This is a genomic window from Streptomyces sp. TRM64462 (assembly GCF_013362995.1).
Lineage (GTDB): Bacteria > Actinomycetota > Actinomycetes > Streptomycetales > Streptomycetaceae > Streptomyces.
Genome location: NZ_JABWDV010000423.1, coordinates 1 through 41,893, shown reverse-complemented (window position 1 = coordinate 41,893; position 41,893 = coordinate 1). Strand labels below are relative to the sequence as shown.

40 protein-coding genes, 1 tRNA gene and 1 pseudogene are annotated in these 41,893 nt (G+C 70.0%); 17 read left to right on the top strand and 25 right to left on the bottom strand.

The genetic code is table 11. The annotated features are described in order from the left end of the window. Nucleotides 1–1,405, bottom strand: a 1,405-nt coding sequence (gene dnaK, locus HTZ82_RS26755) for a molecular chaperone DnaK (protein WP_175411950.1), incomplete at its 3' end; no start/stop codon positions are given. A 204-nt stretch (nt 1,406–1,609) separates the two neighbouring features. Here dnaK and HTZ82_RS26750 point away from each other — a divergent pair. The 3 genes from HTZ82_RS26750 (at nt 1,610) to HTZ82_RS26740 (ending at nt 5,698) form a co-directional block, all read left to right on the top strand. After that, nucleotides 1,610–2,113 (top strand): sugar transferase, encoded by a 504-nt coding sequence (locus tag HTZ82_RS26750; protein ID WP_175411949.1) that lies wholly within the window; start codon nt 1,610–1,612, stop codon nt 2,111–2,113. A 142-nt stretch (nt 2,114–2,255) separates the two neighbouring features. Continuing rightward, nucleotides 2,256–4,544, top strand: a complete 2,289-nt coding sequence (locus HTZ82_RS26745; RefSeq protein WP_175411948.1) for a (Fe-S)-binding protein — start codon at nt 2,256–2,258, stop codon at nt 4,542–4,544. Between the two features lie 218 nt (nt 4,545–4,762). Continuing rightward, a complete protein-coding gene (locus HTZ82_RS26740; RefSeq protein WP_175411947.1) occupies nt 4,763–5,698 on the top strand; it encodes a Yip1 family protein in 936 nt (311 codons plus the stop codon). Between the two features lie 72 nt (nt 5,699–5,770). On the opposite strand, the gene HTZ82_RS26735 is transcribed toward HTZ82_RS26740, so the two are convergent. Beyond that, nucleotides 5,771–6,268 carry a phosphoribosyltransferase gene (locus HTZ82_RS26735; RefSeq protein ID WP_175411946.1) on the bottom strand — a complete coding sequence of 166 codons (498 nt, stop codon included), beginning with the start codon at nt 6,266–6,268 and terminating at the stop codon, nt 5,771–5,773. 2 nt (nt 6,269–6,270) lie between these two features. Next, nucleotides 6,271–6,846, bottom strand: a complete 576-nt coding sequence (dcd, locus tag HTZ82_RS26730) for a dCTP deaminase (RefSeq protein WP_175411945.1) — start codon at nt 6,844–6,846, stop codon at nt 6,271–6,273. A 506-nt stretch (nt 6,847–7,352) separates the two neighbouring features. Between dcd and HTZ82_RS26725 the strand changes: the two genes are divergently transcribed. Further along, nucleotides 7,353–7,426, top strand: a tRNA-Gly gene (locus HTZ82_RS26725). Nucleotides 7,427–7,665: 239 nt separating this feature from the next. Here the strand turns inward: HTZ82_RS26725 and HTZ82_RS26720 are convergent. The 6 genes from HTZ82_RS26720 to HTZ82_RS26695 form a co-directional block, all read right to left on the bottom strand. Further along, on the bottom strand, nt 7,666–8,247 hold the full coding sequence (locus HTZ82_RS26720) for a hypothetical protein (RefSeq protein WP_175411944.1): 582 nt from the start codon (nt 8,245–8,247) through the stop codon (nt 7,666–7,668). Continuing rightward, nucleotides 8,244–8,861, bottom strand: a complete 618-nt coding sequence (locus HTZ82_RS32955) for a putative dsRNA-binding protein (RefSeq protein ID WP_175411943.1) — start codon at nt 8,859–8,861, stop codon at nt 8,244–8,246. Before HTZ82_RS32955 ends, HTZ82_RS26720 begins: the two co-directional genes overlap by 4 nt. A gap of 355 nt (nt 8,862–9,216) precedes the next feature. Further along, nucleotides 9,217–9,522: a hypothetical protein gene (locus tag HTZ82_RS26710; protein WP_175411942.1), complete on the bottom strand. Its 306-nt coding sequence runs from the start codon at nt 9,520–9,522 to the stop codon at nt 9,217–9,219. Nucleotides 9,523–9,527: 5 nt separating this feature from the next. Next, nucleotides 9,528–11,753, bottom strand: coding sequence for a hypothetical protein (locus HTZ82_RS26705; protein ID WP_175411941.1), 2,226 nt, complete (start codon nt 11,751–11,753; stop codon nt 9,528–9,530). A gap of 456 nt (nt 11,754–12,209) precedes the next feature. Then, on the bottom strand, nt 12,210–13,421 hold the full coding sequence (locus HTZ82_RS26700) for a site-specific integrase (RefSeq protein WP_175411940.1): 1,212 nt from the start codon (nt 13,419–13,421) through the stop codon (nt 12,210–12,212). Next, a complete protein-coding gene (locus HTZ82_RS26695; protein ID WP_175411952.1) occupies nt 13,421–13,642 on the bottom strand; it encodes a helix-turn-helix domain-containing protein in 222 nt (73 codons plus the stop codon). The genes HTZ82_RS26700 and HTZ82_RS26695 overlap by 1 nt, the downstream gene beginning before the upstream one ends. Nucleotides 13,643–15,365: 1,723 nt before the next feature. On the opposite strand from HTZ82_RS26695, the gene mobC reads away from it, so the two are divergent. From mobC to HTZ82_RS26680, 3 genes are all read left to right on the top strand, one after another. Next, nucleotides 15,366–15,803: a plasmid mobilization relaxosome protein MobC gene (gene mobC / locus HTZ82_RS26690; protein WP_309235699.1), complete on the top strand. Its 438-nt coding sequence runs from the start codon at nt 15,366–15,368 to the stop codon at nt 15,801–15,803. A gap of 4 nt (nt 15,804–15,807) precedes the next feature. After that, nucleotides 15,808–17,514, top strand: coding sequence for a relaxase/mobilization nuclease domain-containing protein (locus tag HTZ82_RS26685; protein WP_175411938.1), 1,707 nt, complete (start codon nt 15,808–15,810; stop codon nt 17,512–17,514). A 185-nt stretch (nt 17,515–17,699) separates the two neighbouring features. Further along, a complete protein-coding gene (locus tag HTZ82_RS26680; RefSeq protein ID WP_175411937.1) occupies nt 17,700–18,746 on the top strand; it encodes a phosphotransferase in 1,047 nt (348 codons plus the stop codon). Here HTZ82_RS26680 and HTZ82_RS26675 read toward each other — a convergent pair. The 10 genes from HTZ82_RS26675 to HTZ82_RS26630 form a co-directional block, all read right to left on the bottom strand. After that, nucleotides 18,743–19,774, bottom strand: coding sequence for a glycosyltransferase (locus tag HTZ82_RS26675; protein WP_175411936.1), 1,032 nt, complete (start codon nt 19,772–19,774; stop codon nt 18,743–18,745). The two genes, HTZ82_RS26680 and HTZ82_RS26675, sit on opposite strands and share 4 nt — an antisense overlap. A gap of 6 nt (nt 19,775–19,780) precedes the next feature. Next, nucleotides 19,781–20,395: a hypothetical protein gene (locus HTZ82_RS26670; protein WP_175411935.1), complete on the bottom strand. Its 615-nt coding sequence runs from the start codon at nt 20,393–20,395 to the stop codon at nt 19,781–19,783. Further along, nucleotides 20,389–21,315, bottom strand: coding sequence for a PIG-L deacetylase family protein (locus HTZ82_RS26665; protein WP_175411934.1), 927 nt, complete (start codon nt 21,313–21,315; stop codon nt 20,389–20,391). Before HTZ82_RS26665 ends, HTZ82_RS26670 begins: the two co-directional genes overlap by 7 nt. Continuing rightward, nucleotides 21,312–22,043 carry a glycosyltransferase gene (locus HTZ82_RS26660; RefSeq protein ID WP_175411933.1) on the bottom strand — a complete coding sequence of 244 codons (732 nt, stop codon included), beginning with the start codon at nt 22,041–22,043 and terminating at the stop codon, nt 21,312–21,314. Before HTZ82_RS26660 ends, HTZ82_RS26665 begins: the two co-directional genes overlap by 4 nt. Beyond that, complete coding sequence (locus tag HTZ82_RS26655) at nt 22,040–22,924, bottom strand: aminoglycoside phosphotransferase family protein (protein ID WP_217624603.1); 885 nt, start codon at nt 22,922–22,924, stop codon at nt 22,040–22,042. Before HTZ82_RS26655 ends, HTZ82_RS26660 begins: the two co-directional genes overlap by 4 nt. Then, the gene (locus HTZ82_RS26650) at nt 22,918–23,805 is read right to left on the bottom strand and encodes a glycosyltransferase (RefSeq protein ID WP_175411932.1); all 888 of its coding nucleotides are present in this window, start codon (nt 23,803–23,805) and stop codon (nt 22,918–22,920) included. Before HTZ82_RS26650 ends, HTZ82_RS26655 begins: the two co-directional genes overlap by 7 nt. 65 nt (nt 23,806–23,870) lie before the next feature. Continuing rightward, complete coding sequence (locus HTZ82_RS26645; protein ID WP_175411931.1) at nt 23,871–24,065, bottom strand: hypothetical protein; 195 nt, start codon at nt 24,063–24,065, stop codon at nt 23,871–23,873. Beyond that, entirely contained in the window at nt 24,062–24,508 is a 447-nt protein-coding gene (locus HTZ82_RS26640; RefSeq protein ID WP_175411930.1) for a hypothetical protein, read from the bottom strand. The genes HTZ82_RS26645 and HTZ82_RS26640 overlap by 4 nt, the downstream gene beginning before the upstream one ends. Before the next feature lie 193 nt (nt 24,509–24,701). Then, nucleotides 24,702–25,904 carry a helix-turn-helix domain-containing protein gene (locus tag HTZ82_RS26635; protein ID WP_175411929.1) on the bottom strand — a complete coding sequence of 401 codons (1,203 nt, stop codon included), beginning with the start codon at nt 25,902–25,904 and terminating at the stop codon, nt 24,702–24,704. 89 nt (nt 25,905–25,993) lie between these two features. Then, nucleotides 25,994–26,656, bottom strand: a complete 663-nt coding sequence (locus HTZ82_RS26630; protein ID WP_175411928.1) for an HAD-IA family hydrolase — start codon at nt 26,654–26,656, stop codon at nt 25,994–25,996. A gap of 114 nt (nt 26,657–26,770) precedes the next feature. Between HTZ82_RS26630 and HTZ82_RS26625 the strand changes: the two genes are divergently transcribed. The 3 genes from HTZ82_RS26625 to HTZ82_RS26615 all read left to right on the top strand — a co-directional run bounded on the left by HTZ82_RS26625 (nt 26,771) and on the right by HTZ82_RS26615 (nt 30,715). Then, nucleotides 26,771–26,941 carry a hypothetical protein gene (locus tag HTZ82_RS26625; protein WP_175411927.1) on the top strand — a complete coding sequence of 57 codons (171 nt, stop codon included), beginning with the start codon at nt 26,771–26,773 and terminating at the stop codon, nt 26,939–26,941. Nucleotides 26,942–27,242: 301 nt separating this feature from the next. Beyond that, complete coding sequence (locus tag HTZ82_RS26620) at nt 27,243–28,280, top strand: hypothetical protein (protein WP_175411926.1); 1,038 nt, start codon at nt 27,243–27,245, stop codon at nt 28,278–28,280. A gap of 1,781 nt (nt 28,281–30,061) precedes the next feature. Beyond that, nucleotides 30,062–30,715: a family 16 glycosylhydrolase gene (locus HTZ82_RS26615; protein WP_175411925.1), complete on the top strand. Its 654-nt coding sequence runs from the start codon at nt 30,062–30,064 to the stop codon at nt 30,713–30,715. A 33-nt stretch (nt 30,716–30,748) separates the two neighbouring features. On the opposite strand, the gene HTZ82_RS26610 is transcribed toward HTZ82_RS26615, so the two are convergent. After that, entirely contained in the window at nt 30,749–31,678 is a 930-nt protein-coding gene (locus HTZ82_RS26610; protein WP_175411924.1) for a M56 family metallopeptidase, read from the bottom strand. 4 nt (nt 31,679–31,682) lie between these two features. Next, a complete protein-coding gene (locus HTZ82_RS26605; protein WP_175411923.1) occupies nt 31,683–32,087 on the bottom strand; it encodes a BlaI/MecI/CopY family transcriptional regulator in 405 nt (134 codons plus the stop codon). Nucleotides 32,088–32,323: 236 nt separating this feature from the next. Here HTZ82_RS26605 and HTZ82_RS26600 point away from each other — a divergent pair, with 236 nt between their 5' ends. The 3 genes from HTZ82_RS26600 to HTZ82_RS26590 all read left to right on the top strand — a co-directional run bounded on the left by HTZ82_RS26600 (nt 32,324) and on the right by HTZ82_RS26590 (nt 35,277). Beyond that, nucleotides 32,324–33,730: an LCP family protein gene (locus HTZ82_RS26600; protein ID WP_175411922.1), complete on the top strand. Its 1,407-nt coding sequence runs from the start codon at nt 32,324–32,326 to the stop codon at nt 33,728–33,730. Between the two features lie 129 nt (nt 33,731–33,859). After that, a complete protein-coding gene (locus tag HTZ82_RS26595; protein WP_175411921.1) occupies nt 33,860–34,435 on the top strand; it encodes a TerD family protein in 576 nt (191 codons plus the stop codon). A 98-nt stretch (nt 34,436–34,533) separates the two neighbouring features. After that, nucleotides 34,534–35,277, top strand: coding sequence for a hypothetical protein (locus HTZ82_RS26590; RefSeq protein ID WP_175411920.1), 744 nt, complete (start codon nt 34,534–34,536; stop codon nt 35,275–35,277). Nucleotides 35,278–35,328: 51 nt separating this feature from the next. Here HTZ82_RS26590 and HTZ82_RS26585 read toward each other — a convergent pair whose 3' ends face one another. Further along, nucleotides 35,329–36,168: a universal stress protein gene (locus HTZ82_RS26585; protein ID WP_175411919.1), complete on the bottom strand. Its 840-nt coding sequence runs from the start codon at nt 36,166–36,168 to the stop codon at nt 35,329–35,331. Between the two features lie 261 nt (nt 36,169–36,429). Here HTZ82_RS26585 and HTZ82_RS26580 point away from each other — a divergent pair, with 261 nt between their 5' ends. Together HTZ82_RS26580 and HTZ82_RS32525 are read left to right on the top strand one after the other, a co-directional pair. Continuing rightward, nucleotides 36,430–37,014, top strand: coding sequence for a TerD family protein (locus HTZ82_RS26580; protein WP_175411918.1), 585 nt, complete (start codon nt 36,430–36,432; stop codon nt 37,012–37,014). Nucleotides 37,015–37,031: 17 nt separating this feature from the next. Next, the gene (locus HTZ82_RS32525) at nt 37,032–37,235 is read left to right on the top strand and encodes an antitoxin (RefSeq protein ID WP_175411917.1); all 204 of its coding nucleotides are present in this window, start codon (nt 37,032–37,034) and stop codon (nt 37,233–37,235) included. Nucleotides 37,236–37,311: 76 nt separating this feature from the next. Here the strand turns inward: HTZ82_RS32525 and HTZ82_RS26570 are convergent, their stop codons facing one another. From HTZ82_RS26570 to HTZ82_RS26560, 3 genes and pseudogenes are all read right to left on the bottom strand, one after another. Then, the gene (locus HTZ82_RS26570) at nt 37,312–38,331 is read right to left on the bottom strand and encodes a hemolysin family protein (protein ID WP_175411916.1); all 1,020 of its coding nucleotides are present in this window, start codon (nt 38,329–38,331) and stop codon (nt 37,312–37,314) included. Next, nucleotides 38,328–39,638, bottom strand: coding sequence for a hemolysin family protein (locus HTZ82_RS26565; protein ID WP_175411915.1), 1,311 nt, complete (start codon nt 39,636–39,638; stop codon nt 38,328–38,330). Before HTZ82_RS26565 ends, HTZ82_RS26570 begins: the two co-directional genes overlap by 4 nt. Before the next feature lie 316 nt (nt 39,639–39,954). Beyond that, nucleotides 39,955–40,293, bottom strand: a pseudogene (locus HTZ82_RS26560) (CBS domain-containing protein); the annotation flags it as partial. Between the two features lie 211 nt (nt 40,294–40,504). Here HTZ82_RS26560 and HTZ82_RS26555 point away from each other — a divergent pair. Continuing rightward, a complete protein-coding gene (locus tag HTZ82_RS26555; RefSeq protein ID WP_175411914.1) occupies nt 40,505–40,726 on the top strand; it encodes a hypothetical protein in 222 nt (73 codons plus the stop codon). A gap of 90 nt (nt 40,727–40,816) precedes the next feature. After that, nucleotides 40,817–41,842: a sporulation protein gene (locus tag HTZ82_RS26550; protein WP_175411913.1), complete on the top strand. Its 1,026-nt coding sequence runs from the start codon at nt 40,817–40,819 to the stop codon at nt 41,840–41,842. Nucleotides 41,843–41,893 lie beyond the last annotated feature (51 nt).

Sequence of the window (41,893 nt, the reverse complement as noted above, 5' to 3'; positions counted from 1 at the left end):
TCTGCTCCTTGCCCGTGCCCAGGTCCTTCGCGGTCACGTGCATGATGCCGTTGGCGTCGATGTCGAAGGCGACCTCGATCTGCGGGACGCCACGGGGCGCCGGCGGCAGACCGGTCAGCTCGAACATGCCGAGCTTCTTGTTGTACGCGGCGATCTCGCGCTCGCCCTGGTAGACCTGGATCTGCACCGACGGCTGGTTGTCCTCGGCCGTCGTGAAGATCTCGGAGCGCTTCGTCGGGATCGTGGTGTTGCGCTCGATGAGCTTCGTCATGATGCCGCCCTTGGTCTCGATACCGAGGGACAGCGGGGTCACGTCGAGGAGCAGGACGTCCTTGACCTCACCCTTGAGGACACCGGCCTGGAGGGCGGCGCCGATGGCGACGACCTCGTCCGGGTTCACGCCCTTGTTGGCCTCCTGGCCGCCCGTCAGCTCCTTGACGAGCTCGGCGACGGCCGGCATGCGGGTGGAGCCGCCCACGAGGACGACGTGGTCGATCTCGGAGAGCTGGATGCCCGCGTCCTTGATGACGTTGTGGAACGGGATCTTGCAGCGCTCCAGCAGGTCCGAGGTGAGCTGCTGGAACTGGGCGCGCGTGAGCTTCTCGTCCAGGTGCAGCGGGCCCTCGGCGGACGCCGTGATGTAGGGCAGGTTAATCGAGGTCTCGGTGGACGAGGACAGCTCGATCTTCGCCTTCTCGGCGGCTTCGCGGAGGCGCTGCAGCGCCATCTTGTCCTTGGACAGGTCCACGCCGTGGCCACTGGCGAACTGCTTGACCAGGTAGTCGACGATGCGCTGGTCCCAGTCGTCACCACCGAGGTGGTTGTCACCGTTGGTGGCCTTCACCTCGACGACGCCGTCGCCGATCTCCAGGAGCGACACGTCGAAGGTGCCGCCACCGAGGTCGAAGACCAGGATCGTCTGGTCGTCCTTGTCGAGGCCGTAGGCCAGGGCGGCGGCCGTCGGCTCGTTGACGATGCGCAGGACGTTCAGGCCCGCGATCTCGCCGGCCTCCTTGGTGGCCTGGCGCTCGGAGTCGTTGAAGTAGGCCGGGACGGTGATGACCGCGTCCGTGACCTTCTCGCCCAGGTAGGCCTCGGCGTCCCGCTTCAGCTTCTGCAGGATGAACGCGGAGATCTGCTGCGGGTTGAAGTTCTTGCCGTCGAGCTCGATCTTCCAGTCGGTGCCCATGTGGCGCTTCACCGAGCGGATCGTCCGGTCGACGTTGGTGACGGCCTGCCGCTTGGCGACCTCACCGACGAGGACTTCGCCGTTCTTGGCGAAGGCGACGACGGACGGCGTGGTCCTGGCACCCTCGGCGTTGGTGATGACGGTGGGCTCGCCGCCTTCCAGAACGCTGACGACGGAGTTAGTCGTGCCCAGGTCGATGCCGACCGCACGTGCCATTTCAATTCCTCCAGCTGACTTGAGTGGAACAGACTCAAGGATGCACGACCCGGCGGCCCCAGTCAACAGACCTGAGTCGCCCGGACTCAACTTTTATCCCCGCCTTATGCGCAACACGATGTGCCGCAGCGACTACCCGCCGCAACATACCCCTATCGTTCTGGACAAAAGCCGCGACCACCCCAGAACGGTCAGGTGACTGCCATGCATTCCCAGCGCGCCCTGGACCTCACGCTCGGCTCGGCCCTTCTGCTGCTGGCCGCCCCGGCCCTGGCGGCGGCCGCGGCCATCACCGCCCTGCGCCGTCCACCGGGAGGCGTTCTCGTCCGGGAGACGAGGACCGGCCTGGACGGCCGCCCCTTCACGCTCCGCACCCTTCCGGTCCGCCTCTTCCGGCTGGACGCGCTGTCCCGGCTCCCCCATGTCGTACGGGGCGAGATGTCGCTCGTCGGCCCGGAGCCGCTGCCGCCCGGCGCCCCCGGCGCGGACGCGCCCTGGCGGCGGAGCGTGAAGCCGGGCCTGACCGGACTCGCGCAGCTCCGGCGCGGCTCGGACCTGCCGTGGGAGGAGCCGCTGATGCTGGACCAGCACTACGTGGAGCACCATGGGTGGAAGCTGGACGTCTCCCTGCTGCTCCGCACCCCCGGGGCGCTGTGGGCGGCCCGCCGCCGAGCGGTCGGCGGGGCGGCGCCGGTCAGGCTCACCTGAGCGACACAGATCACCGCCTGCGCGGCTACAGTGCGGCGGAATAACTGGGTACGCTCAGCACCGAACCCAATAAGTTACCGCTTAGTAGTCCCGGATCCGCAGTCCGGGACGGTCCCCCGCCTCGCAGGCCCGAGGAGCCCTCATGCAACTCGCCGCGATCATTGTGTCGCTGACCCTGACCGTGGTCGGCGTTGCGCTCTTTGCCCGAGCGATCGCGCATATCTACCGGTTCGTGAAGCTGGGCCAGCCGGTCCCGGCCGGTAGCCGTACCGACGACTGGAAGGCGCGCACCGCGACCGTGGTCCGGGAGTTCCTCGGCCACACCCGGATGAACCGCTGGGGGATCGTCGGCTTCGCGCACTGGTTCGTCGCGGTCGGCTTCCTGACCCTGCCGCCGACGCTGGCGCAGGCGTACGGGCAGCTCTTCCAGGCCGACTGGACGCTGCCGGTCATCGGCGGCTTCCTGCCGTTCGAGATGTACATCGAGTTCATCGGCCTGATGACCGTGGTCGGTATCGCCGTCCTCATGGTGATCCGGCTGCTGAGCCTGCCGTCGCGGGCCGGCCGCAAGTCGCGGTTCGCGGGTTCGAAGGCCTGGCAGGCGTACTTCGTCGAGTACGTCATCCTCACGATCGGCCTCGCGATCCTGGCCCTGCGCGGCCTGGAGGGCGCGCTGCACGGCGTGGACTCGTACGAGGCGGCCTACTTCGTCTCGTACCCGCTCGTCGTCGCCCTCGGGGGCGTGAGCGTCGCCACGCTGCAGACCCTGGTCTACTTCGCGGCCATGGTGAAGATCAGCGTCTCCCTGATCTGGATGATCACGGTCTCGCTCAACACCAACATGGGTGTGGCCTGGCACCGCTTCCTCGGCTTCCCGAACATCTTCTTCAAGCGCGACGCGCACGGCGGGACCGCCCTGGGCGCGCTGCAGCCGATGACGTCCGGCGGCAAGGAGATCGACTTCGAGACCGTCTTCGACGACGAGGAGGGCGCCGAGGAGACCGTCTTCGGCGTCTCCCAGGTCGAGCACTTCTCCTGGAAGGGCATCCTCGACTTCGCGACCTGCACCGAGTGCGGCCGCTGCCAGTCGCAGTGCCCCGCCTGGAACACCGGCAAGCCGCTCTCGCCGAAGCTCCTCATCATGTCGCTGCGCGACCACGCCCACGCCAAGGCGCCGTACCTGCTGGCCGGCGGCGGCAAGACGATGGAGGGCGAGGAGAAGGCGTCGGCCGAGGCCCTCGCCGGCGTCCCCGCGTCCGCACTCGCCGAGGCCGAGCGCCCGCTGATCGGCACCGCCGAGGAGAACGGCGTCATCGACCCGGACGTGCTGTGGTCCTGCACCACCTGCGGCGCGTGCGTGGAGCAGTGCCCGGTCGACATCGAGCACGTCGACCACATCGTCGACATGCGCCGCTACCAGGTGATGATCGAGTCCTCGTTCCCGTCCGAGGCGGGCACGATGCTCAAGAACCTGGAGAAGAAGGGCAACCCCTGGGGCCTGGCCAAGAAGCAGCGCGTCGAGTGGACCAAGGAGGTCGACTTCGACGTCCCGATCGTCGGCAAGGACATCGAGGACCTGACGGAGGTCGACTACCTCTACTGGGTCGGCTGCGCCGGCGCCCTGGAGGACCGCGCCAAGAAGACCACGAAGGCCTTCGCCGAACTCCTCCACATGGCGGACGTCAAGTTCGCGATCATGGGCGGCGACGAGAAGTGCACCGGCGACTCCGCCCGCCGCCTCGGCAACGAGCCGCTGTTCCAGCAGCTCGGCCAGGAGAACGTGGCGATGCTGAACATGGCGTTCGGCGAGGACGACGAAGACGAGTCGACGCGCAAGCCCAAGTCGAAGAAGAAGATCGTCGCGACCTGCCCGCACTGCTTCAACACGATCGCGAACGAGTACCCGCAGCTCGGCGGTGAGTTCGAGGTCATCCACCACACGCAGCTGCTCCAGCACCTGATCGACGAGGGCCGGCTCACCCCGGTCACCCCGGTCGACGGCCTGATCACGTACCACGACCCGTGCTACCTGGGCCGGCACAACAAGGTGTATACGCCGCCGCGCGAGATCATGGACAAGGTCCCGGGCCTCCGCCAGCAGGAGATGCACCGCCACAAGGAGCGCGGCTTCTGCTGCGGCGCGGGTGGCGCGCGCATGTGGATGGAGGAGCGCATCGGCAAGCGCATCAACACCGAGCGCGTGGACGAGGCGCTGTCCCTCAACCCGGACATCGTGTCGACGGCCTGCCCGTTCTGCCTGGTCATGCTGACCGACTCGGTCAACGGCAAGAAGAACGAGGGCGCGGCGAAGGAGTCGCTCCAGGTCGTGGACGTGGCCCAGCTGCTGCTGGAGTCGGTCAAGACCCCGGCGCCTCCGGAGGCCCCGGAGCCGGACGCGGAGCCGGCACCGGAACCGGAGCCGGCGAAGTAACACCGTCCTGCCCGCTCGATCAGTACGCCTGAACGACTGGACGGCCGGACCTGCCTCGGGGGCAGGACCGGCCGTCCTTTCGTCGTACGGGACCATGAAAGTCCCCCTCAAAGTCCCCCTCACAGGGCCCCTTAGGGGATGTCACAGGTCGGCAGCAAAGGCAGCGTGGCCGACGGGCGCGTACACCCGCTCCGGCGAGACCGGGTACGTTCATTGACGTGGCTGGATTCAGGATCGGACGCGGCCGGGACAACCGCACCCCGCAACAACACCCGCAGCAGCAGGCGCCGTACGGCGGTCAGGCGGCACCGCCGTCGTCCCCGACGTCCCCGACGTCCCCGTACGCCCCGCGGCAGCAGTGGCCGCAGGGCGGCGGCCAGACGCACGGCGAGCCGGAGTACTTCGGCGACCCGTACCACCAACAGCAGCAGCCGCCGTACGGGCAGCCGCAGCCCGGGCCGGGGGCGTACGCGGCGAACAACCCGGGCCACACCCAGGTGTTCAGCATCAACGACGCCCCGTACGACTCCTACAACTCCTACGACTCCTCCTACGGCCCCTACGACCCGCACGGCCCCGCCGCCCCCGGCCCCGCCCCCGCGGCGCCCACGGGCCCGCGGCTGCCGTGGAAGCAGCTGCTGAGCGGCATCGTGCTGCGCCCGGGCCCGACGTTCCTGCGGATGCGCGACTACCCGGTGTGGCCGCCGGCCCTGATCGTGACGTTCGTGTACGGCCTGCTGGCCCTGTTCGGCTTCGACAAGGCACGCGAGGAGGCGATCAACGCGACGCTCTCCACGGCGATCCCGTCCGTCCTCTTCACCGGCGCCATGATGGTGGTCGGCGGACTGATCCTGGGCGCGGTGACGCACCAGCTCGCCCGCCAGCTCGGCGGCGACGGCGCGTGGCAGCCGACGGTGGGCCTCTCCATGCTGATCATGGCGATGACGGACGCGCCGCGCCTGGTGTTCGCCCTGTTCCTGGGCGGCGAGAACGGGCTGGTGCAGGTGATCGGCTGGCTGTCGTGGCTGGCGGCGGGTGCGCTGTTCACGTCGATGCTGAGCAAGTCGCACGACCTGCCGTGGCCGAAGGCACTGGGGGCGGCGTCGATCCAGCTCGTGGCGCTGCTGTCGCTGGTCAAGCTGGGCACGCTGTAAGAAAGGGAAGGGCCCCGGCCGACATGTCGGAACCGGGGCCCTCGCAAGATTCCCGCGCCGCCGGCGCGCCGGTCAGGCGTCGAGCACCTGCCCGCTGCGCCGCACGACGGGCTTCTCGACGCTCCAGGGGAAGTTGATCCAGTCGTCGGTGCGCTTCCAGACGTACTCGCACTTCACGAGGGAGTGCGACTTCTCGTAGATGACGGCGGAACGCACTTCGGCGACGTGATCGAGACAGAAGTCGTGCACGAGCTTCAGCGTCTTCCCCGTATCGGCGACGTCGTCGGCGATGAGCACCTTCTTGTTGCTGAAGTCGATGGCGTTGGGGACGGGCGCCAGCATGACGGGCATTTCCAGCGTCGTACCGACACCGGTGTAGAACTCGACATTCACGAGATGGATGTTCTTGCAGTCGAGCGCGTAGGCGAGCCCACCGGCGACGAACACCCCGCCCCGCGCGATGCTCAGCACGATGTCGGGCTCGTACCCGTCGTCGGCGATGGTCTGGGCGAGCTCGCGCACGGCGCGCCCGAACCCTTCGTAGGTCAGGTTCTCCCGTACACCACTCATGCTCACACCTGCGTCCGATGGAAGTTCTGGAAGGACCGCGAGGCCGTGGGCCCGCGCTGCCCCTGGTAGCGGGACCCGTACCGCTCACTGCCGTACGGGAACTCCGCCGGCGAGCTGAGCCGGAACATGCACAGCTGGCCGATCTTCATTCCCGGCCACAGCTTGATGGGAAGCGTGGCGAGATTCGACAGCTCAAGGGTCACATGCCCGGAGAATCCAGGATCGATGAACCCGGCGGTGGAATGCGTGACAAGCCCGAGCCGCCCGAGCGAACTCTTCCCTTCCAGCCGCGAGGCGATGTCGTCGGGAAGCGAAATGACCTCATAGGTCGAGGCGAGTACGAACTCCCCGGGATGGAGAATGAACGCCTCGTCCCCGTCGGGCTCGACCAGCCGGGTGAGGTCGGCCTGCTCGACGGCGGGGTCGATGTGCGGGTAGCGGTGATTCTCGAACACCCGGAAATAGCGGTCGAGCCGCACGTCGATGCTCGAGGGCTGCACCATGGATTCGTCGTACGGGTCGATACGTACCCGTCCGGCGTCGATCTCGGCCCGGATGTCCTTGTCTGAGAGAAGCACGCCCCGAGGATACGCAGAGCGCGCGGCCCCGCCCCAATCGGACGGCCACCGCGCGCCTCCCACTACGGCCCGGCTACAGCCTGCGAGCGTCGCTGACGCCGCTCACGCCGCTAACGCCGCTCGAGCACCACCGGCACGGCATGCCGCAGTCGCGCACACCGCGGACACCGGATGAGCCGCCCGGGCCCGATCCGCCCGGCACCGAGATGCTGCATCGGGAACGACGCGGTACTGAACACATGCCCTTCGGCACAGCGGACGACGGTGCGCTCCATGGAGTCCATCAAGCCCTTTCCCCAACAAGCGGTGGACGAGATGGCCACATTAGGGGATGAACAGGACACCACTCCAGGCGGCACTCCGCCCCTCACCCTACGCCCCAACTCCCCGCCCGAGACGGCCGGATCACCCCGCCCCCACACACGAAAACCCCACGGCGCGATAACACCGGGGGCTTGCGATGGGGTACAGTGAGCGACGATGCGACGGAGATATCCGGGCGCTACGCGGGTGTAGTTTAATGGTAGAACATGAGCTTCCCAAGCTCAGAGCGCGGGTTCGATTCCCGTCACCCGCTCCACGACGAAGGCCCAGGTCAGCGACCTGGGCCTTGTTTGTTGTCCAGTCCAATGCGGGGCGGCGTGCCATTCGCGTGCCATAAGGACCCCGGTGACCTGGGAAAACCGAGGCAACAGGGGGAGCATGGGCCCCACGGCGTCGCCGATGTCTCATATAGCGAGACGCATTTCGTGTGACCTGCGCCACTCGTGCCGCAGAACGTGCTCGTGTGCGGGCGCGAACGGAGTCTGCCTCTGTGGCTCAGCCGCTCTCCGCTGCGGCGCGCTCGGCCGCCGCCTTCTTCCTCAGCCTGTGGATGCTGGTCTCGCTGCCGTTCGGGTACCGGCACTTCGCCCCGGCCTCCACGCGGCAGTGCGGGCAGGGCACCGTGATCGGCTTCACGACCGGGCGGGCAGCCCGGGCGGGGGCTGGTGACCGGCGCTGCCGTGGGGGCGTGCCGCCAGCGCCGGCCCGGCGCGGAGCCGGTGCGGTGCGCGGGACGGAGGGGTCGTGGTTCGGGCACGGCCCGTTGGCGACGACGTTCCAGCGGCAGGGTTCGCCGGACTTGCCGATCACCTGGCATCGGTTCTGTTCGTTGTCCGGCCCATGGTGGGGGCATTCATGCCTCGGGTAGCGGCACGGCCGGTGGGTGCTTGCGCCCAAGGCCAGGCACAGGGTCGGGTTGAGGCGGCTCTCACCGTAGGCGGCGATCTCCTCCAGGAGCTTCCGGCTGTTGGAGGCGTCCGCAAGGTAACGCCACCAGTCCGGCGAGGCGGTGACGGTCGTCCAGCCCGTTCCGTCCGAACGTAGCAGGGCTTTGGGTACATCAAACGTCGTGCTCATGCGGCCGGCTCCGGTTCAGGGATCGTGGGGGCGGCGCCGTGGCCGCGCTGATGGATGAGGGATAGCTCGGGGGTACCTGTCGCAGCGGCAACCGGGGCGGCCCCGCGCTTGCCCGTCACCGCTTCCAGAAGAAGTCGGGCGGCTTCGGTGCGGGCCTTCTGCTTGCTCGTGCCCTTGCCCACTACCGTGATCGTTTCGGACCGCGTGCTGGTGACGCTGCGGCAGGTGAACCACGGAAAGTGGTCGGGTCCTTCGCGGGTGTAGGTGTCCTGGACGGGTGTGGTCACGCCCCGCTGGGCGAGTTCGTTGATGCGCTGCACCGGATTCTTCTCCTGCGCTGCCGGTGAGGGTTGCGGTGCGGAGACGCGTTGCGGGAGATCGTTGACCATGCAGAGCAGGCGGCAGATGGCGGAGACCGGTACGAAGGCCCAGCGGCTGGCGCCAGGCCGGTGGTTGGGCCGTGCGCCAGCGAGTTCCATGCGCAGCGGCAGTCGGTATGTGCCCAGGTGAGCCAGTCCGGACTCGGTGACCGCGCTGGCGACCTCCTTACCGACCCACGACGCCATGACGTCGTCGAGCCGCGCGGCCGGGTTGTCGCGTGTGTCCGAGCACACGAGGCACAGTCTCCAGACCTGGCGGCGCACCTCCACTTCCGTCGAGCCCTGGGGGCAGGGCCGCCGCAATGGGCGCAGGCCCACGGTGAACCCGCGTCCGCTGTACGGCGGGTGGCGCGCGGGAAGCGCCGGACGGGTTCGATGTCGTCGAGCAGGCCGTCCAGGACCGCGAACTCGTCCGGAAGCGGATCCGATCCGCGCTGCGGTCCCGCCTCCCTCTGCTCCTTCGTGGCCGAGCCGCGGCCTTCGAGCTGGGCGAGGAACTCCTGGTGCGGAGGAAGGCCGAAGAGTGCGCGGCGGGCGTTGAGCCTGCGGGGATCGCTGATCCGGTGGAGGACGTGAACGCCCTCCACCTTCACGTATGCCGTTCCGTACAGATGACGAGCGGCAGCATCCGGCGAATCTCGGACGCGTCGCCCGCCATGAGGATCCGGTGTGCGGAGGCGGCCGCTTCTTCACCGACGAGTGACTGGTTGGGCCACCCCTTGAGGGAGCCGCAGACGGCGGCCAGGTACTTGATGGCCTCACGGCGCATGGATGCCGCCCAGCGGACGGTGGAGCCGGCGAGTGGGGTATCGATTGCCTCGCGGACGCGCCTGCTGGCTTCCTCGATGCGGGCCGCGTGCTGAGAAAGGCCGGTCTTGATCTCCTGGATAAGCATGTCGATCAGGCCCCTTTGCCGGGCTGGATCCCGGTTCCCGTCTCGACTTGGGCTCTATCGGCCTCGTGGAAGCGCCGACCCGGTCGGGTGCCGTGAGGGAAGCCTCGGCCGGCAAGCCAGCCGTCCTGGAACAGGAAGTGCACGGCTCGCTCGACCGCCGAGTCGAAGGCGTCATCGGGAAGCCCGAAGCAGCCCTTGAAGATCGTCTTCCACTTGGGGCCGTGCCGGTGCGCGTCCCGATACGCGGCCACCCACCCGGCGATGTCCCTTTCACGTCCACGGATCAGTGCCAGCGCCTTGTCGTTCACTTCCAAGGCCACAGGCGCGAAGTCGCGGGGTCCCTGGAAGATCTGCGTGGCAGCGGCGAAGCGCACTGCATGGGCCGACATCCGTGCAGTGAGCGCGCCGTCGTCCGTGATCCGGAAATCGTCCAACCATCCAGCCCTGGTGAGTTGCCGGGCCATCGCATGGGCCTCATCCACGCTGTCGAGAACCGCGATCTCGGCTAGCTCCTTCACCTCGCCTTCGACCAGGCCGCACGGGTGGGAGTGTGCCGTGGCGTAGAGGGCTGCGAGCTTGACGCTGGACGGGCTGTGGTCGAGCCTTCGGTAGGTCAGTAGGCGCCAGAGCCATCCACGGATGTGTCCTGCAGCGTCCTTGCCCACATGCAGGCGGCCCTCGTCTCCGCCGAAGGCGGGGATGGCGGCGTGCACCGGTTCCAGGTCGGAGGCAGCAAGGACAACGCTGACGTCGACGTTGATCCAGCGTGCGGCTGTAAGCGCCCTCAGCGCGGAGGTGGCGTCGGGCACCGGGATTCGCTCCAGCTTCGGGGCCGACAGTGCGCACTCTCCTGTCTCCATGGCCCGAGCTGCCCACCACATCGCAGCCAGACGCACGTCTGCGGTGGACGGCGGGGCGGATTCTGCAACCCGGGTGAGGAGTGCCTGGACCACTCCGGCCTGCCGGCCAGTGAGTGACTCGCGCTGACCGAGCTGGTTGTAGCTGACAGCCCTCGGGGCGGCGTAAGGGGGCGGCGCGTCATGAGCGATGCCGTCCGCGGCGCACGCGGTGCAGGTCATCGCCCGTTCGATATCGAGGCTGAAGGCGGGGCCGAGGATCCTTCGTGCTTCTGCGACCCGTTCGTCCTCTCCGTCCCGGCCGGTCGCCCGTCGGCCGCTCACTGAACAGAGCCGACCGCCCGTTCCCCGGAGCCGACTCGTCGGGGGCTCCGGGGGCCGTCCCCCACCGGGTGCGAAGCCGACCACCTCATCGTCCAGCCGGCACACCAACCATTCATCCTCGATCTTGGCCTCCACGTACCAGTCGGCCTGTGTCAGCGAATCGACAACGCTGGTAAGCGCCCCCTGGGAGACACAGGTGATCGCGGCCGCCTCCGCGACACGAACCCGTCCCTCGCCGACCTGCGTGGCGAAGGAGCTGGTGTACGCGGCGAGCAGCCGCGCTTCAGGGGAGTGCTTCCGCAGTCGCTTGTGGCTGAAGAGCCGCTGCGCCCAACCGGAGAGCCGGGGGCGAGCGCTCTTGGTCACGCCTGCGAGGCCGGCGGTCGTCGTCTGGAGGCTGGGCACATCACAGGCGACAGGCGTGCTGCCCGCCTGGAGGACCTCGTCCGGGGTGGTTCCCGCCAACCATCCACTGCCGGTCAGGTCGCGCAGGGCCGCCCCGGGGTCCTTCAGCTTCATGCCGGAGATGTCCTGTGCCGTGAGGCTGGCCGTGCCTGAGGAGGCGGCGCGGAGCGTGCAGACGAAGGCGAGGAGCCGGGCTTCCGGAGTCGATCCAGGTCGGTGCGAGGCGAGGTACGTCCACACATGCCGAAGGCAGTCCGCGTGGGTGGTCGACAGCAGGACCTTCCCCGAGGGCGTCAGGAGCAGCTTCTTCTTGCCGCCCGTCTCGGCCGGCGACTGCGAGGCGTGCGGCGCCTTGGCAGACGCCCGTGCGGGGGCGGCCGTCGGTGCAGTCCGCGCCGGTGCCGTCCGCCTCTGCTTCGGCGCGGCCATCGGCGGAGCCTCCGCTCTGGAGACGTTCGAAAACAACGAGGTGGACTGACCGGGTACGACCGCGCCGCCGGCCTCCGGCGGCCGCGGTCCTGGAGGTGTGGGCTTCTTGGCTCCCGCGACGATCTTCGAACGACGCGTCGCGGCGGCGCACTCGGCGCACATCTCCGCGAGGTGCCACACCCGGTCGTAACGGTCGGGCACGACGACCAGGCACATCGGGCCACCGCAGCGAGCCCCTACCGGATGCCACGTACACCCTTCGACCCGGCATCGGCAGAAGGTGTTCTCCCGTCCGCTGTGCGCACCGCGGACGTGGAGTGCGAGGTGCTCCAGCGCGGCCGACCGGGCGTCAGCCGGGACCCGGTACTTCCTGGCACCGGTCGTGCATTGGGGGAGAGAGCAGGTGATGGCCGAGACGCCCTCTGCGGGGCGGCCGTGGGGAACGATCCGGACGGTCCACAGCCGACCGCGGCGGCGTTGGATGGAGGGAGCAGACATTCGAGAAAGTGGCCCATCTCGTAGGGCATCGGCAAGACGGCCACATGGTGGGCGCCGTGTGGGAGCCCCGCGCGTGGGCACGCGGGGCTCCTCACCCGTTTGGCTGTCGTCCCCACCCTCTGGAGGGATGTCGGTCATTTCCGTGTAACAAGCCCCCGGATGTGGGCGTGGCGTTCAGCGACCGCGGACGGCACGCTGCTCGGCCGGAGCGGACGGCCGCGGGACAAGCGGATGCACGGTCGCGCCGCCTCCCCGGCCCTTCACCGCACGGGCCTGCTGGCGGCGTACGTCGAGGTCGATGGCGGCGGCCAGCTTGCGCTGATGCTGCCGGGTGGAGTGCTGGTAGATCAGCTGGGCCCGCTCCGAGGACTGGCCGGCGCGGACCATGAGGTCCTTCAGCTTGGCGCCGGTGTCGGCGGCGAGCGTGTTGCCGGTGTGCCGCAGGTCGTAGAAGCGGAAGCCCTCGGGGAGGCCGACCTTGTCTCGCGCCCTGCGCCACTTCCGGCCGAAGGTGGTGCCGCGCAGGGCGGCGCCCTTCTCCCCCACGAAGACCAGACCGTCGGGGCCCGGCTGGGCGAACCACTCCAGGTGGCGGCGGACGTCCTCGTGGAGGAAGGCGGGCAGCACGATCTCGCGCTTGCCGGCACGCGACTTGGGGTCGCCGATGACGCGGCGGCCGGTGTTCAGTTCGGGTGCGGCACGGCGTACGCGAACGGAGCCCGCGTCGAGGTCGATGTCCCCGCGCCGCAGTTCGGCCAGCTCCTCGGGGCGCATCGAGGCGAAGGCGGCGAGCAACACCATCAGCCGCCAGCGCAGGCCGATGACGTCGGCGAGGGCGAAGACCTGGTCGACGGTGGCCACGGGGCGCTCGTCGGCGTCCTCCCGTCCGGCGCCGCGAATCCGGCAGGGGTTCTTCCGGATCAGGTCGTCCTCGACGGCGGTCTCCAGGATGGCCTTCAGCAGCCGGTACGACTTGGCGACCGTCGTCGCGCCCGTGGTCTGAAGCCGCTCCGCCCTCCAGGTCCGGACCCGGGCGGGACCGATCCGGTTGACGTACAGCTCGCCGAAGGTGGGCTCCAAGTGGAGCCGCAGGAGCCTGCGGTACAGCTCGTCGGTGGTCGGGGCGAGGCCGCGTTCGTCGATCCAGCGCGTGGCGTACTGGGTGAACAGCACTTCGCCGGCGGATGGGTCGATCCAGTCTCCGCGGATCTGGTCGGCCTGGATCTGCGCGAGGAACACCTCGGCGTCGCGTTTGGTCTCGTACGTCTCCGGGGCCGCGCGGAGCACGCCGTCGGTACCGGGGTAGCGGGCCTGGTAGCGCCCAGAGGGAAGCTGGCGTATCGCGCCGAAGCTGCGACGAGGGGCCTTCTTGCGGGTACGGGCCATCAGGCGGCCCGCCCGTAGCGAGGGCGCCGGGCACGGACAGGTTCGACCGTGCGCTCCTCGACGTAGGCGTCCAGGACGCTGCCGGCGATCCGGACGTGCTTGCCGACCTTGACGTAGCGGATGCGGCGTTCGGAGACGAGGCGGCGGATGAAGCGCTCACCGACGCCGAGACGGTCGGCTGCCTCGGCGACGTTCAGCAGGCGGTCGGACTTCGCGCCCACCGCCGTCGTGGCGGAGCCGAAGGGGAGGGGTCGTGCGGGGGGTGTTGCGGGTCGGGGCAAGAAGGATCCTTCCGTGAGGCAGCGGGGGACGGGCGTTCCCGAGAAATCGGTCACGCCTCCTCGGTGTTGACGCCCGCCGTCATGGGCTGGGCGACTCGGTCGCGCGGTCTTCGGGCATGAGTCGGCGGGGCCGCCGAATCCGGCGTGCCCTGCCTACTGAGCGCGTTTCCGTGGCGCGGTTCTACATACCAATTTTCTACCTCGGGAACGCCGGTTTGGTGAACCGGCGATGTGCTGCTATGTTTCGCCGATTTGTTGTCAGGTCTGCTGCATGTCAGGCGCGTGCAACCCGACATGAGCGGATACTTCCGAGCGACCAGACAACCGGCGATATGGAACCCGGGGCAGCCTCGCAGACTTTTTGGATGACCGACGATTCGGGCCTATCCTTCTGACACCGCCCGCACACGAATCTGTTCGCCGCGAGCTGTCCTCTTTTCGCGAAAGAATGCTGGACTTCGGCGGGAGGGTTGTGGCTGTGTTGAGGAAGCCGCTGTCGCGCGCCCGCGCGTAGGGCTCTCCGACGGTGTCCTGCCCGCATCCCCCAAGCCCCCTCCCGCAACGCCGTACGCGACATCCCCACCGGGCCACCCACCAGAGAGGAAAGGGACGCGAAATCCACCCCCTCCTGCCTCGCAGCAGGTACCGGTTTCCGATACATCGAGGTACCGGAAACCGGCACCACGTACCGGAAACCGACAGGTGCCGATGTCCGGTACCCCGAGACGAAAACCGGCACCCCGGTGTACCGGATTTCGGCACCCCGGTGTACCGGAAACCGGCACCCAGAACCGTAGTGAACCTAAGTGAACCGGAGGTACAGCAGTAGTGGTGCTGCCGTCACTTCAGCCAGCGAGTGGCTAGCTGCCCCAACCACCCACACCTGGGACCTGACGGCAAGGTCGTCTCGCCCGGCGACTGCGGGGGCTCCCGCCCCCCGCATCGCTGCGTCAGCGAGGCCCCGGCGCTCTCGCCGCGGTCCCCAGATTCGGGGACGGTCCCCGTGACAGACCGTCACGGGGACCGTCCCCCTGACGACCCGTCGGTCCCCGCGCTTTGGGGACCGGTCCCCAAAGCGGAACCGCCGTTCGGGACCGAGCCAGGTGCCAGCCGGGACGACGTCCGGGACCGAGGTAAGAACCCGAGGGAGCGTTAGCCGTTACAGGCAAAGACGCAGCTCAGGGCGCTACAGATCTGGTCCCCGCAGTGATCCCTGGGGACCGGTCCCCGTGTCGGTCCCCAGGGGACGACACAGGAATGCCGACCCGGGGACCGCGCGCGTCCGGGACCGTCCCCGCCCGTTTCCGACGACGGACGAGAGTCCGCGGAGACCGGCCGACCCGGCGGCTCGGCCATCCGGGGACCGTCCCGAGGGGGACCCGAAGGCGGGGACCACCCCGCTGGGACCGGAGGGGACCAGGGCGGGCGCAACCTGCCCGACACCACCAGACGCCCCGCCCGTCTGCACTCCTCACCGGGTGCACGCCCCTCGGCGCACAACGACGAACGATCACGGAGACCCGACATGCACGACGCGTCCCATGGAGTCCCGCATCCGCAGCGGGAAGCAACCACCCCGGCCCCAGGCGCAGCAAGTTGTCGGGTAAGGAATCCTTACCCAGCCTCCACCCCGGGGGAGGCGTCCGGCGCCGAGGGGGCGCCGGTGTCGGCCGGCCCGGGGGAGCCGACTCGGGGAGGAGCCACACAACTGCCCACGCCGCACCGCCGTCTGCGCGAACCCACGCTGCGCGAGAAGCGCGTCCACCCGCGCTACAGCGACGACGAGTTCACCCTCCTCGTGACAGCCGCTCACCTCAGCCGCATGCAGGTCGGCGGCTACGTCGCCGAGACCTCGCTCGCCGCCGCCCGCTCCGACGACCCCACCGCCGCGGTCGCCGACTACCGCGCCATGGTCAAGGCGCTGATGGCCGCCAACCGTCAGCTCGCCAAGATCGGCAACAACCTCAACCAGCTCGCCTGGCACCTCAACAAGGACGGCGCCTGGCCCGCGCCGGACATCGTGGCGCGGCTGCTGGACCGGGTCGAGACGTCGATCAACGACGTGGACGTGGCCGTCGCCCACGTGACCTCCGGACGGTGACCAGGTGATACCGAAGATCATCCTCGGCAAGGGCGAGCGCGCCACACGCCGCCTCATCGGCTACCTCTACGGTCCGGGTAGCGCCAACGAGCACACCGACCCGCACTTGGTGGCGTCCTGGAACGGATTCGCTCCCGACCCCGGCCGCAGCCCCCACCGCAACCCGAAGGCGGTCGAGGACCAGCTCGCCGCGCAGCTCGACCAGCCCGTGAAGATGCTCGGCGACAAGGCACCGACGACCACGGTGTGGCACTGCCCGGTCCGCGCCGCTCCCGAGGACCCAATCCTGACCGACGCCCAGTGGGCGGACATCGCCCGCCGGATCGTCGCCGCCGTCGGCATCGCCCCCGAAGGCGACGAAGAAGCCTGCCGCTGGGTCGCGGTCCGCCACGCCGACGACCACATCCACATCGCCGCCACCCTCGTGCGGCAGGACGGCCGCCGCCCCCGCCGCGACCACGACATCCGCGCCGTCCAGCGCGAAGCCCGCAAGATCGAAGCCGACCTCGGCCTCCGCCGCCTCAACCCCGGCGACGGAACCGCCGCCAAACGCCCCACCAGCAAGGAGCACTTCAAGGCCAAGCGCCAGGGCCAAGACACCACGACCCGCGAGATCCTGCGCATGCGCGTACGCCGCGGCGTGGCTGCCGCCTCCAGCGAGACCGAGTTCTTCGCCCTGCTGGAAGCGACTGGCGTGAACGTGCGCCCCAAGACCGGACCGTCCGGCGACGTGCTCGGCTACAGCGTCGCCCTGCCCGGCGACCTCAACAAACACGGCGAGCCGGTGTGGTTCTCCGGCTCCACCCTCGCCGGCGACCTCTCCCTGCCCAAGATCCGCCACCGCCTCACCGTCACCGCCCCCGAACCGGTCACCGCCCGGCCGGCCGATCCTTGGCACGAGGCCACTGCCGCCACGGAACGCATCCCCGACCACCTCACCCGAAGCGACGACGACATCGCCCAAGGCCAGCTGGTCGCGCTCGGTGGAACCCTGGATCTCCTGCCTCTCACCGCACCGGCAGCGGCGAGGAGCGAACTCGAACGTGCCGCCGCCGCCTTCGAGCGCGCCACCCGCTCCCGCATCACCGCCGATCTCGACAGCGCCCGCGTCCTGCGCCGCAGCGTCCAGACGATCCTGCGCACCCCCGTCGCGTCACGCGACGGGGCCGGGCTGGCGATGCTGCTGGATGCCGCCCTCATCGCCGTGGCCTTCGCAAGGCACTGGCACCGCACACGCCGACACGCCCAGCAGGAGGCGGCAGCCCAGCAGGCCCTCGTACACCTCCAGACCGCGTACGCACACGTCGCCGTCCCGTTCCTGGACGATCTCGCCCGCCGCACCCCGGGCATCCAGACCAAGCAGCGCTACGCCCACCACCTTCAGCAGGCCGTCCCCAAGCATGCCGACCGCATCCTCCAGGACCCCGCCTGGGACGCCCTGGCCACCGTCCTCGCCGACGCCGAAACAGCCGGCCACAGCCCGGCCATCCTCCTCGACCATGCCCTCGGCCAACGCACCCTGGACGACGCCCGCAACCCCGCCCGCGCCTTGACCTGGCGCATCCATCGCCTCGGCCAACGCCACACACCCAGCCCCCGGGCCCAGGCAGCCATGGCCCGCAGCACCACACGCCGCCCCACCACCACAGCCCACCCGCCAGCAGCCACACCGACCGCTGCGCAGCAGCCCCCACACAGCCGCCGGCGTTGATCGGCCGATCTGTTCCGAAACGGAACAGGGCGCTTCCCGTTCATTCTCTGAACGACGATCGTGTTCGGAGAATGAACGGGGCCGCCGTTCACCGAATGAACAAGATGCTCTTGGGACGCGGTCCCACCGAGACAGCCCAGTGATCCTTGTGCGTCTGACCGGCTGGCTCCCGTATCGTCGCCTGGGTGACCGACGCGAATGTGGCGGACAGGACGCACATCCCCGCAGATGATCTTGCCGAGCTGATGAAAGCGTATGACATCGGTGGCGTGCTGGATCGGCAGCACTTGGCCGATGGCCTCATGAACGTGAACTGGCGGCTGGACACCCGGGCCGGGAGGTTCGCCCTCAAGCGGGTCACGGACGTACCGCTCGATCGGCTGCGTCGCAACCTCGCGGTCCTTCCCGTCCTGGCTTCGCACGGCGTCCCCACATGCACCCCGCTCTTCACCGTGCACGGCGATGTGATCGCCGAGGTCCGCGGTGACGTCTACTGCCTGTTTCCCTGGTCGGCTGGCAACCACGTTCGCGGAACCGACCTGTCGCCGGCGCAGACATCCAGGCTCGGCACACACCTCGCGGGACTCCATACGGCACTGGGCCGCGCTGTCGATGAGGCCGGGATGCCCGCCGTGCCGGCCTCGGTCACCGCCGAGGTGACGGAGGCCAGCCGTGCTGTCCAGAAGGCCGACCGGCTTGCCGCAGCGGTGTCGGCCAGGGGGGCGGGCGACAGCTTCGACGCGGTTGCGGGCGTTGCCCTCGAAAAGCGCAAGATCCTCCTCGACAAACACGTCCACCTGCGCCCAGAGGGAGATGCCCCCGCGGGCCCGCATGGCTGGACGCACGGCGATTTCCAGTACCGGAACCTCCTGTGGGCCGATGGCGAGCTGAAGGCCGTCCTGGACTGGGACCGGTTGGGCGTCCGCCCGTACGCCGAAGAGGTCGTCCGTACGGCACAGGTGCAGTTCGGGGTGGAAGGCGTTTTCGACCTGGAACGGGTGTCGGCCTTCGTGAGCGGCTACCGGTTGGTGGTCCCGTTGGAGCCGGCCGCGCTACTCGACGGCGCGCGCCGCCTGTGGTGGAAGCGGATGACAGACTTCTGGCAGCTCGAATTCCACTACGACCGGGGCGACCACTCCTGCGACGACCTGTTCATCGCCGACGAGGCGCTCCTTCACTGGTGGACGGAGCGGCTCGACGAGGTGGAGCGGGCCTTCGTCGGCGCTCTCTAGATCCCCAGTTCCCGGAGCTCCGGCAGGCACGGGCGGGTGAACCGTGCCGCCCCGGTCCGCGCCCGCTCCCCCAGCGCTTCGTGGTCGACGTCTCGGATCGCTCGCGCCCACGCCTCGGGGCCGGCGGTGGCGGGCAGGACGATCCCGGCGTCGCCGATGGCTTCAGGGATCCCGCCCCTGTCGGTTCCGATGGTCGGGACACCATGGAGGGCGGCCTCGACGATCACGCGGGGGAAGGCGTCTTCCACGGTGGACGGGACCAGCAGCAGTCGATGACTGCGGTACAGCGGCTCCATGTCGTACACGCGGGATACATACGTGACGTTCGGATAGGCCGCGAAGTCGGCTGAGGTATCCCACCAGCCTTCCACGAGGGTGAAGCGCTGCTCCGGCATGAGACGGATGAGCTGGTGCAGCAGCTCGGAGCCCTTGGCGGGGATGGGGTTAACCATGAGTACGGCCGGGGTGCGCGCCGTGTCCGTAACCGGTCTGGGGCAGGTGAACGGCGGGTACACAACGTCGATGCGGGTGCCGGGCTTTTGGGGTGCTCGGCCGCGGACGAACTCCGACACGGCCAGCCCGTAGTGGGGGCGGCCGGCGAGCACACCCAGGCCGGTGGCGGAGACAGAGTGCAGCAGGCCGGCGACGAGCGTGGTCGGCGTCGCCAGTTCCGCCAGACTCGCCGATCCTTCCTGGGCGGTGAACACGGCATCGGGGCGGAGGTCTCCCAGGAGGCTCCCGAGCGCGTGTTCCACGTTGTTCTGCGTCAACGCGGCGCACTCGACCCCGTTCCACCAGTAGCGCAGGGTGCCGTCCGCCTCGTCGTACGGGACGCGATGCCTGTCGAGGTGGGCGCGCATGTCGGAGAGCTGGGTGGCTCCGTCCCAGGGTGCCTCGTGCGAGCCGAGGTAGGTGACGTGCCAGCCGGCGGCGGCGAGCTCTTCGGCGAGGAGCTGCTGGGTGACCTCGGCGCCACCGATGAGGAAGGGAGGCGGGGTGCGGCGCCAGGCGAAGAGAGCGGTGGGCATCGGTGCTCACCTCGCCCAGAAGCCAATGAGGGCTTCCACGGCCCGGGCGACTTCGTCCGGTCCCGCGTCGGCGGCCAGCACCGTGACCTCTCGTGTCATGGGCTGACGGGGCGTGTGGACGAAGTAGTCGCGGGCGTGATGGAGGAAGCCGGGCTCGTGGAGGAAGTACTCGGACTCGGCGGCGGTGTGGCCGGCGGTCTTGCGGCGGAGATGCAGCGTCTCGGCCGGTACGTCGAGGTAGAGGGTGTGGTCGGGGCGCAGGAACGGGAGCATCTTGAGCCGGTGGCGGAGCTGGTGGTGGACGCCGTATCCGAACAGGGTGTCCAGGGCGTACGCGTGGGCGAGGAGGGTGTCCACGGAGCGGTCGAGGATGACGTGCTGTCTGCCGCTCGCGGCGGCCTCGGCAACTCGGGTCGCCTCGATCTCCATGAACCTCTCGAAGGCGGCGAGTTGGGCGGCCGCGGAGTCGGTGCGGGCCGGAGGGATGTCGTCGCGGTGGGCGATGTGCTTGACGTAGCAGTCCGAGACGAACGCCCGCGAGCCGAGGGCGGTGTGGCGGAGGTGGCGTATCGCCGTGGACTTGCCGGCGTAGGAGGGCCCCTCCAGGGCGGTGATCAGCACGTCGGCGACTCCGTCCGGTAGAAGCGCTCGGCGTAGAGGCCGTGCCCGTCGACGAGGTCGGCCGCCGTGGTGAAGGCGTGCCGGATCGGCCGGTACATCTTCCGGGCCGGGTGCATCTGTGAGCCGTGCATCCGCAGGACGGTGACCTTGTCCAGGACGACGTCGGTGATGTCGACCAGCTCAGTCCGCATCGTCGCCCCCGTACGTGTACGGAACAGGTGCTGATCGCAGCCGGCAAGCGCGTACGTCGCCCAGAAGGCGAGGTCCTCCCAGAACCAGTTGCAGCCGAGGCGGACGGCCGCCTCGTGGACGAGGAGGTGGTCGGGGTGGCGGGTGACGGCGGCGGGCGCGAGGAGTTCGGCGCCGGGGTGGGCCGCGACGATCCGGCGAAGCTCCCCGGTGATCCGGTCGAGCAGCTCGGGGTCGTAGGGCCGGTACGGGGGCTCGGCGTCCTTGCGGCCGAGGAGGTGCCGGCGGGCGGCGAACGGTGCGAGCGCCGCGGCGCCCTCACGGTCGCGCAGCTCGGACACGGTGTCGACGTCGGCGTACGTGGCCTCCATGGCAGGGTGCACGCTTCGGGACCGGGTGAAGACGGTGGCCACGGTCAACGGGCGGGGGTAGGCGAGGAAGGTGCCCGAGGCGGAGAGCGCGAAGTCGTCGTGGTGGGGCTCGATGACGAGGACCGGGCGGCCGGTGGGGGTGCGGACCTCGATGTAGTACGGGGCGCGGGTGTGAGGTGCCGTCACCTCCAGCACGCGGTGGTCGTGGTTCCGGTGGCGGGCGGCGAGCTGCTGGCTGTGCGTCTGGTGGGCGCGGTGGAGGTCGTCGGGGAAGGCGTAGATGCCGTTGCCGTCCGGAACCGGCAGGTCGGCCGCGGGCTGGGGCTTGGGCTGAGGCCGCACAAGGGTCTCCTTCGTCATCGCACGGTGGTCTCGTACCAGTGGCGCCACATGCGGGGCGACCGGAGGCGCAGGCGGGCGGTCACGGGGTTCTGCCACCAGAGCATCCGCAGGCTCGACCACTGGTCGTAGCGGCGGGTCGACGGGCGTACGCGCAGCTCGTCGAGGATGGTCACGGGACGGTCGGTGGCCTGGCCGTGGGCGGTGAGGCGGGCGAAGAACTCCACGTCCTCGCTCATGAACAGGTCGTCCCTGTACCCGCCGATGTGGTGGAAGGCGTCGGCGGTGCAGAACTGGTTGACGCCCTGAGCCCCGCCGCGCCGGGTGCGGTAGTGGTCCCAGTACGCGCACAGCAGGCGGGCGCCGAGCCGTTTGGGCGTGTAGAGCGGGGGGATGGCGCCGCCGACGGCCCCGGCGTCCATGGCGGCAGCAGCAGCGGTGACCGCCTCCAGGGGCAGGGCCACGTCGGCGTCGGTGAAGAAAAGCCGGCCGCTGCGGGCGGCGTGCGCTCCGGTGTTGCGGACCCGGCCGATGTTGCGGACGGCCTCGGTGACGACGCGGACTCCGAAGGAGGCGGCCATGTCGGCGGTGGCGTCGGTGCTGGCGTTGTCGACGACGATCACCTCCCCGGTGCGGCCGGAGGTCTCCTCCCAGCGGGCGAGGGAGGCGAGGACGGAGGGCAGGTAGCGGGGCAGGTAGGCGGCCTCGTTGAAGGCCGGGATCACCACCGACAGGGCAGGGGTGCTCATCGGTACGTCCTTTCCGGACGGGATACGCGGAAGAGGTGCGGGGCCCGTCGGCTCAGCTCGTCCAGGCGGCCAGCCCACCGGACGCGGTCGTCCCCGGGTTCCGAGTGCGCCCAGCAACGCATCGTGTGGAAGACGGCCCAGGCCGCCAGCTGGTGGTGGTCCAGGGCGAGCGGGTAGGCATCGGTGACCGTGCGGGCCCGGGCGGAAGCGATGGCTCCGGTCATGACCAGAGTCTGGGCCACGTCGGATTCACGCGGGCCGACTGCGGCGTCGGTGAAGTCGACGAGATGGCGGACGGCCCGGGGGCCGGCGATCACGACGTTGTCGCCGTGCAGGTCGCCGTGGCACCAGACCGGAGCCGCCGCCGGGGCGTCGGTGATGGCGGCCAGTGCGGGCGCGATGCGGTCCAGGGTGCTGGGTGGACAGCGACGGCCGAGCGAGGCGACCTGCTCGTGGAGCGGTCGGCGCGGGGCCCACGGCCGGACGGGCGCCCGGTGCAGGCGGCCGAGCAGGCCGCCGAGGTCTCTCAGGGCTCGCTCGTCGCTCACCCGCCCGGAGCGCACGGCACTGCCAAGGGTGAGCGGGCCGAGGTCGGCGGTGATGAGGGCGGTCGCCTCGTGGCCGGGGACGTGTCCGTACGCGAGTACAGCCGGCACGCGGACGTGTCTGGCCACGGCCCGGACCGCCGCAGCCTCGGTGATGGCGTTACGGCGGGCGGTGACCGCGTACAGCTTGATCACCACGCTCCGGCCGTCGGTCAGGAACGCCCGGTACACGACCGTCCTCGACCGTGCGGACAGGCGGTGCGCGCTGCGGACCGGGACGCCGACCAGGCCGAGGGCGGCCCGCGCGACGGCCGCGGGTACGTTCGTGTTCACCATGCACCCGCCGGTTCCACGCCGATGGCGCCCAGGCGACGCACGTGCCGCAAGGTGCTCGACAAGTGCCGTCGGTACTCGGCCACGTCCTCGGTGGCGGGGCAGTCGCCCTGCCACGGCTTCTCGGGGCCGACGAAGTGCACGAGGGCCGCGGCCGGGTCCGGCCTGAGCGGCCGTGTGACGACCCGGCGCACCCAGTTGCCCCGTTCCAGGAACCGGCCGGTCTCGAACCGGTTGAAGCCGGCGTCGACCGGACGCACGCGGCCGGAGTGCAGGAGCCACAGGTTCAGGGCGTCCTGGTCGTTGTGGAGGATGTGGCGGCGGGCGTGGACGAGCGCGTTCTCGACGCCCCTGCGGACGGCGGGCATGTGGCCAGTGTGGGTCCAGAGGACACCGGCGTTGAAATAGGGACGGCCACGCAGGTGAGGCCAGCGCTCTGCGGCCCCGGGCAGCGCCGGGCACTCCCCTACGGCCGGGTTGAACTCGTCGCGTACGGCGCCGATCTCGTCCTCTGCGAGGGAACCGAGCGGCTCGGTGATGTCTCCCCGTACGAGCGCGTCCGCGTCCACGTAGATCAGATAAGGCCGGCGGACGAAGTCCGGCATGAACTCGAACCGCAGGTAGGTGGTGACAGTGATGTACGAGGCGTCCGCCATACGCGAGGCGCGCAGCGGAACGCGGCGCCGGAGGTCGAAGGAGCCGAAACCGGTCCGCTTGGCGAGGTCGGAGAGGAGGAGGGCCTGCGTCGGGGTGAGGTCGAGGGTGAGCACCCGGACCGCCGCGTTGCGGCGGCTGACCGGCTTGAGGCTGTCGGCCAGGCCGGCGATCGCGGCGAGGCCGGGGACGAGGTACTGCTGGTCGATGCAGAGACCGAACGCGTACACGAGGACGTCGCCTTTCGGGCGTGGTGCACGGGCGGGACGGAGAGGCAGACGACGAGCGCGGCAGCTCACCAGGTGTTCCAGGTTCCGGACGAGGCCAGGACTTCGAGGCTGTCGGGGTCGTCGGTCTCCCAGTCAGGGCCGCCCCCGGCCAGCGGGCGCAGAACCCACACGCTGCCGCCGGCGCGGACGTCGGTGACGATCGCCCGCCGTCCGTCGCTGTCCCGGACGACGTCGCCGACCCACGCACGCTGGTCGCTCACGAGATGCCTCCCTCATGCGTCTCGGTCTGCATGAACCAGCCGGAGGCCGCGTCCGCAATGTCACGACGCCGCCGGACCTGACCGGCGGTTCGGCGGGCCGGGGTGCCGTCCGACGCGTCCGCGAGGAACCTTCCCCGGTCACGGAGGAGAACGCCGAGAGCCGCGAACTGGGCCGCGTCGGACGCGACATGTGCCGGGCCGCTGACGACGACGCCCCGGATCATCCCGGCGGACAGGGCGGCTGTGACGGCCTGCCAGCCTGGCCGCTCAGCGAGCGGCAGCGCCGGGTCGGAGTCGGACCAGACACCGGCGAGGTGCCAGTGCCGAGCGTCGGCGTAGTAGCGGCCACGCTCCTCGCTCTCACTGCGGGCGGTGGAGGTCGTGGCGCAGGAGTAGACGGCAACGGGTACGTGCCCGAGGCCGCCGGGCGGGTTGTTCGGCATGCCTCAAGGCTGCTGATCTGCGGTGCTCGGGCCCAGGCACGGCCCGTCGCAGCGGAGCGACTCCGTACCCGGCTCGACTGTCACGCCCCGTGGCAGCGGAGGCGGGCTCGCCCGAGGAGGTGCCACGGCCCGTGGCAGCCGCGTTGATGGCGTCCTCGTAGCTACTACGAGCCGTGGCACTTCGGCCCGTACGTCAACGTACTCCGAGTGGTACGCCCGCGGAGTTGGCCAGCCCTCGAAGCCGGTTGACGGACACGCCGGCAAGCCTGCTGATGATGACCCCGGGAAGCATCTGGTGGCGCACCCACCCGGGAGCCATCTCGCACACGGCTTGGAGAGTGTCGGCGGCGGCCTCCCACCGTCTGCATTCCACCTGGGTGAGGGCGACGTCCAGGCCGTAGCGGGCGCGCGTGGCCAGGGGGACGCTGGCATCCAGGCGGACGGTATCCATGAGGCGCAGAGCTCCGCCCGTGTCGCCGAGCGCCACCGCGATGCTCATCGCCTGCGTGGCAGCGTACATCGGCCCGTACGGCTGGGCGTGGGAACCGCGGGCGTGCTCGTCCCCGATACGGGCGGCGACGGCGTGCGCCTGGGAGAGGTACTCACGGGCGTTGTCAGCGCTCGCCCCGCCCCGGGAAGCAGCGACGGCCGCATTCGTGACGAGCTGTCCGTAGACGCTGAGCCGGTCCGGGTCGTGCTCGCTCATCTTGGGCTCGATCCGGTCGGCTTGGGCGGCTGCGAGGAGGAAGCCCTGCTTGGTGCGCCCATCGCGGAGATTGACCCACGCGGTCGTGGCGGCGAGATGGGCGTCGCGGAGGTCGTCCCCGACCTGGACGGCGATCTGTCGGCCGTACGTCAGCGCCGCGTACGCCAGGTCCCGCGAACCGAGCACATTGGCGGCCATGCCCGCGGTCTGGAAGGTGTCAATCAGGACGCCGGCGGCGGCTTCCCGCTCGTTGAGGCCGGCGGCATCGAACCTGGCGCGGGCTTCTGGAAGCAGCCGCCCGAGGAGGGTGCCGAGCTCGGTGTACCGCCCCTCCCAGTAGGCGGCGTCCGCGCGACGCACGACTGCCCGAAGCTCCTCGACACTGCCCGGCTCAATGTCTGCGGGGATGCCGATGGCAGCGTCGTGGGTGGCCGCGGACACCAGGCGCAGAGCGGCCCGCTCGTCACGGTCCATGGACCGGCGCGGCGCCTGCTGCCCGAGGAGCACTGCGATGTCTGTGCCGAGCGCATCGGCGATCGATAGCAGGGACGGCAGAGAAGCCGTCCCGCCGCGTTCGAGCTTGCGAACGACACCGACGGACACGCCGGCGGCCTCTGCTAACTGCTCCTGCGTCATGGCACCTCGCAACGCCTTCAAGCGCTCAGAGGTGGTGTACTCCGACCACTGCATCCTTGAGAACCTCCGTGTGATGGGCCCCACACGGACCGTACTGGCAGCGACGCGGCAGTGGACAGCCCTTGGCCAAAGGGCAGTTGCGATCAAACGGTGAGCTCTGCCGTGACGCCGAGAAGTGCCTCCAGCTTGGCCACTGCCATGTCCTCGTCGGCCATATGAACGGTGGCGATGCCCAGCTCGGCGGCCGGCAGAAGGTTAACCTCATGGTCGTCTACGAACACGCACCGCTCGGCGAGCAACCCGATCCGCTCCAGGGCCAGGCGGTAGATCGCCGGATCCGGCTTCGCCAGCCCTTCCAGCTCGGAGACGACGTGCACGTCGAACAAGCCCCAGATGCCGACGTGCTCGTACGGGTTGAACGGGTCGAGACCAAAGCTGTTCGAGAGCAGCGCAAGCCGGTGACCAGCGGCCCGGGCGGCACGCGCGAGCGCGATCATCCGACGGGCCGGCGGCACCTCGGCCCATGCCCGCCCCATCAGGTTCACCGGATCCACATGCTCACCCAGCAGAACGGCTGTGCCCTCGTTCCACTCGGCCTGCCCAATTTCTCCGATCTCCAGCGCTGCGTACAGACGCCGCCCTTCGGGGTGGTCGTTGAGGGTGCTGCGCCACGCCCCCGGTTCCAGCCCCTGGGACACACACCAGGCGCGGTGTATGGCGTTGGGATTGGCGGTGAGCACCCCGGCGAAGTCGAGGATCAGGCCGCGCTGCTCATGCCCGTTCGGCGAGGCAGTGCTGTGCGACATGCGGTGTCCGTCCTTACGCGATCGGTCTCACGGGGGACGCTACCGCGCTGTCGGGGCAAAGGTGTTCTCTCTCGCAGACCATGCGGCCCGCGCGAGCGAGAAGGGAAGCGCGAGGTGGGCGTCGGTGCCGGTGCCCTCGGCCCGGTCGCCGTCGCGCTCGGCCACGACCTGACAGGCCGCTACGGCCCGGTCCTGCTGCTGTGCGCCTCGATCCCCATGGGCGCGGCCGCACTGGTACTGCTGGCCCGCGAACCAGGCGCGGAACTGCCCCGGCCTCCTGAGTAAACCTTCATCGTGAGCACCACTCGGAGGCACTTCCCTCCTCTCCGGTGCTCCTCAATGACCGGTCCAGGTCACGCCCCTCCGAGGTGCCCTCTGTCCGAGTACCCGGATCAGCACCCGACTGCCCCAGACTCAGCAGATGCCCTGCTTCTCGTTTCACTACATCAGCACCACTGGCTCCATGAGCACGAAAAATCCGCCCACGGATCCGCCTCCCAACCGATCCTCCTAATGCGCAGGTTCGCTCCCTGCTTTCAGTGGCGCCTCGTAGCGTGGTGGCACGAGCGAGTCGAGAGGCCACGTGATGAATCCGAGCTACTACCGGAACCAGCTGGAGCAGAAGCAGAAGGCGCGAGCCGCTGCGGACAAGAAGGCCGGCGAGTACCGGAAGAAGGAGGCCGACAAGCGCGCTGCCGCTGCGAAAGCTCAAGCTGCCGCTGCGAAGGCGTCCAGCCTGTCTACCCGGAATAGCAAGGTACGGGAGGCGGAGCGCCAGGAGAACGCAGCCAATTCCGCTGCACGCGAGGCGGCTTCGTGGAGTGGGAAGGCGGCTCGGTTCAGCAAGGAGGCGGCAGACATCCAGGTGAAGCTGGCCAAGGCAGAGCAAGCCGAGCGCGACCGGGACCGGAAGGATGCCGAGCGTAAAGCCGCTGCCGAGCGAAGGAAGATCAATGACCGCCTGTCCCTGACCGAGGGACGCGTCGAGAGCGCGCTGCGGCAGCTTCGGGAGCCTAAGAAGGAGAGGTTGCGCGTGCTGATGCTGGGTGCCGCCTCAGGCGGCGACCTGCGTGTCAATCGAGAGCAGGCACGCATCCGTTCGGCGGTCGAGAGGTCGCTTCACCGTGATCTTGTGGAACTGGACGTTCATCCTGCCGCGACTGTCGAGCACCTCCTCGATGGTCTCACCAGGTTCCGGCCTCACGTGGTGCACTTCTCCGGTCACAGCGACAAGGATCTGATCGTTTTCGAGCAGGACCTCGACGAGCCGCACGATGGGGCCATCGTCTCCGCTCGTGCCTTTTCCAGCGCCATCAAGGCAGTCGACGCGCCTCCACTGCTGGTATTGCTGAACTCTTGCCACTCTGCGGCCCAGGGCAAGCGCCTTGTCGAAACCGTTCCGTTCGCGATCGGTATGGCTGACGAGGTCGATGACACGGACGCGATCAACTACGCCGCTCGCTTCTACACCAGCGTGGCAGACGGTCAGTCGATCCATGCAGCCCACATGACAGGGCGAGCCATCGTGGAGATGATGGGATCACCCGATCACGAGCTGCCAGTCCTCACCTGTGCCTCGGACGTTGACCCCAGCGCAACCTTCCTCGTACGGCCGCCCCAGTGACGCCCTGATCAAGCAGGCTGGCAGTCCTCGTGGAGGAGGATGGCTCTTGCAGAGCCGGGTGTGCCGCAGCGTGCCAGTAGGGCCGGATAACAACGGTCATATATCGCACTGGTACGTGAGCTGGCTCGACCGCACCGAGCAACAGCTCGAGACCTGACTGGGTGAGGACGATGCAGTACTGCGAGCGCCATGAAATGCACAACTGCGCAGACTGCGCTCCCCTCGCACCGAGCAACAGCGCGCCCACCAGCGAATGGGACGGCTGGCCGGAGACTGCGATCATCATCCACGCCAGCGGCAAGGCCCACCTTCCTGGCTGCATGCACATCGTCCCGGCCGACATCCAGCCACCCCGCTATGGCTGGGTCCCCGCTCCGTCCCCCGGGGCATGGCGCCGTCTCGCGCCCTCCAACCCGCTCCGCGCCACGCAGGGCAACGCCGAGCGGGTGGCTGTGAGCCGCTGCGAGAGCTGCGACGCGGCGCGATAGGGACGCTTGATCCCGGGCCGCCGTGGCCCCGTCCACGCATTCTCCAACCTGCCCCTTGGGGTCACGGGTGGGTCTCGTCCACCCCGGCCCCGAACGGGATCTGTCGTAGCCAGGACACATTCAGCCCGTGTCGGGCAGGATCGGATGGGTTCGCCAGACATCTCACCTAAGGGGTCACCGCGTTGAACGCGTCCACCGTCCAGAACGCCCGCCGCTTGGTCGCTCTCTTGGCCACAGAGGACCCCGAGATGTCTGCGCGTGAGCTGCTCGAGCGCATCGACGAGTTGGCCGCGAGCATCAGCTCGGCCACCGAGCGGTCGGAGTGTCGCAACTGTCGGAAGCCCATCGAGCTGGGCCCCGGCGAAGACAACTGGGTCCATTGCAACCCTGCCCGCAACCGGGGCTGTAGGGCAGCGTCCTTTGACTACGACGCGGAGTCCGCGTGGGACGACTCTCTAGCCCGCTCTTGGAAGGCCCAGCCTTCGGCCTGAGGTGCGGCCGACGCGGATGTCACCCCGACGCCCTCCAGCTAACAGCTTGCGGGTGCAATCCTGTGCAAGGACGACTACCAACCAGACTCCGCCCGCGGGTGGTCCAGGCGGCTCGCGCCTCTTCCACAGCAGCACTGTGAAGGCGTGCCCCAACCGTGCCCTTGAGAGCGGTCAGCAGCGGTCAGAACCGGATCCTGAGGGCCTCCGAGAGACGCTCACCGGAACGTGTCCACTCAGGTCAGAGATGGTGTGAACGCGTTTCGCTCAGTAGATTCCCAAGCTCAGAGCGCGGCTTTGATTCCCGTCACCCGCTCCACGGCGAAGTCCCTGGTCAGTGACCTGGGTCTTGTTTGTCGTCTGACCCGTTGCCCGTCGTCGTACCCTCCGCGTGCCCCAGGTCGCGGGAAAGCGCCGCGCCCAGGAGCTCGCCAGGTTTCTACAGGCAGGCACAGCGGCTCTTCGTCTCGACCTGCGAGCCGGGCCCATGGTGGCTTGCGCCAGATCCGCTGCTGTGTGGCTGGCGTAGCACCCGCGAAGATCCCGCTGCTGTGAGCTCCGCGGATCGCTCACAGCTCCAGGCGTTCGGGCCGGCGGGCCGTTGGCCCCTCGCACCGTGACGGATCATCCGTCCCGGGGCAGCGGTTCGCGTCCGGGCCCCGCCGTTGGGGGGCGAGCCACAACGCGCAGTCGCTGCGCAGGGTGTAGTCCGCTCCGCGAGCAGAGCTCGCCGCGCGCTTCCGTTCGGGCTCACGTCCGCCCGCGGTGGGTACGGTGGCCGATGCCGATCAGTGAGGTGTCGCCCATGTCTGCCACGTTCACCGCCGATTTCGCGTCGGCCGCGCAGCGGATCGCGGGGCGGTCGTGGGCGTATCCCGGCGGTGGGCCGGTCAATCCGGGGGACGGGAAACTGAACCATCTCGCCGACGACTCGTTCTACTGCCGCAGCGGTGCCTTCCGCGCGGCTCTGCGGCCGGACGGGCTGTGGAACGCCGGGCTGCTGACCACCGAGGGCAGCCGCGGGGGATTCATGGTCCGCACCGGGGACGTGCTGGAGGCCAGAGTGCGGCTGGCCAGGGCACTGGGGGCGTGGCCGGCGATCTGGACCTGGCGCGACGGGGGCCAGGAGATCGACGTCTTCGAGTACCACCCGGACAACCCCGACGTCCTGGAGCTGTCGAACCACGTCAACGGCGGGTGCCACTATCACCGTGACCCCGCCGTCGCCCCCGGAGCCTGGGTGGATCTGCGCGTCGCCTTCGGTGACCGGTCGGTCGTGTGGTGGGTGAACGGGCGGCGGGTCTTCGCTGACGGTACGGGCGTGGGCAGGCACTGGAGCGCCTACCTCATCGTCAACCTGTCCGTGTCGGCCGGGCAGCACCATGCCCCGCCGGATGCCGGCGTGACCGACATGTCCTTCCGGGTGGGTCACTTGCGCGTGCACCGCAGCGGCGGCTGAGTCGACCATCACGCGCGGCAGCGGTGCACCCGGCTACAGCGGGGTGGCGGCCTTCAGGATGAAGAACAGACTCACCGCGGCGTTGGCCGACGAGAACGCCGAGACCGTGGTGCCGGCCGCGGCTCCCCACGCGGCCAGGCCGACCGCGGTGAACGCCGGCGGCCAGTTCCGGGCCGAGGGCGCAGGCCCCAGCAGGGCGGCCACCCGGCGCGGGACCGGCCCCGGCGCGGCGAAGCCCGCCAGGGTGACACCGGGGGCCCCGCGGGACACCAGCGCCGCCTTGCCCACCGCCCGTGCCACGAGCCGACGGCTGCCCACGCGGGCGGCGGCTTCCTCGTCCGCCCATCGCTCGGTGGTGTAGGCGACGGCGGTACGCAGCGGGCGCAGGAACGGGTTCGCGCGGGCGGCCAGCTGTACGGCCAGCAGGAACCGGTGGTGACGGCCCACGAGATGGGCGCGCTCATGCGCGAACAGCGCGCGGCGCTCGGGCCCCGTGAGCACGTGGAGCATGCCTGTCGTGGCAACGACCCGGTCGCGCCTTCCGGGCAGTGCGTACGCGTACGGCACGTCGTCCGGCAGGACCGCGACGGACCGTGGGGGCAGGCCGTCGAGGGCCCGGCTCGCCTGGAGCCGTACCCGGTGGTGCCGCCAGGCCGCCCTGCCGCAGGAGACGAGCACCGCGATCAGGGCGGGGATGGCCGCCTTGCCCGCCACCTCGTCGTACGGGACCGCCTCACGGACCTCGGGGTCGGACCAGCCGTCCGGCAGCGGGTTTCCGGGGAGCTGCGCGGTGCCGACCACCATCAGCAGAGCCAGGCACAGGGTGCTGCAGACGGCCAGGACGACGGCGACCGCGGTCAGCAGCCAGGTGGCGGCACGCGGATGCAGGTGCTGCTCGGCGAGCCGGGCTATCGGCCACGCCGACAGGGGCAGGACGAGGGGAAGAAAGACGAAGACGCCCACGCCGTCAGCCTTGGGCGTCTTCGGGCTGCTGGGCAAGCAGGCCGCGCAGGAGCTTCTCGTCGTCGGGCAGCAGGGCGGTGACGAACCTGGCCAGCACCGTCTCGCGGTCCGCCTCCGCGTCCAGCAGGCGACGCATCCGCAGAGCCGCGAGGCCCGCCTCGTCCGCGACCGCGGTCCACTCGAAGGCCCGGCCCGCTCGCTGCCGCGCCACCGCCCCCTTGGCCTGCAGCCGGGTCAGGATGGTGACCACGGTCGTATAGGCGAGTCCCTGACCGAGACGCTCCTGCACGTAGGCCGCGGTGACCGGGCGCGACGCGCTCCGCAGAGCCGTCAGGACCGCGGCCTCCAGCTCCCCCTGGGCCCGGCGGCCGGGCTGCCGACCGACGACGCCCTCGTTCCGTTCGGTCATGGCACCCGCCTCCTGCTCACCGACCTCGCCGTGCGGCGAGGGCGTTCATGGTACTGAACCCGTGCCTGCGCATCCGGCGGCTCGACGGGCCCGTCACGTTCCACCGTGCAGCGCGAGAGCACTCGCGTCCACCCATCTTCTACGGCGTTGTAGATTCTGGGGTCGGTCCCGCGCCGGGGAACACGGAGCAGGGGCCGATCGGACGTTCGGTACACCAGCGCGGGGCAGGACGGGGCATGCACGTGGGAGCAGGGACGGTGGGCAGACCGCGCTCACGCGGCCGGTCGGAGGCACGGCCGCGCGGGCGCCAGAAGCAGCGGCTGACGCGGCGCGGCCGGATTCTCGTCCGCACCGGCGCCGCCCTCGTCGTGCTGCTCGTTGCCGCCGGCGGTACGGCCGCGTGGCTGTACCAGCGGCTGGACGGCAACATCCACGCCTCCGACATCGACGGCAAGGTCGGCGGGGAGCGCCCGGCGAATCTGAGCCCCGGGGCGAGGAACATCCTCGTGGTGGGCTCCGACAGCCGCGCGGGGGCGAACGCCTCGTACGGCAAGGGACTGGACACCATGCAGTCGGACACCCTGATGATCGTCCATATCGCGGCGAACCGCGAGTGGGGCGCGGTGGTCTCGCTGCCTCGCGACTCGTGGGTGCAGATACCGGAGTGCGACCGGGGAGACGGCTCGTCCTCCCGACCGAACCGCTTCAAACTGAACTCCGCCTTCGCCGTCGGCGGCACCACGGGAGACGTCGGCAGCGCCGCCGCCTGCACGATCAGGACGATCGAGCACAACACCGGCCTGCGCGTCGACCATTTCGTGTCCGTCGACTTCCAGGGCTTCAAGGGCATGGTCAACGCCCTGGACGGCATAGAGGTCTGCCCCGAGCAGGCCATCCGCGACAAGAAGGCGCGACTCGACCTGGCGGCAGGCTGCCAGACCGTGCGCGACGAACAGGCCCTGGGATACGTCCGCACGCGCTACAGCGTGGGCGACGGCTCCGACATCGGGCGCATCGGACGCCAGCAGGAATTCATGCGGGCGCTCGCTGCCAAGGCGCAGGAGAAGCTGACGAGCCCAGGCGCCCTGTACGACTTCCTGGACGCGGCGACCAGTTCCATCACGACCGACAGGGCTCTTGCGGGCATCAAACCGCTGACCGAACTGGCCACCGCCCTGCGCGGCATCCCCCAGGACCGGCTCACCTTCATGACCGTCCCCAACTACCCGCGGGAGCTGGACGTCCCCAGCGACAGGGCCAACGTCTCCTGGCAGTACCCGCAGGCGCGGCAGCTCTTCACCGCTCTGGCGCAGGACCAGGAGGTCGACAAGACCGAGCTGACCTCCGCCGAGCCCGTGCCCGCGCCGACCATCGCGGTCCGGGTGCTCAACGGCACGGGCAGTCCCGGCCAGGCCGCCGAGGTCGCGACCGACCTGCGCGCGGCGGGTTACCGCGTCCACGACATCGGCAACGCCCCCTCGGCTACGGCGACCTCGGTGACGTACAGCCATGGACTCCAGCAGAAGGCCGAGGCGCTCGCCGCCCGCCTGGGGGTCCCTGCCACCGCCGCGACGAGCGAAGAGCCGGCAGGTGACGCGGTCACCCTCACGCTGGGCCCCGACTTCTCAGGGATACGCGGCTGACACCCGCGGGCGGCGCGACCGAAACACATCCCCCTCAGTTTCTACACTGCTGTAGATTCAATTCTCCGGAACACCGCTCGGGCCGGGCGACCGACCCGCCCTGTCCGCAGACACGAGAGGAACGACGACATGGGTGTGAGCCTCGCCAAGGGCGGCAACGTCTCACTGAGCAAGGAGGCTCCCGGCCTGACGGCCGTGGTGGTCGGGCTCGGCTGGGACGTCCGCACCACCTCCGGAACCGACTTCGACCTCGACGCCAGCGCCCTGCTGCTGAACGACTCCGGCAGGGTCCTCTCCGACCGGCACTTCGTCTTCTACAACAACCTCACCAGCCCTGACGGTTCCGTCGAGCACACCGGCGACAACCTCACCGGCGAGGGCGAGGGTGACGACGAGAGCATCAAGGTCGACCTCGCCGCCGTCCCCGCCGACGTCACCCGGATCGTCTTCCCCGTTTCCATCCATGACGCCGACAACCGCGGCCAGAGCTTCGGACAGGTCCGCAACGCCTTCATCCGCGTCGTCAACCAGGCGGGCGGCGCCGAACTCGCCCGCTACGACCTCTCCGAGGACGCCGCCACCGAGACCGCCATGGTCTTCGGCGAGCTCTACCGGCACGGCGCCGAGTGGAAGTTCCGCGCCGTCGGCCAGGGCTACGCGTCCGGACTCGCCGGTATCGCCGCCGACTTCGGCGTCAACGTCTGACCGTCTCCGTACGCGCGCACTCCGGCGCCGGGGCAGGGTCTCGGGCAGCGTCGGTTCACCGCGCCGGACACCCGTCAACCGCGAACAACCGCACCGGGATGAGCATGAACGAGCCCGTACCGCTACACCCTGAGGACAGGGCCGCGTTCGAGAGCGCGCTACGGAAGGCGCTCGACACGCCTGAGGTCCGTGCGGCACTCGGCCGCCCCGGCGCGCCGTACACCGCCGACGAGCTGCGTGCCCGTGCCCTCGCGGCGGCCGACTCCCTTGCCGCCGAGGCGTCGTCCGAGTACGCGACCCTGCTGGATCTGCGGTCCGGCTCGGCCGCGGACAGGCCGCCCGCCGGTGGCGAGGGCGTGAAGGCCGTCGTGGCCGCTCTGGCCGTACTCACCCCGCTGCTGTCCGCCGCGGCAGCGGCGATCTTCCTGTTGCTGGGCTACGGATTGCGCGTGGCCGGAGCCGCGGGGACGCCGGCCGACACCCTCGTCGGCACCGGCTGGACCGCCGCGGTCATCGCCGGCGTCGCCGGGCTCGCCGCCGGAGGCGGCCTGGCGTTCACCGCCGCCCGCCACCATGCCACCGAGCGCGGCGCCCCACCCTCGCGGGAGTCCCTGGCGCGGGCAGAGGCGGCATGGCAGCGCGCACTACTCCAGCGGAGCCTGCTGCCCCGTCTGCGCCGCGAACTCGGGCTCCCCGACTCCATCAGCGCGCCACCGACCCCGACACCCGTCGTCCCCGAGCCCAGGAGCCGTACGCGGCTGGGCTACAGCCGACCGGACTTCACCGGCCCCGACTTCTCAGGCCCGGACTACACGGGGCCCTCCGGGCCGTCCCGGGACTGACGCGTGCAAGACGGGCGACACCGTCGAGGCGTGCCCTCGGTCGCGGAACCCTCACTCCTCGTTTCCGCGGTGCCGCACGACAGCGACCGGGCAGTGGGCATGGTGGAGTACGGCCTGGCTGACCGAGCCCAGGATCAGCCCCGCGAAGCCGCCCAGACCGCGTGCGCCCACCACCAGCAGCTGGGCGCCTTCGCTCTCCTCGATCAGGGCCTGCCGCACGGGGCCCGTCACCAGCCGTGCGCTCGCTGCCACCTCCACCCCCGGGCGGTCGATGCCGGACAGCGCATCGGCGAGTATCCGTTCCCCCTCGGCTCGGGGTGCGCCGGAGTGCGCATCAGCGGACACGTGCACCGCCGCCAGTTCGGCACCCCGCATCGCGGCCTCCAAGGAGGCGAACTCCGCAGCCGCCCGCCCCTCGGCCGAGCCGTCGACAGCCACCAGCACCGGCCCGACAGGGTCGGGTCTGCCCCGCACCACGAGAACCGGGCAGCGGCTGTGCCCGGCCAGGTGCACGGCCACCGACCCCACCAGCACTCCGGCGAACCGCCCCTGACCTCGACTGCCGACCACCAGCAGCGCCGCGTCACGTGACTGCGCCTCCAATGCGGACAGCGGCTCACCAGCGATCACGGCCTGGTCGACGTGGACATCAGGGGCATGGGCCCCAGCCCGTTCCACGGCCTCGCGCATCATGCGCTCGGTGTCCTCGCGCAGGGCACCATGCGCAGGCCCCAGCAGCGACGGGCCCGCCGGTACGTGCATGGCGGGCCAGACGAACGCGTGCACCAAACGCAGCCCTACGGAGCGCATCCGCGCCTCACGCGCCGCGACGTCCACTGCTGCAAGACTCGTCGGGGACCCGTCGACGCCGACGACCACGGCCCCACCCATACGCGCTCCCCCTTTCCTCGGGCGAGTCACGGCCGACCAGCCGTTCCGGACCGCCGGTGCACTGCGCCGCTACTCCCAGCGTCTCCCCAGCTGTCTGAGGACGCCACAGGCCGCTCGGCCCTCCGGGCAGGGCCAGCGCGCCGCCCCTCCCTACCCTCCTCACGCCCCCTCCCTCTGGTTTCTACAGTGCTGTAGATTCATGTCATCGTCCGAAGTGGTCGGGCTCGCCCCGCTTCGCCCGCAAGGAGAAGGAGAACGCCAGTGGCCGTCACCCTGACCAAGGGCCAGCAGATCAGCCTGGAAAAGAAGGGCGGGGGCGCACTCAGCGTTGTCCGCATGGGCCTGGGTTGGCAGGCGGCCCCGAGGAAGGGCTTCCTCGCACGGCTCACCGGGCCCAGCGAGATCGACCTCGACGCGTCCGCCGTGCTGTTCGCCGGTAAGGAGGCGGTCGACGTCATCTTCTTCCAGCACCTGGTCAGCGACGACGGCGCCGTACGCCACACCGGGGACAACCTGGTGGGCGGCGCCGGTCAGGGAGGCGACGACGAGGCGATCCTGGTGGACCTACCGCGCCTGCCCGCGCATGTGGACCAGATCGTGTTCACCGTCAACTCGTTCACCGGCCAGACCTTCGCGGACGTGCAGAACGCCTTCTGCCGTCTCATCGACGAGACCACCGGACAGGAGCTGGCCCGCTACACCCTCTCGGGCGGCGGCGCCTACACCGCCCAGATCATGGCGAAGGTCCACCGGTCGGGCGGGACCTGGCACATGTCCGCCATCGGGGAACCGGCCCAGGGGCGTACTTTCCAGGACCTGCTGCCGACCATCGCCGCACATCTGTAGACAGGAGGCACACAACCGTGTTCGACAGCCTGAAGAACCTGAAGGACAAGGCCGAGGATCTCGCCGCGAACCACGGTGAGACGATCGCCCAGGGCCTGGAGAAGGCCGGCGATCTCATCGACGAGAAGACCGACGGCAAGTACAGCGAGCGGATCGGCTCCGGCGTCGACAAGGCCCAGGAGCTCGTCGAGCGCCTGGGCGAGAAGAAGTCGGCGGACTGACGCCCCGCTCGCCCCGTACGAGAATGGGCCCTCCCTCCAGGACGTACCGGAGAGAGGGCCCTGCGCCCTGTGACGCCTACGTGCTCCGCGTGCCCATCAGTCGGGCGAGCAGGTCGTCCAGGCTGATCAGTCCGGTGAGCCGGCCCTCCGCGTCCCGGATGACGGCGAGGGAGGCTCGGTGCCTGCGCAGTTGCTCCACCGCGTGGGAGAGGCTGTCCGTGCCGGCCAGCTCGGGAACGGGCCGGGCCAGTCCGCGTGCCGTGGCGACGCGTCCGCGGGCCCGCGCCACCAGGGCGTCCCGGGCGTGCACGGAGCCGAGGACATCCTGCCCGTCCGTGACGAGCAGGCGCGCGCGGTCGGCGGCGGTGGCCGTCGACAGGATCGTGTCGACGTCGGCGTCGGGCGGCACGGTCACGATGTCATCGGCGGCCACCTGGAGTTCCGCGACAGGCGTCTGCGGCTCGGTCAGGGACCGGGTGATCAGTTCGGAGTCGGTCTTGTTGATCAGACCGAGCCGCTCCGACTCCGCGACCAGATGGGTGAGCTGCTCGCGGTTGTGGACCGCGGTCAGTTCGTCACGTGGCTGTACGCGGCACATCCTGACCAGGGCGTTGCTGACCTTGTTGAGGACCCGGATCAGCGGCCGTACGGCCTTGACGACGGCGCGGAAGGGCGGGCTGAGCAGCATCGCGGAGCGTTCCGGATGGGCGATCGCCCAGGACTTGGGCGCCATCTCGCCGACGACCATGTGCAGGAAGACCACGAGAGCCATGGCGAAGGCGAAGGCGATGCCGTAGCTGAGCCCCGCGGGCAGGCCGAGCTTCAGCAGCAGGGGATCGACCTGGTGGGAGATGGCGGGCTTGGAGATCGAGCCGAGCCCGAGCGTGCAGACCGTGATGCCCAGTTGGGCGCCGGCCAGCATCAGGGAGAGCTCGCGCATACCGGCGAGCGCCGCCTTCGCGCCGCGCTGCCCTTCCTCAGCCGCCTTCTCCACGCGGTGGCGCTTGGCGGCGACGAGGGCGAACTCCGCGGCCACGAAGAAGCCACTGGCGGCCAGAAGCAGGACGGTGACGAAGAGTGCCATGGGGAAGCTCATGCCTGGGCCTCCTCGGCCGCCGAGCGCTCGATCCGGACGCGTTCCGGTACATGCCGGTCCAGGCTCAGTACCTCGATGGCGACGCCCTCCACGGTGAGCCGGTCCCCGATGGCGGGGAAGCGCCCGAGCCGGTCGATGACCAGGCCGGCGACGGTGTCGTAGTCCTCCTCCTCGGGCAGCGCGATGCCCGTGGCCTGCTCGACCTCGTCCAGGCGCCGCCCCGCGTCGACGAACCAGCCGGCCCCGTCGGCGACGGCGAGCCGCACGACCGTGTCGGTCTCGTCGGCGATATCGCCGACCAGCTCCTCGGCGATGTCCTCGTACGTGACGATGCCCGCGACACCCCCGTGCTCATCCAGCACGAGGGCGAACTCGTCGTCCCGCTGCCTCATCTGCGCCACCGCGTCCGGCAGCGGAAGGGTGTCGGGCAGCAGCAGCGGGCTCCGGCACGCCTCGCCCGCCCTCGTGGTCGCGAAGCCGGCCGCGGGCAGCCTCATCAGCTCCCACACGCCGATGACACCGGCGACGTCGTCGGGGTGGTCGCCGAGGACCGGGTAACTGGAGTGGCCGTGTGCGGCGATCAGGTCGGCGGCCTCCGCCAGGGTGGCGTCCCTGCGTACGAACACGGCATCCACACGCGGCACCATCACCTCGTCGAGAGTGCGCTCGGAGAACTCCAGTGCGTGGTCGAGGAGCTCGGCGGTGTCCGCGGGCAACTGGCCCTGCTCATGGGACTCGCCGATCAGGTGGCTGAGCTCCTCCAGCGTGGCGCCGTGGTGCAGCTCCTCCACCGGCTCGATGCCGAGCTTGCGGAGCAGCTTGTTGGCGGCGCTGTCGAAGACGTGCACGACCGGGCCGACGATCTTCAGGTAGAGCAGGGTGGACGCGGCCAGGGACTTCGCCAGCCGCTCCGGTACGGCGAGCGCCAGGTTCTTCGGGGCGAGTTCGCCGACCACCATCTGAAGGACCGTGGCGACCGTGAAGGCCAGCACGACGGAGACCGCCGTGGCCGCGCCACCGGTCAGCCCCAGGCCGTCCAGCACGGGCTTCAGCAGAGCCGACACGGACGGTTCGGCGAGGAAGCCGACCACCAGGCCGGTGACCGTGATGCCGAGCTGCGCGCCGGAGAGCATGAACGACAGCCGCTCCAGCACCTTCAGAGCCCGGGCGGCCTGCCTGTCGCCCGCTTCGGCCTCCCGGGCGAGCGCGAGCCGGTCGGCGGCGACGTACGCGAACTCCTGGGCGACGAAGTATCCCGTGCCCGCCGTCAGGACGAGCACGGCCAGCAGGCCGAGTACGGCACTCACAGCGCACCGTCCCACCACGCGCCGGCATCAGACACGGCGGCACGGGATACTGCGGGACTGCCCCCTGGGGGGTCCGTCGGTCTGGCAGGCAAAGCGAACTCCTTTACGGCTCTGTCGAGTGGGGGCAGTCGGGCGGGAGCAGCCGCGTCGGCCTCGAGCCGAGTCCACCACGACCACGCCCGGTTTCCGTGCCGCGGCCGCACCGCCCGCGCCGCATCCGATGCTTCTACACGCATGTAGACCATATGTCGAACCGCCCATCACGAAGCCGGGACGGCATCCCTGGGAGCGTCCGTACGGCATGCGGGCGCCCGTGTCAGGCGGTGGTGGCGGTGTCGGGGGTGGGGCCGACGAGTTCCTCCAGGACGTCCTCCATGGTGACGAAGCCGATGACGGTGCCCTTGTTGCCGGTGACGGCGGCCAGGTGGGTACCGGCGGCGCGCATGGCGGTCATGGTGTCGTCCAGCGGCGTGTCGAGGGCGACCTTGGTGACCGGGTGCAGTGTGGTGCGCGGGAACGGCTTCGTGCGGTCTGCGGCGCCGAGGGCGTCCTTGATGTGGAGGTAGCCCAGGATCGTGCCACCCGGCCCGGTGACGGGCAGGCGGGAGAAGCCGTTCATGGCCGCTGTCCGCTCCAGCTCCTGCGGGGTGACGCCATGAGCGTGGGGACAGCTGTCATGTGCGACCGATTGGCCGGTTCTGTGACGTACACCGTCCGTTCACCCCGGCACTCCCCTCACAAGGCGGCATCCAGCCCTATGCTTCTACATGCGTGTAGACCAACCGCGGAACGGAGCGTCAGAATGGTTGCCCGCACAGCGGGTTGATGACGGACCGGACCGCTCCATCACTTGCAGGAGGGCCTTCGTGGCTTCGATAGATCTGAACAAGGTGCTGGACAAGGCGTGGGCGGACAAGAGCCTGCCGGAGATCCTCGCCGCACCCGTGGACGCGCTGAAGGGCGTCTCCGAGCGGGACGGCGAGCTCCTGAAGGAGGCGTTCGGCGTGAAGACCGTGGCCGACCTCGCCCACCTGAAGTACGTCCGCTGGGCCCAGGCGCTGTCCGCCCTCGACGCGGCATCGAAGTAGTTCCTCCCGGGCCGCCGCCATCGCCACGCTGGTGGCGGCGGCCCTGTCTCTCCGTACAGCAACACGCTTCATGAAGGAGTGAACGCCACGATGGTGTTCAAGCGACTGCTCGGTTCGATCGGTATCGGCGGTCCCTCGGTGGACACGGTCCTCGCCCCCGGGGCGGTGCAGCCGGGCGGGGCCCTCACGGGTGAGGTGCGCCTCAAGGGCGGCAAGGCCGACTTCGACATCGAGCACATCACCCTGGAGCTCGTCGCCCGTGTCGAGGCCGAGCACGGCGACGGGGAGTCCGAGGGCGTGGTCGCCTTCGAGCGGTTCACCGTGGCCGGCGGGTTCCGCCTCGCGGAGGGCGAGGAGCGCGGCGTTCCGTTCAGCGTGAACCTGCCGTGGGAGACGCCGATCACCGAGCTGTACGGGCAGGCCCTCGGGATCGTCCTGGGCGTCCGCACCGAGCTGGGCGTGGCCGGGGCGAAGGACAAGGGTGACCTGGACCCGCTCGCCGTGCGGGCCCTGCCCGTGCAGGAGGCGGTCCTGGAGGCGTTCGGGCAGCTCGGCTTCGGCTTCAAGTCGGCCGACCTGGAGTACGGCCGCATCGGCGGCACCGGGCAGCAGCTGCCGTTCTACCAGGAGATCGAGATGACCCCCGCGCCGCAGTACGCGCACCAGGTCAACGAGATCGAGGTCACCTTCCTCGCCACGCCCGGCGGCATGGAGGTCGTCCTGGAGGCCGACAAGCGCGGCGGCTTCTTCTCCGGCGGGCACGACGCGCTCAACCGCTTCACCGTCAGCCACCAGGACGTCGCGCACACCGGCTGGAACGCCACGGTCGAGGGCTGGGTGCGCACGCTCGTCGAGCGCCACGGCTCCCACGGCGGCCACGCCGCGTACGGGAGCCACGGCGCCTACGGCCACGGCGACCCGTACGCGCACAAGAGCGACCACCACGGCCACGATGACCACCGCCACGGCCACCGGTCCGGCCCCGGCATGGGAACGGCCATCGCGGCCGGCGCCGCGGGCCTGGCGGTCGGCGTGGCGGGCGGCCTCGTCGCCGCGGAGGTCGTCGACGAGGTCGGCGACTTCTTCGAGGGCGACGACGAGGGCGACGAGGGCTGACCCTGATAGCTTCTACACAGCCGTAGAAGAGCGGGCGGGCCGGGCTGCTTT

Bases quoted from the DNA above. Each gene is read 5' to 3' on its own strand.
- HTZ82_RS26570 (WP_175411916.1), bottom strand. From the start codon at position 38,331: ATGAGCTTCCCCATGGCACTCTTCGTCACCGTCCTGCTTCTGGCCGCC.
- HTZ82_RS26745 (WP_175411948.1), top strand. From the start codon at position 2,256: ATGCAACTCGCCGCGATCATTGTGTCGCTGACCCTGACCGTGGTCGGC.
- HTZ82_RS26595 (WP_175411921.1), top strand. From the start codon at position 33,860: ATGGGTGTGAGCCTCGCCAAGGGCGGCAACGTCTCACTGAGCAAGGAG.
- HTZ82_RS26720 (WP_175411944.1), bottom strand. From the start codon at position 8,247: ATGAGCACGACGTTTGATGTACCCAAAGCCCTGCTACGTTCGGACGGA.
- HTZ82_RS26630 (WP_175411928.1), bottom strand. From the start codon at position 26,656: ATGTCGCACAGCACTGCCTCGCCGAACGGGCATGAGCAGCGCGGCCTG.
- HTZ82_RS26600 (WP_175411922.1), top strand. From the start codon at position 32,324: ATGCACGTGGGAGCAGGGACGGTGGGCAGACCGCGCTCACGCGGCCGG.
- HTZ82_RS26585 (WP_175411919.1), bottom strand. From the start codon at position 36,168: ATGGGTGGGGCCGTGGTCGTCGGCGTCGACGGGTCCCCGACGAGTCTT.
- HTZ82_RS26605 (WP_175411923.1), bottom strand. From the start codon at position 32,087: ATGACCGAACGGAACGAGGGCGTCGTCGGTCGGCAGCCCGGCCGCCGG.
- HTZ82_RS26620 (WP_175411926.1), top strand. From the start codon at position 27,243: ATGAATCCGAGCTACTACCGGAACCAGCTGGAGCAGAAGCAGAAGGCG.
- HTZ82_RS26675 (WP_175411936.1), bottom strand. From the start codon at position 19,774: ATGCCCACCGCTCTCTTCGCCTGGCGCCGCACCCCGCCTCCCTTCCTC.
- HTZ82_RS26550 (WP_175411913.1), top strand. From the start codon at position 40,817: ATGGTGTTCAAGCGACTGCTCGGTTCGATCGGTATCGGCGGTCCCTCG.
- HTZ82_RS26665 (WP_175411934.1), bottom strand. From the start codon at position 21,315: ATGACGAAGGAGACCCTTGTGCGGCCTCAGCCCAAGCCCCAGCCCGCG.
- HTZ82_RS26655 (WP_217624603.1), bottom strand. From the start codon at position 22,924: ATGGTGAACACGAACGTACCCGCGGCCGTCGCGCGGGCCGCCCTCGGC.
- HTZ82_RS26590 (WP_175411920.1), top strand. From the start codon at position 34,534: ATGAGCATGAACGAGCCCGTACCGCTACACCCTGAGGACAGGGCCGCG.
- HTZ82_RS26750 (WP_175411949.1), top strand. From the start codon at position 1,610: ATGCATTCCCAGCGCGCCCTGGACCTCACGCTCGGCTCGGCCCTTCTG.
- HTZ82_RS26635 (WP_175411929.1), bottom strand. From the start codon at position 25,904: ATGCAGTGGTCGGAGTACACCACCTCTGAGCGCTTGAAGGCGTTGCGA.
- HTZ82_RS26705 (WP_175411941.1), bottom strand. From the start codon at position 11,753: ATGTGCCTGGTCGTCGTGCCCGACCGTTACGACCGGGTGTGGCACCTC.
- HTZ82_RS26710 (WP_175411942.1), bottom strand. From the start codon at position 9,522: ATGCTTATCCAGGAGATCAAGACCGGCCTTTCTCAGCACGCGGCCCGC.
- HTZ82_RS26615 (WP_175411925.1), top strand. From the start codon at position 30,062: ATGTCTGCCACGTTCACCGCCGATTTCGCGTCGGCCGCGCAGCGGATC.
- HTZ82_RS26640 (WP_175411930.1), bottom strand. From the start codon at position 24,508: ATGCCGAACAACCCGCCCGGCGGCCTCGGGCACGTACCCGTTGCCGTC.
- HTZ82_RS26660 (WP_175411933.1), bottom strand. From the start codon at position 22,043: ATGAGCACCCCTGCCCTGTCGGTGGTGATCCCGGCCTTCAACGAGGCC.
- HTZ82_RS26700 (WP_175411940.1), bottom strand. From the start codon at position 13,421: ATGGCCCGTACCCGCAAGAAGGCCCCTCGTCGCAGCTTCGGCGCGATA.
- HTZ82_RS26735 (WP_175411946.1), bottom strand. From the start codon at position 6,268: ATGAGTGGTGTACGGGAGAACCTGACCTACGAAGGGTTCGGGCGCGCC.